The sequence below is a fragment of the Vibrio ostreae genome, assembly GCF_019226825.1.
GTDB lineage: Bacteria > Pseudomonadota > Gammaproteobacteria > Enterobacterales > Vibrionaceae > Vibrio > Vibrio ostreae.
In genome coordinates, this window is sequence record NZ_CP076643.1 from 3283464 (window position 1) to 3341134 (window position 57671).

A 57671-nucleotide genomic window follows, 5' to 3' on the forward strand; every position below is an offset into this window, starting at 1 on the left:
TCGACCTTCAAACTGAAAACTGACGTGCTGCTGGACGAAGTTCGTGCCGGCGGTCGTATTCCGCTGATCATCGGCCGTGGCCTGACTGACAAAGCTCGTCAGTCGCTGGGTCTTGAATCAAGCGATGTATTCTCGAAACCAGTACCGGTTGCCGATTCAGGTAAAGGCTTTACGCTGGCACAGAAAATGGTCGGTAAAGCGTGTGGCGTGGAAGGCATCCGCCCTGGTACTTACTGTGAACCTAAGATGACTACTGTCGGTTCTCAGGATACCACTGGTCCTATGACGCGTGATGAACTGAAAGATCTGGCGTGTCTGGGCTTCTCCGCAGATTTGGTGATGCAGTCTTTCTGCCACACCTCTGCGTATCCGAAACCGGTTGACGTTCAGACGCACCACACTCTGCCAGATTTCATCATGAACCGTGGCGGTGTATCACTGCGCCCTGGCGACGGTATCATCCACTCATGGCTGAACCGCATGCTGCTGCCTGATACTGTGGGTACCGGTGGTGACTCGCACACCCGTTTCCCTCTGGGTATCTCTTTCCCGGCAGGTTCTGGCCTGGTCGCTTTCGCGGCGGCAACCGGTGTGATGCCACTGGATATGCCAGAGTCAGTCCTGGTGCGTTTTAAAGGTAAGATGAAACCAGGTATCACACTGCGTGATCTGGTCCATGCTATTCCTTACTACGGTATCAAACAGGGTCTGCTGACAGTAGAAAAAGCCGGTAAGATCAACGAATTCTCTGGTCGTGTTCTGGAGATCGAAGGTCTTGAGCACCTGACGGTTGAACAGGCATTCGAACTGTCGGATGCATCGGCAGAACGTTCTGCTGCGGGTTGTACTGTGAAACTGTCGCCAGAGTCTATCTCTGAGTACCTGCAATCCAACATCACCATGCTGAAATGGATGATATCGGAAGGCTATGGCAATCGCCGTACCATCGAGCGCCGCATTAAGTCGATGCAAGAGTGGCTGGAGAAGCCTGAACTAATGGAAGCAGATAAAGATGCTGACTACGCACACGTGATCGAAATCGATCTGGCGGAAATCGATCAGCCGATCCTTTGTGCGCCAAACGATCCGGATGATGCACGCCTGCTGTCTGATGTTCAGGGTACGGCAATCGATGAAGTGTTCATCGGTTCTTGTATGACCAACATCGGTCACTTCCGTGCTGCAGGTAAACTGCTGGATAAATACAACGGTCAGCTTGAAACCCGTCTGTGGGTGGCTCCGCCAACCAAGATGGATAAAGATCAACTGATTGAAGAAGGTTACTATGGTATCTTCGGCCGCGCTGGGGTACGCATCGAAACTCCGGGATGTTCACTGTGTATGGGTAACCAGGCTCGCGTGGCAGATAAATCGACCGTCATGTCAACGTCTACCCGTAACTTCCCGAACCGTCTTGGTAACGGCGCGAATGTATTCCTGGCCTCGGCTGAACTGTCAGCGGTCGGTGCAATTCTGGGCCGCATTCCGACGAAGGAAGAGTACCTGCAGTATGCTGAGCAGATTGATGCGACGGCTGCCGATACTTACCGTTACCTGAACTTCCACCTGATGAGTGATTACACCCAGAAGGCGGATACGGTGATTTTCCAGGAACCGGCATAATGCTTCAGGCGTGACCTGATGGCATGACGAAAGCCGCTGCTCTGCAGCGGCTTTTTGTTATTTGCTTAAAAACATAAGCGGCTCCAAACACAAGCTGTTCGCGCTACCGGCTGAGAGGAAAGCTATATGCCACCGATCACTTACCAGGCGATTTTGGTGCGATATTGTGACTCGTCACTGCCGGGAACAGACGTTATACTGCCGCCATTGATTGCCAGGCATGAATCACGATGGAATTCGAATTTACTAAAAACACTATGTTAGGTGAGTATTACGTCACCTGCAGTATGGAGCATCAAATTGTGGCCCGTTGGCTGCAGGAAGAGATTAGTCAGGATCGCACAAAAATCGAGCAAGTGTTGCATTTGGTGAAGCAGGCGCACCAATTTCCAGCACAGGAGTGGCAATGGGCGGGTAAAGAGATCTCACTGAGCCTGCTTGGTGCTGAAGTGACGGTACAGGATAATGCCTTGTCCTATGGGCATGATATTGAGTTAGAAAGTGAATTCGAATTGTATGAAAGCGAGAGTGTCGCTCAGTGTGGTCTGGAAGATTTTGAGTCTCTGCTGATGCAATGGCAGGCATTTTTAGGCGGATATTAAGTTTACCGCCTTAACAGAGTGCACTTTGTTGGTGAATGGCGAACATTTCGCCTTATTTTGGGAAAGGGTTGCACCTAAACAGTGCAACCCTTTGTTGTTTTTGAAGCGAAATCTCACTATGTCATTGTAATTAAAGGTATTAAAAAGTTGGCACGTACCTTGGATTGTAGATATGTAAATGGACAACAGCTTCAGAGAGGACGCGATGAAACTCATTAACGCAATCATCAAACCATTTAAACTTGACGATGTACGTGAAGCCCTGGCTGATGTGGGCATCGAAGGGATGACCGTATCAGAAGTCAAAGGTTTTGGTCGCCAGAAAGGCCATACCGAGCTTTACCGTGGTGCGGAATACCAGGTAGATTTCCTGCCTAAGGTAAAAATCGAAATTGCTACACAAGCGGATAACGTTGATCGTGTTCTGGAAGCGATTATCAAAGCGGCACATACCGGTAAAATCGGTGACGGCAAAATTTTTGTTTATGACTTAAGCCACGCAGTTCGTATTCGTACCGGCGAAGCGGACGCGGAAGCACTTTAAGATTCAAAGGACTGGAGACGACTACTATGGAACTGTCGCTTACTGTAACGGAATTACGTTACGCACTGGATACATTCTTTTTCTTAATCTCGGGCGCACTGGTTATGTGGATGGCAGCGGGCTTTGCCATGCTGGAAGCTGGCCTGGTACGTTCGAAAAATACCACTGAAATTCTGACTAAAAACTTTGTTCTGTACGCAATTGCGTGCACCATGTACCTGATTGTCGGCTACAACATTATGTACGTTGATAATGCTGAAGCCGGTTGGCTGCCATCGTTCGGCGCTCTGATCGGCACTCAGGGTGAAGGTGCAGACCACTCTCTAGAGTCAGACTTCTTCTTTCAGGTAGTATTCGTTGCAACAGCGATGTCTGTCGTGTCGGGTGCGGTGGCTGAGCGTATGAAACTGTGGTCATTCCTGATTTTCTCTGTCATTCTGACGGCGTTCATCTACCCGATGGAAGGTTACTGGACTTGGGGCGGTGGCTTCCTGTCTGCAGCAGGTTTCAGCGACTTCGCAGGCTCTGGTATCGTACACATGGCCGGTGCGTCAGCCGCTTTGGCCGGTGTTCTTCTGCTGGGTGCCCGTAAAGGTAAATACGGTAAAAACGGTGAAATTTACCCGATTCCAGGTTCAAACATGCCGCTGGCAACCCTGGGTACCTTCATCTTGTGGTTAGGCTGGTTTGGTTTCAACGGCGGTTCTCAGCTGATGGTGTCTGACTTTGAAAACGCAACCGCGGTAGGCCAAATCTTCCTGAACACCAACGCAGCCGCCGCTGCAGGTGCAATTGCCGCACTGCTGGTATGTAAAACCACTTGGGGTAAAGCTGACCTGACTATGGTTCTGAACGGTGCGCTGGCTGGTCTGGTGGCTATCACGGCTGACCCGCTGTCACCATCTCCGCTGTACGCAGTGGCTATCGGTGTGGTTGCCGGTGCGCTGGTTGTGTTCAGCATCATTGCGCTGGATAAACTGAAGATCGATGATCCAGTGGGTGCGATTTCGGTACACGGCGTATGTGGTTTCTTTGGTCTGATGGTTGTGCCACTGAGCAACGGTGATGCTACATTCGGTGCACAGCTGATGGGTGCAGCAGTTATCTTTGCCTGGGTATTTGCAGCTAGCCTGATTGTCTGGGGTATCCTGAAAGCGACCGTTGGTATCCGTGTCTCTGAAGAAGAAGAGATGGAAGGTATGGACATGCACGACTGTGGCGTAGAATCTTACCCAGAATTCGTGACGGTTAAGTAATAACTCGTTACAAAAGCCTTTTATAAAACCTGCCACATGTGGCAGGTTTTTTATTTTTCATGATTGTTTTATTAATAGTCGTCAATATAATGATTGCAATTGATAAGTCTTATCATTAGCACTCTTAAAGGATTTAACACATGAAAAAACTGCTAACGCTTTCAGCGCTTGCAAGCAGCATGCTGGCACCAGCGGCCATAGCTGCAGAGGAAGTGAATGTTTACTCTTACCGTCAGCCTTTTCTGATTGACCCGATGTTTAAAGAGTTCACTGATGAGACTGGCATCAAGGTGAACGTCAAATTTGCCAAAGAAGGCATTGCCGAGAAACTGGCGCAGGAAGGCGAATACAGCCCGGCCGATTTGGTGCTCACCTCTGAGTTTAGCCGCCTGTTTGAACTGGCAGATAAAGGTCTGACCCAGCCGGTAGACAGTGCCGTGATTGACAGCAATATTCCGGCTCAGTACCGCGATAGTAAGGATGAATGGTTTGCGCTGACTATCCGTACACGCAGTGTTTACTCTTCGCGTGATCGTGTGGGTAAACTGAGTGATGATTTCGATTACCTTGATCTGGCTAAGCCAGAGTACAAAGGTAAAATCTGTACCCGTAGCGGTAAGCACCCCTACAACATTGCTCTGGTTGCCGCCATGATTGCCAACCACGGCGAAGCTGAAACCAAAACCTGGCTGCAGGGCGTAAAAGCTAACCTGGCACGTAAGCCGCAAGGTAACGACCGTGATCAGGTTCGTGCTATCAAAGAAGGTTTATGTGATCTGTCGCTGGGTAACAGCTACTATCTGGGAAAAATGCTGACGGATAAAGAGCAGAAGAGCTGGGCGGAATCAGTTTACATTAACTTCCCGGGTCAGAAGGTGCAGGGCACCCATGTGAACGTCAGTGGTATGGCGATGGCGAAATACGCGCCAAATCGTGATAATGCTTTGAAGTTGATGGAGTTTCTCACCGGCGACAAAGCACAGCACATGTATGCCGATGTAAACTTCGAATATCCGGTTAAACCTGGGGTTGCACGCTCTGAACTGGTGGCATCCTGGGGTGAGTTTAAGTCAGATTCGCTACCATTGGAAAAAATTGCCGACAATCATGAAGCGGCCATCAAGCTGATTGACGAAGTCAAATTTGACCTTTAATCAAATCCAAGGGTATAACTATACCCTTGATTTATGAAAGGGATATGAGATGTATTTGCCATCGCATCTATGCCTCAGCCTGCCTTATAGCTGTTAGGCAATGAAAGAAAAACACCTCATATGGAAAACCAGCAGCGTGGTTCTGGCCACGCTGCTGGTTTTGCCGATCTTAGCGATTTTTTATACCGCCGTTGGTGATACCGACGATGTGTTCCGTCATCTGCTCACCACAGTGATGCCAACCTATGTGTACAACACGGTTGTGCTGGCTGTGAGCGTGATGGCACTGACTCTGGTGTTTGGTGTGCCCAGCGCCTGGCTGATGGCGATGTGCCGGCTGCCGGGAGAAAAAGTTCTGCAGTGGGCCTTGGTTCTGCCACTGGCGATTCCTGGTTATATCGTCGGTTATATCTTTACCGGCTGGTTTGACTACGCCGGCCCGATTCAGGTCTGGCTGCGAGCGCAGACCGGCTGGCTGCCCGGCGAATACTGGTTTCCGGATATTCGCAGTCTGACCGGGGCCAGTCTGGTACTGGCGCTGGTGCTCTACCCTTATGTTTACCTGCTGTGCCGCACCGCATTTATGGAGCAGAATGTTTCCTTGTTACAGTCGGCACGCTTGCTGAAATGCTCGGCATGGGAGAGTTTTTGCCGTATTTCACTGCCCTTGGTACGCCCCTCGGTGGCGGTCGCCTTATCGCTGGTGGCGATGGAAACCGTCGGCGATTTTGGTACCGTCAGTTACTTTGCCGTTAATACCCTGACTACCGCGGTGTACGATACCTGGCTCAACTATTCCAGCCTGACCGCGGCAGCTAAGATTTCAGCCATTATGCTGATGATCGTAGTGCTGTTACTCAGCGCTGAGCGCTACAGCCGGCGCAAACAAAAGCTGTTCCAGAATCAGTTCAACAGTCATGAAGATTTTCGCTATCCGCTCAGCGGCTGGAAAAAATGGGCGGCGCTGCTGTGGTGCTGGGGGGCTGGTGTGTGTCGCGTTTATTTTCCCGCTGCTGCAACTGCTCAGCTACGCTTACACCTATTTTGCCGTCAGCTGGAGTGAGCAGTTCCGAGAATATGCCCTTAATAGCCTCCAGGTTTCACTCAGTGCTGCCGTGCTCGGTGTCCTGGTAGCGATGACGGTCTGCTTTTATATGCGTCTCAAACAGAATCGTTTCAGCGTGGCGCTAATGCGTCTCTCGTCTCTGGGCTATGCCGTCCCCGGTACGGTGCTGGCAATAGGCATTATGGTACCGGTGCTGACCATGGATCACGTCGTCAATGATGTAGCGAAAGCACTGCAGTGGGGCAGGCCGGGGCTGGTTTTCTCCGGCACCATGTTTGCGATTATTTTTGCTCTGGTGGTACGCTTTTCTGCCGTCGCTATCGGCAGTATCGAAAGTAGCCTGAATAAGATTTCCCCGTCTCTGGATATGGCCGCGCGTACCATGGGGTGTCAGCCCAACTGTATGCTGTGGCGCATCCATGTCCCGCTGGTGCGGCGTGGCGCGCTGATTGCCGCTTTGCTGGTGTTTATCGAATCAATGAAAGAACTCAACGCTGCTTTACTGCTGCGTCCGTTCAACTTCGAAACTCTGGCGACCTATGTGTATAATTATGCGTCTGATGAGCACCTTGAACTAGCCGCATTACCGGCGGTATTGCTGGTTGTGGTCGGTCTTGTTCCCCTTGTTGTTGTTAACCGTTCCCTGGAGCAAAGTCACTGATGAGCTGCGCATTATCGATTCAGAATCTGACCTGTCAGTATGAGACACAGACCGTACTGGAATCACTCTCGCTTGAGGTGGAACACGGTGAAATCGTCTGTCTGCTTGGAGCCAGCGGATGTGGTAAAACGACCTTGCTCAAGGCCATCGCCGGTTTATTGCCACTCGCTTCCGGAGTGATGAGCCTCAATGGCCTGACCATTGATGACGGGCAGCTATGGTTGCCGCCGGAGCAGCGTAATATTGGTATGATCTTTCAGGATTACGCCCTGTTTCCCCATCTGACTGTGGCGGAAAACGTGGCGTTCGGATTACGTGATTTATCGCTCGTGCAGCGCCAGAGCAAGGTAACTGAAATGCTGGATCTGGTTCATCTCAGCGGCTTGAGCGATCGTTATCCGCATCAGTTATCGGGTGGTCAGCAGCAGCGGGTGGCGATTGCCCGCTCGCTCGCTTATAAGCCGGATCTGCTGTTACTTGATGAGCCGTTTTCGAATATCGATACTCAGGTGCGCCACGATCTGATTGCCGAGATCCGTAAGATCTTTAAAAAGCAGGGGGTGACCGCGATTTTTGTCACTCACTCACGGGAAGAGGCTTTTGCCTTTGCCGATAAAATGGCGGTGATGCAACACGGAGTGATCGAGCAGTACGGCACCGCATCGCAACTTTATTTTCATCCATCGAGCAAATTCGTGGCCGATTTTCTCGGCGGCGGCAGTTACCTGCCAGCGACACGTGTCAGTGACAGCCAGTATCAGACCGAATTCGGCGTGCTGGAAGCGACAGCGCAACAGATGATTAACCATGGCGGGCAATGTGAATTGTTGCTGCGCCCGCAGCAAATCCGTATTCACAGCGATGCGGGGAGTCAGGTGACGGTACTGGAGCAGCAGTTTATGGGCGATCACTGCCGCTATGTGATTGAAACCCAGGGCGCTAAATTATTGGCGACGTCATCGCAGGCAATTCAGATCGGCGAGAAAGTCGCGGTCAGTATTGATACCCAGGGGGTACTGGCGTTCTGAGTGACTTATGTCAATTTTTGAATCGTTGCGAATAAAAACGGCAAACCTTGGTTTGCCGTTTTTATTGCTGTGAGAGGGATGGCTGAGCAGCCATATTCACCTCAGGCGCGAGATTTTTTTGCTTGGTAAATTGTGAACTTATTGGTTTTATTCACGGTTTCACACTGACCGAATGCCTGTTCGATGATGGGCGGGTATTTGAGGAAGCTATTGGCCACCACCAACAGTTCACCGCGGTTTTTCAGATGGGCGGGCGCTTTAGCCAGCAGCGTTTCGGTCGCACTGTAACTGGTATCCAGCCCGGAGTGGAAGGGCGGATTGGTGACGATAAAATCGTAGTCGCGCGCGCTGTCTGAATAAACGTCAGAAGCGAATACCCGGCCAGACAGATGATTGGCGGCCAGGGTTGCCTGGCTGGAACGAATCGCCAAAGCGCTGATGTCACACATCTCCAGTTCAATCCCCGGATTGAGGGTTGCCATCACGCTGCCCAGGACCCCGGCGCCGCAACCAAAATCGAGCACTTTGCCACGCAGTGGCGGCAGGCTGTCGAGCAGCAGACGGCTGCCGATATCAAACTCACCGTGACTGAATACGCCAGGCAGGCTGCGAATGGTCAGGCTGTGCTGCTGATATTCAACCTGATAGGATTTAAACCACTGCTCAAGCGTAAATGGTGCCGGTTGCTCAGTGCACTGGCCCCAGTAAAACGAGCAGCGCCGCGCTGAATCATACTTATTGATCGGGCCATAAGCGGCGAACATTTTCTCTATGCTTTTGACCCCGGAACGGTTTTCACCCACCACGACAATTTCGGTCCCGGTGCCAAATTTCGCCATCAGCATCGCCAGCAGATATTCTGCTTCCTGTTTGGCTTTTGGCCAATAGAGCAGGATCATATCCGCCACCAGGTTGTCAGTCAGTTCGGCACCAAAGTAGCTGGTTACGCCCTGATGCTGTTGCAGTTGACGGTGAAACCCATAATGGGTGGTGAATACCGCCACTGACTCACAATGTTTGGCCAGTTGGAGCGGAAACAGATCTTCGGCTTCTCCGGCCACCAGCACCTTTTTACCGGCAAAATAGGCCAGTTGGCGTTCGGCTATCTGACTGGGAGCGGTGTAATTGGACATAACAGACTCGATACAAATTAGGGGGGCAGATTTTCGCATAATCCGCCCCGGGCTTGAAGTGCTTTATCCGCGCCAGGCGGTGTCAGCTGTTGTCCTGCTTGTTGAGAAAACTCTGGAACTCCTCTTCGTACATATTAAAAAACACGATGGTAATGGCAAAGATCAGCGGGCCGTAAATCAGGCCAATCAGACCAAATAGCTGGATGCCGCCTAGCAGGGAGAAGAAAATCAGCAGGGTGTTCATCCCGGCACTGCCTTGCATCAGCAGCGGCCGCAGCAGGTTATCAATTGAGCCGACCAGCGCCACGCTCCAGATACCCAGGAAGACAGCCCAGCCGGTATCGCCGGTGACAAACAGGTAGATGGTGGCGGGTATCCACACCAGTGCGGTACCGACCACCGGGATGAATGAGGCAAAACCCATCATGGTGCCCCAGAACAAACCAGGGAAACCGGCCAGCCACATGCCGATACCGCCGGCAAAGCCTTGCGCTATCGCGGTCAGAAATGAGCCCATCACCGCAGACTTGGACACTTGTTCTATCTGTTGCAACAGACGGTCCTCCTGACTGCGTGACAGCGGAATAATGTGGCGCAGCGAGGCGATGATCTTGTCGTGGTCGCGCAGTAAAAAGAACAGCACAAACAGCATCAATAGAAAATCCATGATGAAAGAGGTGGCATCACCGAGAATTTTGGCGCTGATGCCAACCAGGTTGCTGCCGAACGTGGTGGCAAACTGGCCAACTTTCTGCGCGATTTGCTGCGGACTGATTTCATCAAACGGCAGATACTGATTGGTGATGGCCAATACTTTCACCACCAGTGGATGGTTGAATACGGTCTGAATGCCGCCGTGAGTGACCCATTGGTAAACATTCTGGGAAAACTTTGAGCCTTGCTGCACGATGGCGCCAAACACAAACAGCAGTGGAATGACTATGATGAAAGTGAGAATGACGCAGGACAGCAGTGAAGCCAGATTAGGATAAGATGGTAACTTAGATTCCATTTTCTCATGGATCGGAAACATGAGCAGCGAGATGATAAAGGCCATCATAATCGAGTTAACATAAGGCCTTATCAGCAGATAACAGGCAAATGCGGTGGCCAGCAGGGCAACAATTAATACCCAGTGGCTGGAGGAGATCTTCAGTTTATCAGGCACAGTCGTGGTCCAGTTTGCTTCTTAATTAGGGTTATAATGGCTGTATTTCATACTCTTAGCAATGAGGAGTGCAGTATGGGGTGTTGCGATAATGAAACCGGGTGTAAATCTCAGCGTGCGCGTCGTTCGTTTCCCTGGCTGGGCGTGGTGGCGATAGTCCTTATCGTGCTGGTGGTGATGAACTGGCATTAAGGTTTGGGTATGACGGCCGGCTCGCAAGATGTCATCTCGGCAAGACAATAAAAAAGGCTGCCCAAGCAGCCTTTCAATTTAGGATCGGATGGCGATAGCACCATCACGTGAAGCGAATCAGCCTTGCTGGGCTAGTTCAGCAAAGCTGCGGTCAGCCGCTTCCAGCGTCGCTTCGATTTCTTTCGAACCGTGCGCCAGAGAGGTAAAGCTGGCCTCGAACGCTGAAGGTGCCAGATAAACACCGTGTTGCAGCATCAGGTGGAAGAATTTACGGAAACGTTCCACATCGCACTTGGCCACGTCTTCGTAGCAGGTCACCTGCTCCTGATCGGTAAAGAAGAAACCGAACATCCCGCCGACCTGGTGCACCAGCAGCGGGATACCGTGCTGCTGAGCCAGCTCTTTAAAGCCGTCTGCCAGTTGTTTGGTTTTGGCCGCCAGGCGCTTCTCGTTGCCTTCTTCTTTCAGCAGAGACAGACAGGCATAGCCGGCTGCCATGGCAATTGGGTTACCGGATAAAGTACCTGCCTGGTAAACCGGACCGGTTGGTGCGACGTACTGCATCACCTCTTTACGACCACCAAATGCGCCCACCGGCATACCGCCGCCGATCACTTTACCCAGCGTCGTCAGGTCAGGTTTGATATTGTAGTGTGCCTGAGCTCCGCCCAGAGCAACACGGAAGCCGGTCATCACTTCGTCGAAAATCAGCAGCGCGCCTTCGTTGTCACAGATTTCGCGCAGGCCTTCATGGAAGCCTTCGACTGGCGGAATACAGTTCATGTTGCCCGCGACCGGTTCTACGATGATACAAGCGATTTCGCCCGGGTTGGCGGCAAACAGTTCACGCACTGAGTCCAGATCGTTGAAACGTGCTGTCAGGGTATATTTAGCAAAGTCTGCCGGAACACCCGGTGAGCTGGGCTGACCCAGTGTCAGAGCGCCTGAACCGGCTTTGACCAGCAGGCTGTCTGCGTGGCCGTGGTAGCAGCCTTCAAACTTAATGATCTTATCGCGACCGGTGTAACCACGAGCAAGGCGAATTGCACTCATGGTCGCTTCCGTCCCCGAGTTCACCATACGCAGTTGTTCCATCGACGGGACCAGTTCAGAAACCAGTTCAGCCATGGCAATTTCCATCTCAGTCGGCGCGCCGAAGCTGAGTCCGCGGTGGGCGGCATTGACCACTGCATCACGAATCACAGCGTGGTTGTGACCAAGAATCATCGGGCCCCATGAACCGACATAATCAATGTACGCTTTACCGTCAGCATCAAAGATAAACGCGCCATCTGCACGGTCGATAAACAGTGGTGAACCACCCACACCATTAAATGCGCGTACCGGCGAGTTTACGCCACCAGGAATTTTGCTTTGTGCCTTCTGATAAAGATCTTCTGATTTGGTCATGGATAGTTCCTCTTGATGATTGCTCGGACCAATTTGGTCTGCATTGTACGCCGATGAGACGCGAGACGAAATCTTTTCGCTTAATTTCTCTGGCACCGGCTTAGCTGACCTGGGCCGTTTGTGTACCTGAGTGGGGCGAAATGGCGGCTAATACTTGAACGGATAAGTCAGGTATTAGATAATCATCGCTATAGCTAAATTACACTGACCTGTCGCCAAGGTATTTTTTCCTGAGCGAACGGGCACTGACACGACTGAGAGAGGTCATCGTGAGCGAAGTAAATGTACCATTATCCTTTTCGGATGCGGCAGCAACACGAGTAAAAGCTCTGATTGCGGAAGAAGAAAACCCGGCGCTGAAACTGCGTGTCTACATCACTGGTGGCGGCTGCAGTGGTTTCCAGTACGGTTTTACCTTTGATGAAAACGTCAATGACGGTGATACCGAGATCGTTAACAGCGGTGTGACCCTGGTGGTAGACCCGATGAGCCTGCAATACCTGATTGGCGGCATTGTTGATTACACCGAAGGTCTGGAAGGCTCGCGTTTCTTTGTCAACAACCCAAATGCGACCACGACTTGTGGTTGTGGAGCCTCTTTCAGCGTCTGATCCTGACCGCACGTGTCTTACTGACCACAGCGTTTTCCCGAACGCATGGTGCTGGTGCGAATTGGTGCTTGGTGCGAATTTGGCGACAACCGATAATAAAAATCAGCCCGGCTAAGCCGCGGCTGATTTTTTATTTGCACTGCAAGCTGTTTTGCCCCGCATGAGCGTACCGCGTGGTTAGTTTTTGGCGTACAGCAACTCACTATAGCGGTTTAAATTTTTGAGGCGAATTTTGGCGTTAGCGATAAAGGTCTCTTTGGCTTTACCCTTCAGCGACTTGGATTGTGGCAAATCAACGGTACGCGGATTCTTATGCACGCCATTGACCAGGAACTCATAGTGTAAGTGAGGACCGGTAACCCGGCCGGTGCCACCCAGAGTTCCGATGACCTGACCCTGTTTGACTCGCTGACCGGTTTTGACGGTACGTCGTGTCAGGTGCAGATACTTGGTGATATAGGTGTTGCTGTGACGGATAAACACATAGTTACCGTTGAACTGGTTGTAGCTCGACTTCTCAACAATACCATCACCGGCGGCCCAAATCGGTGTGCCGACCGGAGCGGCGTAGTCGGTGCCGCGGTGTGGACGAACCTGACCGGTCACCGGATGCAGGCGACGCGGGTTGAAGTTGGAAGAGACGCGGCGAAAATCAAGTGGTGAGCGCAGGAAGGCTTTCTTCATCGCCCGTCCGGTCTCATCGTAGTAGTTACCGGTATTGTCATCGAGAATAGCGGTGAAAGTGGTGCCCTGGTTGGTGAACATGGCGGCAATAATGTTGCCCCGTCCAATCACTTCGCCTTCGACCACTTTTTCCTGAAACAGCAGCTTAAAGGTATCGCCGGCACGGATATCGAGGGCAAAGTCGATGTCCCAGCCAAAAATTCCGGCCAGTTCCATGATCTGGTTTGCCGTCAGGCCCGCTCCGACTGCCGCATTCCAGAAGTTGGAGCTGATCTCGGCCTGAGAATAGTTGTACTGATAAACAATCTCTTTTTTATCAAAGCTCGAGGTGTAATCAGTACCGGATTCCGTTTTGGTGACCACGAAAGTTTCTTCAGCACTGATGCGTCGCTTGAGCTGAATCAGTTCATTATTTTCATCAAAGCCAAATTGTAAGCGGTCGCCCGGACGCAGGCGAGACAACTGATTATTGATTTCATCGTTGCTGGAGGTCAGGGCATACAGTTGACGTGAAGACAGCCCCAGGCGCTGGAACAGCACGGCGGCGCTTTCGCCCGGATTGACCACATGGGTTTCCCAACGCAGTAAAGTGGTCGGCAGAATAGTCGCGCCAGGCGACAAGGCTTCGCTGTCGATCGCCAATGGGTAATGGCGGCCGACTTGCAGCCGTTCTGAATCGTCTCTCAGATCTTCCGGATTTGGCAAAAAAAACAGTGCAGTGACGATCAAGGCACTGAACAGGGCGATGAGTGCCCGGTGCATCCATGGAAGTCGAGCAAAAATAGCAAGCATACTCGGGTTCGTTCAATGATTAATTAACAAAAACGCTAGTTCGTTAGTCTAACTGGTTTCAAAATGCATCGCTATTCAAGTAATATGTCAAACTATTAAATTTTTGCCAAATCTGTGGGAGTGAACAAGAATGGCGAGTATTGAAGCCGCTTTAGCTGAGATTAAGCGTGGTGTTGAAGAGCTGATTCCGGAAGAAGAGCTGATTGCCAAATTGAAAGAAGGCCGTCCTCTGCGTATCAAATTGGGCGCGGATCCAACAGCGCCGGACATTCACCTTGGTCACACGGTGATCCTCAACAAACTGCGTGCATTCCAGGATCTGGGCCATCAGGTGACGTTCCTGATCGGTGACTTTACCGGTATGGTCGGTGACCCGACTGGTAAGAATACCACTCGTCCGCCTCTGACCCGTGAAGATGTACTGCGTAACGCAGAGACTTACAAGCAGCAGGTATTTAAGATCCTCGATCCACAAAAGACCACGATTCAGTTTAACTCTGAATGGCTGTCTGAACTGGGCGCAGAAGGCATGATTCGCCTGGCGGCTAACCAGACTGTTGCGCGTATGCTTGAGCGTGATGATTTCAAAAAGCGTTACAACAATGGTCAGCCTATCGCGATTCATGAATTCATGTATCCACTCCTGCAGGGTTATGATTCAGTGGCGATGGAAACTGACGTAGAGCTGGGTGGTACCGACCAGAAATTCAACCTGCTGATGGGACGTGAGCTGCAAAAAGCCAACGGTCAGAAGCCTCAGGTGGTGTTGATGATGCCGCTGCTGGTTGGTCTGGACGGTGAGAAGAAGATGTCTAAGTCAGCCAACAACTATATTGGTGTGGCTGATGCGCCAAGCGAGATGTTTGGTAAGATCATGTCGATCTCTGATGATCTGATGTGGAGCTACTACGAGCTGCTGTCATTCCGTCCACTGGAAGAGCTGGCGCAGTTTAAAGCTGATGTAGCGAATGGTAAAAACCCGCGTGATGTGAAAATCCTGCTGGCGAAAGAGATCATTGCCCGTTTCCATACCGAAGCGGACGCAGATGCGGCAGAACAAGAGTTCATCAACCGCTTCCAAAAAGGTGCGATGCCGGATGAGATGCCAGAGTTTGAATTTGACGCAGGTATCGCGATTGCCAACCTGCTGAAAGAAGCGGGCCTGGTCGGTTCGACGTCGGATGCTCTGCGTATGATCAAGCAGGGTGCTGCGAAACAGGACGGCGAGAAAATCGAAGACGCCAAACTGATTCCGGCTGCTGGCACGGCAGTGTACCAGGTTGGTAAACGTAAGTTTGCCCGAGTCACCGTCAAGTAACCGCGTACACCATCGGTTAGCCGAGAGACCGGCAATCTTTGCTGCTTTCGCCGCAGTTTCGTGACATGTGAAGCAAAAAGCTACCAGTAGCACAAAAGCAACAAGCGCCGCTCAGGCGCTTTTTTTATGCGCAGGTTATATGCACGCCGCATCTTTTTGCGTTGAAAGGGGATAATCACCGGGTTATAGCGGATTATCTGGTTCCGCAGAGGCGGAATCGGGATCCGGCTGGTAAGTTTTAAGACGCAGAATAAACCAGGTTTCAAACACCAGCAGCCCGACGATGGCATATTGCCAGTGAGTGCCCTGAGCCACGAAGTACCATACCGAACCCATTGAAAGCCAGATTAACAGCAGAGACTGCACTTTCTCGGTGCGGGTAAAGCCGCGACCATAATAGAGACGTGTCGCCAGCGGCCCCAGCTGTTTGTGCTGTAATAGCCAGCTCTGGAATTTGGGTGACGACACACCAAAACAGTACAGCGCCAAGAGCAGGAAAGGTACTGTCGGCAACAGCGGCACTGTTGCTCCAATAAGACCGAGAATGACACAGGTCATACCGACGCAATGATAGCCTTTGCGCTTAATGCGACTCATGGGGCGCGGCTGATGCATAATCCCTCCTGCTAACCTGCATGATGCGGGTTGTTTCGTCCTGATTGGGGCTTTCATTCTCATCAGTATCGGAGTCGGTCAGCGTGTTGTCGAGTCTGAAGTGCATATCCGCACAGGTTTTAGTCTGCTCATTTTCTGGTTACTGCATATGTTCGGGTGACGGAATGTTTTCTGATTACGGCGCATTGGAGGTTTTGTGCTCGCTATTGATTAGCGCGCGGTAAAACTCATTTTCAAAGCGGGTGATCGGCGCCTCTTCAGCGCTGTCACTGTCACGTTGGTTGGGAAAGTAATCAGTCACGTACTGGATAAACAGTGTATCAGGCTGACCTTTATCATCCAGAGCGAAGCCCATCATATTATAGGTTCCGTACAGTGAACCGCTTTTGGCACGAATGTGGCCGCGAATGTTATCGCTGCGCATACTGCGGCGGTATTTAAGCGTCCCGCTTTCTCCGGCAACCGGCAGCATGGCCAGCACGCCCAGTTTGGCGTCATTCTGCCACAGATAGTGCAGGATCTGGCGCATGGTGTCGAGCCGGATGCGGTTGTTACGTGATAATCCCGAGCCGTCAACGAGCTGGGCATCCTGCAGAGAAATACCGGTGCGGCTGAAGATAATCTGCTTAATCGCCTCGGTACCGTTACTGAAACTGCCGGGCTGTAGGAAAAAACGTCGTCCGAGCGTTTTGGTCACAGTATCGGCAATCAGGTTATCCGATTTTTTCAGCATCTTGTCCAGCAGCTCCGCCAGTGGTGCCGAGCGATGGATGGCCACCTGCTGACTCGGCGCATCTTGTGGCAGACTACCGATACGAATTTCACCATGCAGAGTGATGCCGAGCTGATTGAGCAGGGCGTAAACACGACGTTTTAGGTAGAGCTCAGTGTTCTGCACGGCAAACTTGAGTGGCATAGGCTGCTTACGCTGCGCCAGACAGCCGGACAGATGGTAGGCATTATCCATCCCGGCATTCAGTTCCAGATCGCAATGCTCACTTTTCTGCTGCACCTTGCTGACGCTGCGAGCATTGGTCGTGACCTGTACCGGATAGTGTTTGGGGACGAACACCCGGGTTGCGCCGTCTGCCTGAGTATAGATAGAAGCCTGAATGCAGTTTCCGTCCAGGTTCATGGCACTGGCCGGCGCGCTGTAGCAGACCCCGGTAATATCCCAGGGCCAGCCGACTGCGCGCTCGTAGCCGTTAAAGGCGCTGTTATCCAGCCATAGATCACCATCGATGTCTTTGCCCTGTTTATCACGTAACTGGGTCAGCAGTTGCGTTAAGTCTTCGCTGCTCAGGGTCGGGTCGCCGGAGAAGATCACCGCTGTGCCCGCGCGACTGCTGCGCAGTTCGGTCTCAAAGCGAAAATCAGCCCCCAGCTCAAGTAGCGCCGCCAGTGCGGTGACCACTTTCAGAGTGCTGGCCGGCGGGAAATAGTCGCCGGTCTGCTGGACTAAACGCGGCTGCGATGCCGATAAAGGTTGGATCAGTAACCCGGTTCGGGCTCCCGAGGGAAGCAGGTCAGTGGCTGCAGGAGTGGCCATTACGGCCGGCATCAGCAGAGAGGCACACAGCAGGCTGACTAACCGTCTGGCGCAATGGGAAAAATACATGGTACTTGATGGCTGAGCAAGTGATGGGATGAGTATAGCGGGATAAAAAAACGCCTGCTAGTCAGCAGGCGTTGGTAGATTGACCGGTTATTGTCAAAATTAGAAGTCGTAACGCAGACCCAGGCCGATTTCGTCTTCTGACGCTGCTTTAGATGCAGTTGTACGACCATTGTCAACAGAAACGATGGTATCGCCTTCATCGATCATGTTGAAGTTGTAAGAAACCCAAGCGCGGAAGTTTGGCTTGAAGAAGTACGCGGTTTCAAACGCCAGGTTGTCAACAGAAGTTTCGTTCTCTGTTTCTGCGTTGTTGTACGCTGCAGTGAACACAGTCTGACCCAGAGTGTACGCGGCTGCCAGCTCGTAGCCAGTGTAGTCAAGCTCTTGACGTTGGTCGTTTTGTTTGTCACCGTCAGTGTATACACCCGCGAAGTAGAAATCAGCGACGGTGTAAGAGGCTGCCAGCATGTACTCGTCAGCGCGGTCTTGCTCAGCGTAACCGGCACCGGCAGTGAAACCTGAATCACCGAATGCGTAGATGGCAGACAGTGAGTAACCATCTTGATCGTTGTCTCCGTACGAACCATCGTTCTCAGTATCACGGTCCGCAAAGCGGTAAGATGCGCGTAGAGCCAGATCATCAAACTGACCTTTGTATGCCAGCATGTTGTCCGAACGGTCAGATACAGTTAGTTTGTCTGCTGCTGTATTACCTGCGATACCAGAAAAGATATCGGTAAAGTCTGTGATTACACCCAGTGAACCTTCGGTTTTACCGTAAGAAACCAGACCGAAGTTACCGCCCAGACCGGCGTACGCCAGACGAGTAGTGAAGTCATCGCTACCTGAATCGATGTTGCCTTGGTCGTTAGTTTTGATTTCCATTTCGTAGAAACCCAGACCGTACAGGCTGTCATTGATCGCCGTTTTACCCGCGATGTGTACACGTACGCGTGACGCATCGTCGGCCTTGCTGTCTTGCATAGACAGACGACCTTCAACGCGGCCACCGATGTCCAGAGAAGTACCATCCTGGTTGTAAAGTTCAGCTGCTTGAGCGCCTGAAGCGATAGCTACAGTTGACACTGCAAGTGCAATCAGAGTCTTTTTCATTTTATTAAGTCCTAATTTACTGTCCATAAATCATTATTAGTGTCGCATCACGATGCTGCCCGTGTGCGTTTAATCCCTAGCATTACTGATTCCGAATCTGAGCGTTGTCCGGGTAATTCAATACGTTAGAAATCGTGAGGTTAGTTTTACCCTCAAAGTTCCTTAATGAGTTAGTAAAATGATATAAATCCCGCTTATGAACAGTGTTTTATTTAAGTTGGTAAAAAGTCAAGATTATGATTTTAAATGATTTTTGTCTATTTTTATACTTAATTGCACATCATGGTAAGATGGGCATCTTTATAAGTTTTTAGCTGTTTTAGGCGATTTTCTAAACCGGAGAAGTGTGCAGGGGATCACGCCATGCAACAGGTTTGGTGCCTAATCGCAATTTCTCTAACCGACACTTGAATTTGGATGATTTCGCCCGCATGTTTGTTTACACTAAATGCAACGAATTCATCGAGTACTACCTAATCCAGTGATACGGGTTGGGTAGTTTTGTATTGTCCAAAGAATGCCCTTCTTATTTGAAGTTACAGGACAGGCCTTTTGATTGAATAATACTATCCTTAATCAGGGCACAGCTATGCACGGATTGAGGCGTAAAGGCTGTCTGGCAGTGACAATGATGTCTTTGGGCATATCTATGGCATAGAGGTATAAAATGGAAAAAGTTCCAATGACTGTACGTGGCGCTCAGCTGCTGCGTGATGAACTGGATAGATTGCTGAAACTGCGTCCGAAGATTTCTGAAGCAATTGCAGAAGCTCGTGAGCTGGGCGATCTGAAAGAAAATGCTGAATATCATGCCGCTCGTGAAGAGCAGGGCATCTGTGAAGCGCAGATCCGTGATATCGAGTTTAAGTTGTCTGTTGCTCAGGTGATTGATGTCACTAAAATGGATAACAGCGGTAAAATCATTTTTGGTTCGACCGTGACTCTGATTGATGTCGATACGGATGCAGAGAAAACCTACCAGATCGTTGGTGAAGACGAAGCGGATATTAAAGCTGGCCGTATCTCGGTGAGCTCTCCGATTGCGCGTGGCCTGATCGGTAAGATGGAAGGTGATGAAGTTACCATCGTGACCCCGGGTGGCGAGAAAGTATTTGAAATCGATCGCGTAGATTACGTGTAAGCGATTCAAATTACTGAGTTTAAAAAGCAAAAAGGTCGCATCATGCGACCTTTTTGTAATCTTAAGTAACGAAATTACTTACGTGGTAGTTCGATTTTACGTTGCTCAGAAGGACGGAAAAGAACCAGTACTTTACCAATAACCTGTACTTTTTCTGCTCCGGTTTCACGAACAATAGCATCCACAATCAGATGTTTTGTCTCGCGATCTTCCGATACCACTTTCACTTTGATCAGTTCGTGGTGATCAAGCGCAATTTCGATTTCCGCCAAAACAGCTTCAGTCAGTCCGTTACCACCCATCAGCACAACCGGCTTAAGGTTGTGTGCTAAGGCTTTGAGATGCTGTTTTTGTTTGTTGCTTAGGTTCATTACGCGCCCAATTTTCTTTAATATTAGGGTTGAAAAACGACATTTTAACGCCATCTATCATGGAAGACTATATTTTCTACCATACTTTCTCAGATAGAGGCTGCTTAGTTAGGAATCGAATGAGTAAACAGAAGCATTCGGCGAGCTCAGGCCGCTGGTTGAAAGAACATTTTGACGATAAATACGTTAATGAAGCCAAGAAGAAAGGTTACCGTTCTCGTGCTATCTTCAAAATTGAAGAGATTCAGAATAAAGACAAACTGTTACAGTCTGGGATGACCGTGGTTGACCTCGGGGCGGCTCCGGGAGGCTGGTCACAGTATGCCGCTGGTATCGTTGGCGAGGAAGGGCAGGTGATCGCCTGTGACATTCTGCCGATGGACTCGATTGCCGGTGTGGCCTTTTTGCAGGGCGACTTCCGGGAAGAGTCGGTACTGGATGCGCTACTGGAGCGGATCCAACCGGACATGGTTGACGTAGTAATGTCTGACATGGCGCCTAACATGGCCGGAAACCAGTCCGTTGACCAGCCACGCGCTATGTATCTGGTCGAATTAGCATTAGATATGTGTCGACAAGTTCTTGCACCTAATGGTAGTTTTGTGGTCAAAGTGTTTCAGGGCGAAGGTTTTGACCAGTATGTTAAAGATGTACGCAGTCTGTTCAAAGCGGTCAAAATCCGTAAACCTGATTCTTCAAGGGCACGTTCCCGCGAAGTGTATATCGTCGCTACCGGTTACAAAGGTTAACGATTTAACCCAGGCTGGCGAAAGTTAACACTATGGCTACAGCCAGAAAACTGTAGTACCCTACCTTTAATTACAACTAGTTATCGCGAGGCTTACACCTTGAGTGATATGGCAAAAAATTTAATTCTGTGGCTTGTGATTGCTGTCGTATTAATGTCTGTTTTCCAGAGCTTTGGCCCGGGCGACAGTAACGGCAGATCAGTCGATTACACCACATTTGTACAGGAAGTTGGCCAAGGTCAGATTCAGGAAGCGCAGTTTAAGGACAGCGAAATTACCTTTACCCGTCGTGGTGGTAGTACACGTTATGTCACTTACATGCCAGTGTATGACCAGAAGCTGCTTGATGACCTGATTAACCAGAACGTAAAAGTTCAGGGTACGCCTCCGGAAGAGCAAAGCCTGCTTGGCACTATCTTCATCTCCTGGTTCCCAATGATTCTGCTAATCGGTGTGTGGATTTTCTTCATGCGTCAGATGCAGGGCGGCGGCGGCAAAGGCGCTATGTCCTTTGGTAAGAGTAAAGCCCGCATGATGAGCGAAGAGCAGATCAAAACCACCTTCGGTGACGTGGCTGGCTGTGATGAAGCGAAAGAAGATGTTAAAGAGCTGGTGGATTATCTGCGTGATCCGAGCCGCTTCCAGAAGTTGGGTGGTAAAATTCCAACCGGCGTACTGATGGTGGGTCCTCCGGGTACCGGTAAAACCTTGCTGGCTAAAGCGATTGCTGGTGAAGCGAAAGTTCCGTTCTTTACGATTTCCGGCTCTGATTTTGTGGAAATGTTCGTTGGTGTGGGGGCATCCCGTGTCCGTGACATGTTCGAGCAAGCCAAAAAAGCGGCGCCATGTATCATCTTTATTGATGAAATCGATGCTGTCGGTCGCCAGCGTGGTGCTGGTGTGGGTGGTGGTCACGATGAACGTGAGCAAACTCTGAACCAGATGCTGGTGGAAATGGATGGTTTTGAAGGTAACGAAGGGATCATCGTTATCGCCGCAACCAACCGTCCGGATGTACTCGACCCTGCGCTGCTGCGTCCTGGTCGTTTTGACCGCCAGGTTGTGGTGGGTCTGCCGGATGTGCGCGGCCGTGAACAAATTCTGAAAGTACACATGCGTAAAGTTCCTCTGGCCGGTGATGTTGAGCCATCCCTGATTGCACGCGGTACGCCGGGTTTCTCAGGTGCAGATCTGGCTAACCTGGTCAACGAGGCTGCTCTGTTTGCTGCCCGTGGTAACAAACGTAATGTGTCTATGGTTGAGTTTGAACTGGCGAAAGACAAAATCATGATGGGTGCCGAGCGACGTTCCATGGTGATGTCGGAAGAGGTCAAGGAATCAACCGCGTATCACGAAGCGGGTCACGCTATTGTTGGGCGCATGGTACCTGAGCACGATCCGGTTTATAAAGTGTCGATTATTCCGCGTGGCCGTGCATTGGGTGTGACCATGTATCTGCCGGAGCAAGATCGCATCAGTATGTCGAAGCAACATCTTGAATCGATGATCTCCAGTCTGTACGGTGGTCGTCTGGCTGAAGAGCTGATTTACGGTGTCGATAAAGTATCGACCGGCGCGTCGAATGATATCGAGCGTGCCACCGACATCGCCCGTAAGATGGTGACTCAGTGGGGCTTCTCGGAAAAACTGGGTCCTATGCTGTATGCAGAAGACGAAGGTGAAGTGTTCCTGGGGCGTAGTGTTACGCAGACCAAGCATATGTCTGATGACACCGCCAAACTTATCGATGATGAAGTGCGCAAGCTGATCGATCGTAACTACGAGCGCGCGCGTAAAATTCTGGTTGAAAATATGGACATCATGCATGCAATGAAAGATGCACTGATGAAATATGAAACCATTGATGCAGGCCAGATTGATGATCTGATGGCACGTAAGAGTGACATTCGTGAACCAGCTGGTTGGGGTGACCGCAGTCAGCCTGCGCAGGAAGAAGCGCCGGCGAAAGCCGAACCTGTTGCGCAAGAGTCTCAGCCAGGCACAGAAGAGCAAGGCTCAGATCAGTCTGCAGATAAAAAAGACGCAGAATAACTCCTCTATTAAAACAAAACCCCGACTTGCTCGGGGTTTTCTGTTTCCTAAATCGACGTTTTTTATGCTACAAAGCGTGACAACCAACGCCTTCCGTGTCGCAGCCCTTCTGGCTGCAGATGCCGTGTGCTTAATCAGGCGGTGTGGACAGCGCATGGTGCAACGTCTGATTTTGTGTTTGATGTAAGATTAGTTGATAGTGATTTATGAAAATACAAACCGCAACCAAACAACTGGAACTTGATCGCCCGCATGTGATGGGCATTCTTAATACCACGCCGGACTCTTTTTCCGACGGGGGCAGCTATACCACGCTGGAGACGGCGATGGAACGCGCTGAGAAAATGATTGCGGCGGGCGTCACTATCATTGACATCGGTGGCGAATCCACCCGTCCGGGAGCACCGGAAGTGACCCTGGAAGATGAACTGCAACGTGTTATTCCTATCGTCGCGGCAATCCGGGCTAAATTCCCGCAAGTGTGGATTTCAGTCGATACCAGTAAGGCCGAGGTAATGCGCCAATCGGTCGCGGCTGGTGCTGATTTGATCAATGATGTCCGTTCCCTGACGGAGCCGGGCGCTTTACAAGTCGCGGCTGAGGCGAATGTGCCGGTATGTATCATGCACATGAAAGGCCAGCCGAAGACCATGCAGCAGGACCCGCAATACGATGATCTGATGCAGGAAGTCGAACAGTTCCTGGCTGAACGTATGGCGGCGTGTGAAGCGGCCGGTATTCAGCGCGACAACATCATCCTCGACCCCGGATTTGGCTTTGGCAAATCGGTTGAACACAATTATCATCTGCTGGCGCATTTGGAACAGTTCCACCGTTTCGGGCTGCCTATCCTGGCGGGGATGTCACGCAAATCTATGATTTTCAAATTGCTTGATAAAAAAGCCTGCCCAGTGTGTGGTTGGCAGTGTCACTTGTGCTTCGATTGCGGCCCTGAAAGGGGCGCACATCATCCGTGTCCATGACGTGGAGGAAACGCTGGAAGCCATGACCATTATCAACGCAATGAATAGCAACCGCTAATTATAAAAACAAAGGAATAAACATGTCTGATACAAGACGTTATTTTGGTACGGATGGCGTACGTGGCAAGGTTGGCCAATACCCGATTACCCCGGATTTTGTGTTAAAACTGGGCTGGGCTGCTGGCCGTGTATTGGCACAACAAGGCACTAAGAAAGTTATTATCGGTAAAGATACCCGTATCTCCGGTTACATGCTGGAGTCGGCGCTCGAAGCCGGCCTGGCAGCGGCAGGCTTAAAGGCAATCTTCACCGGTCCGATGCCGACCCCGGCGGTGGCCTATCTGACTCAGACTTTCCGTGCTGAGGCCGGCATTGTGATTTCTGCCTCGCATAACCCGTATTATGATAACGGCATCAAGTTCTTCTCATCCCAAGGCACTAAGCTGCCGGATGAGGTTGAGCTGGCGATTGAAGCTGAGCTCGACAAGCAGATTGAGTGTGTCGAATCGGCTGAACTGGGTAAGGCGTCACGTTTGGTGGATGCTGCCGGCCGTTATATCGAGTTCTGTAAGAGTACTTTCCCGACCAAACTGAGCCTGGCGGGATTAAAAATTGTCGTCGACTGTGCCCACGGTGCAACCTATCACATCGCACCAAGCGTATTCCGTGAGCTGGGTGCTGACGTCATCGCCATGGGGGTTGAACCGGATGGTCTTAACATCAACGACCAAGTGGGAGCGACTGATGTACGTGCGTTGCAGCAGCGCGTGCTGGACGAAAAAGCTCATCTGGGGCTGGCGTTCGATGGTGACGGTGATCGCCTGATCATGGTGGATGAACTGGGCAACAAGGTCGATGGTGACCAGATTGCTTACATCATTGCCCGTGATGCACTGCGCCGTGGTGAACTAAAAGGTGGTGTGGTCGGTACCCTGATGACGAATCTGGGGATGGAAAACGGCCTCAAACAGCTCGGTATCCCATTTGTGCGTGCGGCGGTCGGTGACCGTTACGTGATGGAGAAACTGCTTGAAAAAGGTTGGTTGATTGGCGCTGAAAACTCGGGTCATATCATTTTGCTGGATAAAGTGACCACAGGTGATGCTATTGTTGCTGCACTGCAGGTGCTGGCTTCGGTGGTCGGCAGTGACATGAGCCTGAATGAGCTGGCTCAGGGCATGACATTGTACCCGCAAGTCCTGGAAAACGTGCGCTTCAGTGGTGACACTAACCCGCTTGAAGCAGAAGCTGTGCGGGCTTCGGTCAAGCAGGTGGAGGCGGAACTGGGTGATAAAGGCCGGGTGTTACTGCGTAAATCAGGTACAGAACCTTTGATTCGGGTCATGGTTGAAGGTGAAGACGCCGCTCTGGTGAAAGCGTCGGCTCTGCGTATTGCCGAGGCGGTGAAAGTGAATTGCTGATCGGCTTGAGCCCGGATGACTAGTGCATTGAAAATGGACGGGAATTCAGGCCAATTTGGTGGAATTTGTGCTTTGGCCCTTTTTTGACCGTTTGATTCATAAAGTGCGCTTTTTTCGCAAATTCCACTTGTCAGCCTAACTTGCATTGGTTAGTATGGCGTCCGCCTCTGATGAGGAGGTCGCTAGCCTTGTTCAAGCGAATGATTGAACGGCGCTGGCTCAACAATTTGGAACATAGGTGGAAGTAATGTTTACAGTTCTACTTGTGATTTACCTGTTGGCAGCGGTTGGTATCATTGGCCTGGTGTTGATTCAACAAGGTAAAGGCGCAGATATGGGAGCCTCTTTCGGTGCTGGTGCATCAAACACTGTGTTTGGCGCGAGCGGCTCAGGTAACTTCCTAACCCGAATGACTGCAATTTTTGCAACCGTATTTTTTATTATCAGCCTAGTGCTGGGCAATATGTCTACGCACAAAGTCGAATCACAATGGGTTGACCCGTCGCAAGGTCAGGTGATTCAGCAGCAGCCAGCTGATAATACAGTGAGTGAAACTCCGGCCGAAGGCGGCGACGAGATTCCTCACTAAGCTTATCAACGAAGATAAGCCTCAGGTTATGCCGAGATGGTGAAATTGGTAGACACACTAGCATGAGGTGCTAGCGCCCTAGGTGTGAGGGTTCGAGTCCCTCTCTCGGCACCATATTTACAAACTTGTAAATCACTATGTAGCGCGTATAATTGCTACAAGTCGGACGCGGGGTGGAGCAGCTTGGTAGCTCGTCGGGCTCATAACCCGAAGGTCGTCGGTTCAAATCCGGCCCCCGCAACCATTTTCCTGCTCAGTTTGTTTGGAACGACAGGTTAATGCAGCAAGTTTGGCAGTGCGAACCTCACTGCAGTTGAGAAGCAATTCTCAATTTATCAGGGTCCAGCAACAAAAAACCCCGACTTTCGGGGTTTTTTGTTATCTGAATTTCTCCAAGATGAAATTCAGATACTTGCTTGGAATTTAAATTGGGCTCTATGCCCTTTTTTTGTTTCTGGAGTGGTTTAAATGACTGGTTTAGAAAGACAACTTACTGAAATGCTTGAAGCTCCAGTTGTTGCATCAGGTTATGAGTTAGTTGGATTAGAATTTGTTCGTGCAGGACAGCACTCAACGTTACGTATCTATATTGATCACGAGAACGGTATTACCGTTGATGACTGCGCAGAAGTGAGTCGTCAAGTGAGTGCCGTGCTGGATGTGGAAGATCCGATTTCAGTGGTTTACAACCTTGAAGTTTCTTCACCAGGTTTAGAAAGACCACTCTTTACCGCAGCACATTACGAGCAATTTAAAGGCCACGAGGTCAGCATCGTATTGAAAATGGCAGTGGGTAACCGTCGTAAGTGGAAAGGAGAAATCCTGGGCGCCGATGGTGAGACCATTAATGTCAAAGTTGACGGGCAAGAAGAACACTTTGCGCTGAGCAACATTGCGAAAGCTAACCTGATCCCTAAATTTTAGTTCTCCTAGAGAAAAAGGCTTAAGAGGCTATAACAATGAGTAAAGAAATTTTAGCGGTTGTTGAAGCGGTTTCTAACGAGAAAGCGGTACCTCGTGAGCGTATTTTTGAAGCGCTTGAAATTGCTCTTGCGACGTCAACAAAGAAAAAATACGAAATCGAGATTGACGTGCGCGTTGCCATCGACCGTAAAACCGGTGAATTCGAAACTTTCCGTCGCTGGTTAGTGGTTGACGAAGTCGAAACTCCAACCAAAGAGATTTCTCTGGAAGCGGCGCAATACGACGACGAATCTGTCGAGCTGGGTGATTTCATTGAAGATCAGATTGAGTCTGTGACCTTTGACCGTATCACCACTCAAACTGCCAAACAGGTTATCGTACAGAAAGTACGTGAAGCTGAACGTGCACAAATTGTAGAACAGTTCATCGACAACGAAGGTGAGCTGATTACAGGCGTGGTTAAGAAAGTCAACCGCGACACTGTTATTATGGATCTGGGTAACAACGCGGAAGCGGTCATTCTACGTGAAGACCAACTGCCACGTGAAAACTTCCGCCCAGGCGACCGCGTGCGTGGTCTGCTTTACAAAGTGGCACCAGAAGCGCGTGGCTTCCAGCTGTTTATTACCCGTTCTAAGCCAGAAATGCTGGCTGAGCTGTTCCGTGTTGAAGTACCAGAAATCGGCGAAGAGCTGATTGAACTGAAAGGTGCAGCACGCGATCCGGGTTCACGTGCCAAGATTGCCGTGAAAACCAATGACAAGCGTATCGACCCTGTGGGTGCGTGTGTGGGTATGCGTGGTGCACGTGTTCAGGCTGTTTCTGGCGAATTGGGCGGCGAGCGTATCGATATCGTGCTTTGGGATGATAACCCGGCGCAATTCGTGATCAACGCTATGGCGCCTGCTGATGTGGCTTCTATCATCGTTGATGAAGATGCGCACTCAATGGATATCGCCGTTGAAGCAGACAACCTGGCACAGGCTATCGGCCGTAACGGTCAGAACGTACGTCTGGCTTCTCAGCTGACTGGCTGGGAACTGAACGTAATGACAGTGGCTGACCTGCAGAAGAAACACCAGGAAGAGTCCATGGCTTCTATCGAGAACTTCATGAAGTATCTGGATATTGAGCAGGACTTTGCCGAAATGCTGGTTGAAGAAGGTTTCTCTACACTAGAAGAAATCGCTTACGTACCGGTTAATGAGCTGCTGGAAATCGACGGCCTGGATGAAGATCTGGTTGAAGAGCTGCGCAGCCGTGCGAAAGAGTCACTGACGACTATCGCACTGACACAAGAAGAGTCGTACGACGGTCTTGAGCCGGCAGAAGATCTGCTGGCACTGGAAGGTCTGGAACGTGAATTAGCGTTCAAACTGGCAGCTAAAGGTGTGGTAACACTGGAAGATCTGGCCGATCAGGGTATTGATGACCTTGAAGGTATTGACGGCCTGACCGAAGAACGTGCGGGCGAATTAATTATGGCGGCTCGCAACATTTGTTGGTTTGGCGAAGACGCATAATTTTCAGCAAGGGGAGGTAGCGGCATGACACAAGTTACAGTTAAAGCACTGAGTGAAGAAATTGGTACTCCAGTTGACCGCTTATTAGAACAACTTGCTGACGCTGGCATGAAAAAATCAGGTTCAGACAGCGTAACTGAGGACGAGAAGCAGAAGCTTCTCTCCCATCTGCGCAAGGAGCATGGCGACAGTTCTGAATCAGAACCAACCCGTTTAACACTCCAGCGCAAGACCCGCAGCACACTAAGCGTAAATGCCGGTGGCGGTAAAAGTAAGAATGTTCAGGTTGAAGTGCGCAAAAAACGTACGTATGTTAAGCGCAGTACAATTGATGATGCGTCACGTGAAGCTGAAGAAGCAGCACAACGTGAAGCAGAAGAACAAGTGAAACGCGAAGCTGAAGAAGCGCTGAAACGTGAGGCGGAACAAAAAGCCAAACTGGAAGCGGAAGAAAAGGCTAAGCGCGAAGCGGAAGAAAAAGCGAAACGCGCCGCTGAGGAAAAAGCACAGCGTGAAGCACAAGCAGCAAAACGCGAACGTTCTGCAGAAGATAAATCCAAGCAAGAAGCAGCGCTAAAAGAGGCCGAAGCACTGAAACGTCGCCAGGAAGAAGAAGCGAAACGTAAGGCTGAAGAGGAAAGTAGCCGTCAGCTTGAAAAAGCACGCGAATTGGCCGAAATCAATAAAGAGCGTTGGTCTGCTGAAGAAGAGAAAAAGGGTGATATGCAAGAAGAAACAGATTACCACGTAACGACTTCAACCTACGCTCGTGAAGCCGAGGATGAAGCAGACCGTCGTGAAGAAGGGTCAACTCGTCGTTCGACTAAAGCGAACAAGCGTAAAATGTCGTCTCGTGATGACAAGCAAGAACGCAACTCGCGTCCACGTGGTGGAAAAGCAGGCCGTAAAGGTCGCATCAGCAAACCGTCATCAATGCAACACGGCTTCGACAAGAGCGCTGTGGTAGCTAAATCTGATGTGGTTATCGGTGAGACTATCGTCCTGTCTGAACTGGCTCAAAAGATGTCAGTGAAGTCGAGTGAAGTGATCAAAGCGATGATGAAGATGGGTGCGATGGCAACCATCAACCAGGTTATCGATCAGGAAACCGCACAGCTGGTTGCTGAAGAGATGGGGCACAAGGTTATCCTGCGTAAAGAGAATGAGCTTGAAGAAGCCATTATGTCTGATCGCGATGATGCGTTTGAAGCAGTGCCACGTGCACCGGTTGTGACCATCATGGGTCACGTTGACCACGGTAAAACGTCAACGCTGGACTACATTCGTCGTACCCACGTGGCATCAGGTGAAGCGGGTGGTATTACCCAGCACATCGGTGCTTACCACGTAGAAACTGAAAACGGTATGATTACCTTCCTGGATACTCCTGGACACGCAGCGTTTACCGCAATGCGTGCTCGTGGTGCTCAGGCAACGGATATCGTGGTACTGGTTGTGGCAGCGGACGATGGTGTAATGCCACAGACTGTAGAAGCGATTCAGCACGCGAAAGCCGCGGGTGTACCGCTGATTATCGCGGTCAACAAGATCGATAAAGAAGCGGCTAACCCGGACAACGTGAAAAACGAACTGGCTGCGTATGATGTTATTCCTGAGGAATGGGGCGGCGAGAATATCTTCGTTCACATTTCAGCAAAACAGGGCACTAACATTGATGCGCTGCTGGAGTCTATCCTGCTGCAAGCGGAAGTTCTTGAACTGACTGCAGTCAAAGAAGGTATGGCATCAGGCGTTGTGGTTGAATCCTTCCTGGATAAAGGCCGCGGTCCGGTCGCGACTGTTCTGGTTCAGTCTGGTACTCTGAACAAAGGCGACATCGTACTTTGTGGTCAGGAATACGGTCGTGTTCGTGCAATGCGCGACGAAGTCGGTAACGAAGTTGAGCATGCGGGTCCGTCTATTCCGGTAGAAATCCTGGGTCTGTCTGGCGTTCCGTCAGCGGGTGACGAAGCGACTGTCGTTCGTGACGAGCGTAAAGCACGTGAAGTAGCGAACTACCGTCAGGGTAAATTCCGTGAAGTGAAACTGGCTCGTCAGCAGAAATCTAAACTGGAAAACATGTTCTCGAACATGACTGCCGGTGATGTGGCTGAGCTGAACATCGTACTGAAAGCAGACGTACAAGGTTCTGTGGAAGCGATCGCTGACTCACTGGTGAAACTGTCAACTGACGAAGTGAAAGTCAACATCGTGGGTTCTGGTGTCGGTGGTATTACCGAAACTGACGCCGTACTGGCAGCGGCTTCTAATGCTATCGTCGTCGGCTTTAACGTACGTGCCGATGCATCAGCACGCCGTGCGATTGATGCTGAAAACATTGACCTGCGTTACTACTCAATCATCTACCAGTTGATTGACGAAGTGAAGCAAGCGATGAGCGGTATGCTGGCGCCGGAATTCAAGCAGGAAATCATTGGTCTTGCTGAAGTTCGTGACGTGTTCAAGTCTCCGAAACTGGGTGCAATCGCAGGTTGTATGGTGACGGAAGGTGTGATCAAACGTCACAACCCAATCCGCGTTCTGCGTGATAACGTGGTTATCTACGAAGGTGAACTGGAATCACTGCGTCGCTTTAAAGATGACGTGGCTGAAGTTAAGAACGGTTACGAGTGTGGTATCGGCGTTAAGAACTACAACGACGTTCGCGTAGGCGACCAGATCGAAGTATTCGAAATCGTTGAAATTCAGCGTACCATCGACTAATCAACTAAAATTGCATTATCGGCAAGTTTAGGTTGTTGAATACACCATGGGGGGCTGGGAAAACCATCCCCCCATTCTTTCATTAGTGAGAAACAATATGCCAAAAGAATTCAGCCGTACTCAACGTGTGGCACAGCAATTACAAAAAGAATTAGCGATGATTCTGCAACGCGAAGTGCGTGACTCCCGCCTGGGCATGGTCACCATTTCTGACGTTGAAGTTTCCCGTGATCTGGCGTATGCCAAAGTGTTTGTGACCTTCTTGTGTGTGGGTGAGCAAACGCCTGAGTCGTGCCTGAATGCTCTGCGTGAGCATGAAGTGCACATTCGCATGATGCTGGGTAAACGCATTCGTCTGCGTCTGACTCCGGAAATCCGCTTTCACTACGACAATACCTTAGTTGAAGGTATGCGCATGTCGAATCTGGTCACTGAAGTGGTCAATAACGACAAAAGCAAACAGAAAGATGCGGGTCGCGAGGACGAAGAGTAATGGCGCGTCGTCGTAAAGGCCGGGCGATAAACGGTGTCCTGTTACTGGATAAAGCAACGGGCATGTCATCGAACGACATTTTACAAAAAGTGAAGCGTTTGTTTTTCGCCGAGAAGGCCGGTCATACCGGAGCTCTGGACCCGTTAGCAACGGGTATGTTGCCGATTTGTCTTGGGGAAGCGACTAAGTTTTCCCAGTTCCTGCTCGACTCCGATAAGCGTTATCGCGTGATTGCCAAACTGGGCCAGCGTACTGATACGTCTGACTCGGATGGTGAAGTGGTGCAAACCCGCGCGGTGAATGTCGACCATGATACGCTGCTGGCTAAGATTGAATCTTTCCGTGGTGAAACCGATCAGGTACCGTCGATGTTTTCGGCGCTCAAATATCAGGGCCGCCCGTTGTACGAGTATGCCCGTAAAGGGATTGATGTACCGCGCGAAGCGCGCAAAATCACCGTTTACGATATCGTTCTGCACCGTTTTGAAGGCGATGAAGTGGAAATGGAAGTGCACTGTTCTAAAGGGACTTACATCCGCACCATCGTCGATGACCTGGGCGAGATGCTCGGCTGTGGCGCCCATGTGACCATGCTGCGTCGTACCGGTGTGGCTCACTATCCTTACCAGAATATGGTGACCCTGGAAGAGCTTAATGCGCTGGTTGAGCAGGCGCATCGCGAAGAGCGCTCTCCGTACGAGGCTCTGGATGCGTTGTTGCTGCCGATGGATACCGCGGTGGAAGACCTGCCGGAAGTGAATCTGATCCCCGAACTGATGCACATGGTGCAGCATGGTCAGGCGGTGCAGATTTTCGGCGCGCCGGAACAGGGTTACGTGCGTTTGACCGGCGGGGACGAGAAGTTGTTTCTCGGCGTCGGTGAGATGAACGATGATGGGAAGATCGCACCAAAACGCTTAGTGGTATACCGCGAGGATTCCGCGCAGTAAGCGTGTTTTGATCTTGTGCAGGCGCGAATTATTCCCTATAATTCGCGCTCCTCGTGTCGGCTGAATCAGAGATTGGCGACACAACTATAAACCTTAACTCTTTAGGAGAGAATTATGTCTCTGAATGCAGAAACTAAAGCAGCAATCGTTGCTGACTACGCACGTGGCGAAGGCGACACTGGTTCACCAGAAGTACAAGTAGCTCTACTGACTGCTTCTATCAACCACCTGCAAGGTCACTTCAAAGCGCACAAAGGCGATCACCACAGCCGTCGTGGTCTGCTACGCATGGTTTCTCGTCGTCGTAAACTACTGGATTACCTGAAAGGTAAAGATCTGGGACGTTACCAAGACCTAATCAAACGTCTAGGCCTACGTCGTTAATCGACGGCTGCATAGTACAGTTTGTTCAAAAAAGGGGCGTTTCGCCCCTTTTTTGTTATCGAAATTTGGCATAACCCTCCGGATCTAGTTTATACTAGCCGCCGTCTGCTCCGTTTAGAGTGGATTGCTTAAAACTCATTGCATTACAGTCACCGTAAGTCGGCCAACAGGTCGCGGCTATTAAAAATGGATTGGCCTTGCGCAGTCTGTTTTCACTAGTCGCGATTGGTGATGCTTTGAGTCTTCATTTATTTATCCAGGCTTAACCTGGAAAAGGAAAACTCATGTTCGAAAAACCAGTAGTAAAAACGTTCCAGTACGGTAACCACACCGTGACGCTGGAAACCGGTGTAATGGCGCGTCAGGCGACTGCTGCAGTAATGGTTACTATGGATGACACAGCGGTATTCGTTAGTGTTGTTGGTAAAAAAGAAGCGGTAGAAGGTCAGGATTTCTTCCCTCTGACTGTGAACTACCAAGAGCGTACATACGCTGCGGGTAAAATCCCTGGTGGTTTCTTCAAGCGTGAAGGTCGTCCTTCTGAAGGCGAAACGCTGACTGCACGTCTGATTGACCGTCCTATCCGTCCGCTGTTCCCGGATTCATTCAAAAACGAAGTTCAGGTTATTGCCACTGTGGTTTCTGTAAACCCGGATGTGCAGCCAGACATCGTGACCATGATTGGTACTTCTGCGGCACTGGCTATCTCAGGTATTCCGTTTAACGGTCCTATCGGTGCAGCGCGTGTTGGTCACATTGATGGTCAACTGGTACTGAACCCAAGCCAGACTGAACTGCAGTCATCTCGCCTTGACCTGGTTGTTGCTGGTACGGAATCAGCAGTACTGATGGTTGAATCTGAAGCAGACAACCTGACTGAAGAAGAAATGCTGTCTGCTGTGGTTTACGGCCACGATCAACAGCAAGCTGTGATTAGCGCGATCAACGAATTCGCTGCTGAAGTAGCGACTCCGGCATGGGATTGGGTAGCACCAGCTGAAAATACTGAGCTGAAAGCGAAAATTGCCGAGCTGGCTGAAAGCCAACTGGTTGAAGCTTACCAAATCACTGAGAAAATGGCGCGTTATGACCGTATCCATGCCATCAGTGCTGACGTAAACGCGAAGCTTCTGGCTGAAGACGAAACTCTGAATCCAAAAGAAATTCACACTATTTTCCACGACCTGGAAAAAACCGTAGTACGTCGCAGCATCATCGCGGGCAACCCACGTATCGATGGCCGTGAAAAAGACATGGTTCGTGCTCTGGATGTACGTACCGGCGTTCTGCCACGTACTCACGGTAGCGCACTGTTCACCCGTGGTGAAACTCAGGCGCTGGTTACTGCGACTCTGGGTACTCAGCGTGATGCACAGATCATCGATGAGCTGACTGGTGAGCGTAAAGATCACTTCCTGCTGCACTACAACTTCCCTCCATACTGTGTGGGCGAAACTGGTTTTGTGGGTTCACCTAAGCGTCGTGAAATCGGCCACGGTAAACTGGCGAAACGTGGTATTGCTGCAGTGATGCCTTCCATCGATGAATTCCCGTACACTGTACGTGTGGTTTCTGAAATCACTGAATCAAATGGTTCATCTTCAATGGCATCGGTATGTGGTACTTCTCTGGCTCTGATGGATGCTGGTGTGCCAATTAAAGCGTCTGTTGCGGGTATCGCAATGGGTCTGGTGAAAGAAGGCGATGACTTCGTGGTTCTGTCTGACATTCTGGGTGATGAAGACCACCTGGGTGACATGGACTTTAAAGTAGCAGGGACTAACTCTGGTGTCACTGCACTGCAGATGGACATCAAGATCGAAGGAATCACGAAAGAAATCATGCAGATCGCTCTGAACCAGGCACAAGGTGCGCGTAAGCACATCCTGTCTGTGATGGATCAGGCTATCTCTGGTGCTCGCGATGATATCTCTGAGTTCGCTCCTCGTATTCACACCATGAAGATCAGCGCGGAGAAGATCAAAGACGTGATCGGTAAAGGTGGTGCGGTAATTCGTCAGCTGACTGAAGAAACCGGTACAACGATTGAAATCGAAGATGACGGTACTATCAAGATCGCAGCCACTGAAGGTGCAGCCGCGAAAGAAGCCATTCGTCGTATCGAAGAGATCACGGCTGAAGTTGAAGTGGGCCGTATCTACACCGGTAAAGTTGCGCGTCTGGCGGACTTCGGTGCATTCGTGACTGTTCTGCCTGGTAAAGATGGTCTGGTTCACATCTCTCAAATCGCTGACAAGCGTGTTGAGAAAGTATCTGACTACCTGTCGGAAGGTCAGGAAGTACAAGTTAAGGTACTGGAAATCGACCGTCAGGGCCGCGTACGTCTGAGCATGAAAGAAGCGGTAGAAGTATCAGCTGAACAAGCGCCAGCAGCACCTGAAGCTGAATAAGCTTCACAGTCTGCGGTAAAGGCGAGTCGTTTTCGCTTTTTAGCGTAAAAGCATGGTATAAAGGGAGCGTCATTCGCTCCCTTTTTTTATCTGTTTCTTTTTGAACCAGAATGCGGGATCAACAGGAGTATCGATTTGTGAAATGGTTTCGAACCGCAACGATCAGTGCCGCACTGCTGCTCTTGGCAGGCTGTGCTTCTCAGTCTTCGTCACAGACCACGCAATGGGTGTATCCGCCGATGGCGATTCCTTTGCAGCCGAGTGTCCAGCAGGAAGTGCAGATTGCCCGTTTAACTCAACTGCTGCAGCGACCGGATCTCAGTGATGAGGTGCGGGCTAAAATGTTGTTTGAGCGTGGGAATTATTATGACAGTGTTGGTCTGAGAGATTTAGCGCGTCTCGACTTTACTCAGTCTCTGTCACTCAACCCTGCTCAGCCGGATATCTTTAACCTGCTGGGCGTGTATTACACCGAAGCGGGCGAGTTTGATGCGGCGTACGAGTCGTTTGATTCTACTCTGGAGCTGGATCCCGGCAATTATTACGCCGAGCGTAATCGTGCGATTGCGCTCTACTACGGTGATCGTCCTGAGTTAGCACTGGAAGAAATTGCCAAGCACTATCAGCAGGATCCCAATGATCCGTTTCGTGCCTTATGGATGTACATCATCGAGAGTGATCTCGATCCTGAGCATGCTTATGATGAGCTGATGACCCGTTATCAGCAGCACGATGAACAGTGGGGTTGGGTACTGGCCGGTCTGATGCTGGGTGATGTGTCAGAAGAGCGGGCGTTTAAAGCTGTGCTGAGTGCTACTCGTGACAACACCCTGCTGGCACAGCATCTGACTGAAGCTTATTTTTACCTCGGCAAGCGTTACCAGATGCAAGGGGAACTGGCTCAGGCGATTTCACTGTATAAGCTGGCGATTTCATTCAATGTCTATGAGTACGTTGAACATCGCTATGCTTTCATCGAGCTGGGGCGCATCTATCAGCAATTACGTGAAGCTCGTCAGGAGCAGGCACAGCCGCAATCCTAGTGCACAACGTTAGAGTGTCACCTTGTTAAAGCTGCTTAGATAAGCAGCTTTTTTATTGCCACTTTACAGCAATATTGGCACAATAATAGTTAGTTAAGCTAACTAAATGGGCTATGTATGAGTTTAGATGTCAATCTGGAGAAGCTGGAACGTTTTTCCGCCAAGGTATGGCGGCAGTACAGCAAAGAAGATCCGATAGCTCAGCTGAGCTTTAATGAGTACGACTATTTAAAAGTATTGCAGGGCGGAAGCGAGCCGATGCGACTGACCGACCTGGCAACCCAGATGGAAGTGACTAAGCCTTCGGCTTCGGCCATGATAAAGCGCCTGGAGCGCAAAGGTCTGGTTTGTCGCCAGCGCTGCAGTGAAGATGCCCGCGCGCACCGTTTTAGCCTGACTGATGCTGCGTTGCTGTCCTTGCAATCGGAAGCCAAGGTGTATCAGCGTCTGGCAACTCAGATCTCCCGTCACCTCAGTGATGAAGAAGCGGTGTTTTTGGACGTTTTACTGAGCAAGGCGCTACGGTAAGCTTTATTTATTGGTTAGCTTGACTAACTAAAATGGCAGCAGGAGAGGTGCGATGTCTGTATTGCGTCAGTTTTTACGTTTTACCGTGCCGACAGTCGCGGCAATGCTGGTCAACGGCCTTTATCAGGTGGTGGATGGGATTTTTATCGGTCACTACATCGGTGCTGCTGGCCTGGCAGCAATTAATGTCGCCTGGCCGGTGATTGGTACCACACTCGGCATTGGTATGATGGTGGGCGTCGGATGCGGCGCTCTGGCTTCGATCCGGCAGGGGGAAGGGGATATCGAGCAGGCCAGGCGCATTCTGGCCACCGGCCTGATGAGCTTGATTGTTCTGGCACCTTGTGTCGCGGCGGTTTTGTGGTGGCTGGCTGAAGACTTCTTGCGCTGGCAGGGTGTCGAGGGGCAGGTACTGCAGCTTGGCTTACAGTACTTGCAGGTGCTGATGTTAAGTTGCGTGTTCAGCCTGGGCTCAATTGCGATGCCGTTTTTACTGCGCAATGACGACAGCCCGAATCTGGCCACCTTACTGATGATGCTAGGGGCGCTGATCAATATCGTACTCGATTATGTGCTGATTGCCGTGGCTGGCTGGGAGCTGACCGGCGCGGCGATAGCCACAGCTGTCGCTCAGATGGTGGTCAGTGTACTCGGCATGAGCTACTTTTTCAGCCGCAGAGCCAATATGCGTCTGACCCGTGCCTGCCTGCGATTTGACTGGCAATATGTACCCAAGATGCTGCACATTGGCGCGTCGAGCCTGTTTATGTATGCTTATGGCGCTATCATGGTGGCGATTCATAACAGTGTGATTATGCACTACGGAGATGCGGTACTGGTCGGGGCTTATGCCATGCTCGGCTATATCATAGTGGTGTATTACTTCACGGCCGAAGGCATTGCCAGCGGCATGCAGCCTCTGGCCAGTTTTTATTATGGGGCCGGACAAAATGACAACCTGCGCCGGCTGTTAAAACTGGCGATGAGTGTCGCGGTGCTAGGTGGCATGGTGTTTGTTTTACTGCTCAATCTGTTTAGCGAACAGGTCATCAGTATCTTTAACTCTAATGACGCCCGCTTGCTGCAGGGGGCCTCTTTCGCGCTGACGCTGCATCTGTCCGCTCTGTACCTGGATGGCTTTCTGGTGGTGTGCGCGGCGTTTTACCAGGCCACGAATCAGGGTAACCGAGCCATGTTTGTCACCATAGGCAATATCGTGCTGCAACTGCCGTTTCTGTTTGTGTTGCCTAAATTATGGGGCATGACCGGTGTCTGGCTGGCCTTTCCGCTCTCCAATCTGGCGCTTAGCCTGGTGGTTGCCGTGATGCTGTGGCGTAGCCTGCGGCGCATGAATCTGCTGTCGGTGTAAGAGAGTCAGGCTGAACCAATGTCAGATGGAATAAGTATTACGCTATTTCGACCGCCAATCCGGGCAGTTGGTGCCAGTAGCCGTTACACTGATAATGCTCGAGTGGTTGCGGATTCTGGCCCTGCTCATTGGCACAAAAGCGGCTTAAGTGACGAAAGGTTTCCTCCCCGAGCGGACTGAGGCGGACGACATCGACCAGGCCCTGCATGTGTGGCAGATCATTAATCAGGTTGTAACAGTAGCCGGACTGGGTCTGAATGCCATTAAGGTTGAACACGGCCTGGCCTTCTTGACTGGCGACCTGAATGCCGGTCGGATAGCGGATGCAACAGGTCTGGCACTCATCTTTGGCGCGGTTTTCGGCCCGGGCGGTAAAGCAGCGCGCAGAATAAGCCAGCGGCAGGTAACCATGGCTGAACACTTCCACTTCGAACTGACCGCGGATACCCAGCGTTTCACACTGCTGCAAAGTATTGCTCAGCCATTGGCGCGATAACTCAACCGGCATGCACCAGCGCATCATGCCTTGTTTGAGAAACAGTTTGAGCGCGTGGGCGTTATAGGTATTGATCGCCGGTCCGACCACAAAAGGCATTCTTTTCTCACTGGCGAGCGAAATACCCGCCATGTCATTGGCTTCAATAATAAAGTCACCATTATCGACATAGCTTTGCATGACTTTAATTTCACTCGGTGCTTCCAGCAGTGCCATGGTCGACAGTACGACTTGCTTGCCGGCCCGATTCAGTTGGGTGGCTATCTCCAACCAGTGCTGCGGCTTGAGTTCACGCCGTTTGGAACAGACGGTTTCCCCCAGGTAGATAATATCCGCTTCACTGCTACTGGCCTGCAGGTAAAACTGCTCGACGTCTTGTTTGGGCCAGAAGTAAAGCAGCGGGCCTAATGCGTATTTCATGCTTTCTCCTTGTAATTACTGCCATTGACGGTGGTAAGCACCGAGTGTGGTTTGAGAGCCTTCCGAGACATTGGCTAATGTTTTCTCCCACTGGCTGTCGACCTGATAGCGCTCAGGGGCAGCCAGATAGCGATCAATGGCGGCGCGCCAGGTGCGGGTGACCTGCTCGACATAAGCCGGGCTGCGCTGACGACCTTCAATTTTGACCGAAGCGACATTAGCGGCAAACAGCTGGGGCAGCATGGATAGAGTATTGAGGCTGGTGGGCTCTTCCAGCGCGTGATAGCGTTTGGTCTGACCGTCAATGTCGGCATGAAAACGGCCTTTGCACAAGGTCGGATATCCTGCATTTTCCCCATCGGCATAACGGTCAATCAGGATCTCGTTGAGGCGCGATTCAAGACCGCTATCGGTCTGTTGCCAGCGCACATATTTGGCCGGCGAGCAGGCCCCGACCGTATTGGGTGACTCACCGGTCAGGTAAGATGAAAGATAACAACGCCCTTCTGACATGATGCACAGACTGCCAAAGGCGAATACTTCCAGTTCGACCCCTTGAGGTACGGTGCGCGACAGTTGCTTCACCTGATGAATCGACAAGACCCGTGGCAGCACCACGCGTTTGACGTTGAAATGATGATGGTAATATTCAATCGCTTTGACGTTAGTGGCTGAAGCCTGTACTGACAGGTGCAGTTCAATCCCCGGATAGTGCTCTGCGGCGTAATCGAGCAGCGCAACATCGGCGATAATCAGCGCATCGACGCCGAGAGAGGCCGCCTGATCCACCGCCCGGGTCCAGCGTTCGAACCCTTGCGGATGGGCAAATGTGTTCAGAGCGATGTGCATTTTTTTACCGTGGTCATGCACATACTGGCTGGCTTTTTCCAGTTTTTTATCACTGAAGTTGAGGCCGGCAAAATGGCGGGCATTGGTATCGTCTTTGAAGCCGAGATATACCGCGTCGGCACCGCAGTCAATGGCCGTTTTTAAGGCTGGCAGGTTGCCTGCCGGACAGAGAAGTTCCATTGCTCAGGTCTGTTGGCTAAGGAAAAGAACCGGCATTTTAGGCACAAACAGCGCCGACGGATTTGATGTAGGGCAGGTTTGCGGCGATTCGGGGTAAATATCTGTACCGCTATCAGTCACTTGTCCGCTGAGGTATGCTTCTGCTGCGGTACGGTCGCTGCGGTGTAGCGTGCGCAGGTATAGAGTGCAGCCTGCTGCAGACCTCAACCGCCGGCCTGGGCGCGAGGGCTTATTTGGTCAGCGGCCGGTGGCGACGATTTTGCGAGAACAGCTCTTCCACTTCATGGCGAGGCTGCGGGCGGTAGAAATGAAAGCCCTGAATGGAATGGCAATTGAGATTCGACAGCAGGGTGGCCTGTGGTTGGGTTTCCACCCCCTCCGCCACTACGGTCAGATTCAGTGATTTACCCAGATTGATGATGTTTTCAATCACTGTGACCTGCTTTGGCAGAGTGTCAATATCGGCGATGAAGGCACGGTCAATTTTGAGCTCATCGATTGGAAAACGAGCCAGGTAGGCTAAAGAAGAATAGCCGGTACCAAAGTCATCAATCGACAGGGCAAAGCCGAGTTTTTTTATCGCATTGAGCATTTGCAGGGTATGTTCGCTGTCACTCATTACCGCACTTTCTGTCAGCTCGAACGTGATACAGTTTGGGTCTAGTTGGGTAGTGCGCAGTAATTTTTCCAGGTAATCAATCAGCTGCGGGTTACCAAACTGCTCAGGGGAGATATTAATTGCCACCCGGCCAGGGAGGATGCCCTGTTGTTTCCAGCGTTTCACTGTGGCGAATACCTCACGCATCACCACCCGGCCTAAATGCTCAATCAGGCCGGCTTTTTCAGCCACGGGAATAAAGGCGCCCGGGCTGATGTAGCCTTCAACCGGGTGTTTCCAGCGTACCAGTGCTTCTGCGCCATTAATGCTGAAATCACGCGCGTTAACCTTAGGTTGATACCACACTTCCAGACCATTTTGCTGCAACGCTTTTTGCAGTTCGATTTCCAGCCATAAACGCATCCGCGCTTCTTTGTTCATCTGATCGTTAAACTTGATCAAACGGTTACGGCCGCGGTCTTTGGCTTCATACATCGCCGTATCGGCGTTTTGCAGCAGGATACGCGCATCGTTGCCATCGCCGGGATAGTGCACGCTGCCGATAGAGCAGGCCAGGCGCTTACTGAAATGGTGCAGGTCAAACGGTTGGTTGATAAGCGCAATGATACGTTCTGCCAGCAGGTCGGCGGAGCGATTATTCTCTGGCTGCGGCAGGATCAGACCGAATTCGTCTCCGCCCAGATGGCCGAGGACCGCATGGGGCGGAACCAGACGTTTCAGGCGGGAGGAGACTTCTTTGATCACCTTGTCACCAATGTGGTGGCCGAGCGAATCATTGATGTTTTTAAAGTTATCAATGTCGAGATAGAGCATCACCAGCGGGGTATCATTGTGAATAAGCTGCTCAAGGCGCTTGGTGAAGCCAAGACGGTTAGACAGCCCGGTCAGAGTGTCGATATGCAGGTCTGTCTGCGTGGTAGCAGACAACTGTTTACTGACCTGATCGCCATCCTGAATCAGGATCAGCTGCGAATGGCTGCCCAGTAATCGGGTCGGACTGGCATTGAGCTGCACCTTACGTTCAAAGCCGCAGCGCGGCCCGGTCAGACAACTGAGCGGCGCTTCTGACAGCAACAGTCCGAGTGGTGTATTAAAGACGGCTTTGGTTTTCTCATCGACAAACAGGCGCGACAGTTCTTCGCCGAGTAATTCGGTGGCGGTGTCAAAACCGAGTAAACGAGCTGAAGCCGGATTGGCGGAAATGATGCAATCCTCTTCCACCAACAGTAAGCCATCCGGCAGCAGGGCGGTGAGGGTAGAGAATTTATTTTCCGACTCTTCCAGAGAGCGGATCAGGATCTGCTTTTCTGAGGTATCGATGGCGTGGAAAACAATGTATTCAATCTGATTGTCATTGCTGATCGGCGACAGGGAAAAGTGCAGACTGGTTTCCAGATCCAGCTCATGCAGCGTCACTTCCGCTTCGAGGTTTTCGCCATTAAACGCACGTTGATAGTAGGGTTTGAGATGTTGATAGAACTGCTCGCCTAATACTTGAACGTCATCCATCCCTACCAGTTCTGCAGACGGTAGTCCGGCGATGTCACAATAGCGCTCGTTGACCAGCACATACTTATGTTGATGGTCGAGCAAAGCAAAAAAGAACGGACTATTCGACGTCATTTTTGCAAACCAGTGCTGTATATTTTGCGAAGGCATGTGCGAAAGCATCAAGATACTACCAACTGTCCATAGCGCGTACTATTCATTGAATGTGTTACTTTGACAAGAAACCTTAACTATAACTTTGATTCCTGTTACTGGAAAGCTCCCCGGGCGGTGGGTTTTTTTGATGTATAACAGGAATTGCTGCAATTATATCCATTATGATTGCGCCATTCTTGCATAAAAAGTAACGGATATTTCGCGTGATTAACAAGATTCGCACCCAACTGGTTCAAAATGCTGCTTCAATTTTGCGATCTCCGATCGATTTATTACCTCACTCAGTACAAAAAAACGCCTTATTACAGGTGTTGCAACGGGTTTTCCATGAAGCTCTGCAGGACGGCGAGTTTGAGTTTCTGCAAGGAAAGTGGCTCAAAATTGAGATTTGTGACCTGGGTCTACGTTGGTTTATCAGTTTTGAGAATGAACGTCTGATTGTTGCAGATAACGTCAAACATGAAGATGTCAGCTTCAGTGGCGACCTGAATGAGTTGATTTTAATCGCGGGACGCAAAGAAGATCCGGACACTTTATTCTTTCAGCGCCGTCTGCTGATTGAAGGCGATACTGAACTCGGACTGGAAGTCAAAAATTTGATGGATAGTGTGGATTTGCAACAATTACCTAAAGCGGGACAAATTTTACTTCAACATTTGGCCGATTTTGTGCATAAAGGCATGCAAACGCCCAATACACAAAATGAGGTAGTGAATGCTTATTCGAACTGAGGCTCCAGCAGATATTTTGGCGGTCGACCGCCTGTTAAAGTCTGTGTTTGACACAGAAGCTGAAGCCAATTTGGTGATGGCGTTACGGGAAAATGGTCATCGCACTCTGTCACTGGTCGCGTGTGATGATAACGGTGAAGTGATAGGCCATGCGATGTTCAGCCCGGTCACGCTCAACGGAGAAGATCTCAATTGGCAGGGGCTGGCGCCTCTTGCCGTCAAAGCGTCCTGTCGCCGTCAGGGAATTGGTGCCGAGATGGTGCGTGAAGGCCTGGCATCGTTGGGCGAACTGGGCTATCCGGCGTGTGTGGTGCTGGGGGATCCGGCCTACTACGGGCGATTGGGCTTTGATTCTGCGGCCCCATTGGGTTTTCACTGTCAATGGCCGGCGCATGAGCAATATTTCCAGATAGTCTCTCTGTGGGAAAACGAACTCCAGGGCCGCGAAGGACTGATTGAATACTGTGCAGAGTTCGCGGAATTGGATTAAAGCGAAAGTCCGCACTTGCACGACAACAGATAACGGGAGCCGCTGGCTCCCGTTTTTTAACTTCATTTCATGCATTCCTGCTTGAGCGGCCTGAGCCAAGTTTGTTAGCATGGCGAGCATTCATTTGACGGGCACACATTCATGTTTGAGCAACAGCATTATCTTCAGGCGATGGGCATTCAGACCTGGGAACTGGTTCATCCCGAGCGACTGGCCGGCTTTCAGCCATCGCTACAGCCGCTGGACGCCGGTTGCCGTTTATTGCTGGTGTGTGAAACCTTTCCGGATGCGCAAGACTGCGCGCTGTTTGCGCGGGTACTGAAAAGCTTTCATGTCAGTCTGGAGCAGGCCAGACATGTTTATCCCCATCAGCTGGCCCAGTTGGATTTATCCGCATTGGAATGGATCTGGTTTGCCGGTTGTGATGCCACACCTGAGATTGCCGCCAAACGTCTGGTCTCGCCGTTACTGCGTGCTATCGCCGGTAACAACCAGCATCGCCGCGATCTGTGGCAGCAGATTTGTGCTTACGGAGCACCGACATCGTGACTATTGAGTTTGTCCCTTTAACTGCCGAACATGTGCAGTATGTGTATCGTATTGAACAGGCCGCGCATAGCCATCCATGGTCGCAAACCATGATCGGTGATGTGGCAAGCCGCGGTGCTTGTCATCAGGTGATGCTGGTTGAGCAACAAGTGGTGGGTTATTTTTATGCCCAGAATATTGTCGGAGAAGTGACGTTGCTTAATGTTGCGGTTGCGCCTGAGCAGCAAGGCAAAGGTTATGGTCGTCAGCTGATGGAGCATTTTCTCGAGATGTGCGAGCAAGCGGGAGCGGAAAGTGCCTGGCTGGAGGTTCGCGACAGCAACCAGCGCGCCTATCAGCTTTATTGTCAGCTCGGCTTTAATGATATCGATCGGCGGGTAAATTACTATCCGACCGCGAAAGGGCGTGAAGACGCGATCATCATGAGTTACCCGTTTGTTTGAACACGTCGCTCTGAGCGGATTCCAGAGCATGCTCTAACAATGACTGATAATGGTTGTCGGCAAAACGCTGGGTGATCACACTGGCCGGTAACGGCTGATCGAACAGAAACCCCTGGAACTGCTGGCAACCAAGCTGCTTAAGAGCATTGAGCTCAAACACATCCTCCACCCCTTCCGCGATCACCTCCAGACCGAGACGATGAGCGATCATGATGATGGTATCCACGATCGCCTGATCGTTATCATCCAGGTGAAGCTGGGTCACAAATGAGCGGTCAATTTTCAGCACATCGACCGCCAGATGTTTCAGATAACGCAGTGACGAATACCCGGTGCCAAAGTCATCAATCGAGATCTTGATTTGGCTCTCTTTGAGGCGGTGCATTTTTTCCACCGCACCAGCAACATTTTCCAGCAGCAGGTTTTCGGTGATTTCCAGCTCAATATGCTCTCCGCTGATCCCGGCTTGCTGCAGTGCCTCACTAATGTGCTCGACAAAAGATTCCTGAGCAAACTGCAGTGGGCTGATATTGATCGCCAGACGACGAAATTCGGCGGGCAGAACGCCGGCTTTTTTCCACTGTGCATACTGATAAAAGGCCTGCTCGATGATCCAGTTCCCTATCGGCAGGATTTGCCCTGTCTCTTCGGCGACCGGCATAAACAGGCCTGGCGCCTGGAGGCCTTTTTGCGGATGATGCCAGCGTATCAGCGCTTCGACCCCGATGATCTGATGCTGCGTATTGAGCTGGGGCTGATAGTAGAGCTCGAACTGATGGTGATTCAGTGCCTCGTGCAGCCCTTTTTCGGTTTGCAGGAAGGATTCGACCTGGGCCCGCATTTCTGGTTCATAGAATACGTACTTGCCGCGACCACTGACTTTAGCCCGATACAGAGCTGTATCGGCCTGGCGCAGTACATCGATATTGTTATGGCCGGAAGAGGCAAAGGTTGCAATCCCGATACTTACCGAGCAATACAGCTGATGATTATCGACATTATAGGGATTAGAAATCAACGCCAGCAACTGGCGCGCAACCGCTTCAACCTGCTGTGATTCCAGCGCTGGTATCAGTACGACGAATTCATCTCCGCCGACGCGGGCACAGATGTAATCCTGTTTGGCCCAGGCGCGCAGCCGGGTGGCAATGGCTGTGATCATACGATCGCCTATGGTATGGCCGAGCGAGTCATTGATGGTTTTGAAGCGATCCAGATCGAGGTAAAACAGCACACCATTGTGTTGGTGCTGTTCAGCCTGTTCGATCGCTTTAGTCAACATCTGCAGCAGCAGACTGCGGTTGGCAAGACCAGTCAGATTGTCATAGTAGGCCAACTGATTCAGTTTCGTTTCAGCCTGCTCGCGTTCACGCCATAACGAATGAAACGAAGAGGCCAGTTCGCTGATCTCGTTTTCCTGCTCGAAGGCGGGCAGCGACAGGTTGGTATGAGAACGGTTGGGCAGGTTACGAACCCACTCGATCAACTGGGTCAGCGGCCGGGAGAGCTTGCGGTAGAAAAACACCAGTAGAATGGATGTCAGCAGTATATTGCGCAGCAGATCAAACAGCAGTACACGGCGGATTTTGGCAATAAAGTCCCGAGCTATGGAGGTGCCGTCGACCTCAAAGGTCAGTGTGCCGACCAGAACCTCGGTACCCGGCTGGTATAACTGGCGGCTGAACAGAGGCGGATCCGGGGTGAAGTAGGGGGCCAGCCATCTCACCAGGGGCTCAGCCACGACGCTGCGTTGTTCCATGCGGGTCAGGTCGTCACCAAAGTCATCCACCAGTTGCACCCGGACGACAGCATTATCAGCCATCAGGCTGGTGGCGACCTGTTCTGCCAACAGATGATTAAGATGATAGGCGGCCTGACTGGCATTATCATAGTGTTGTTGCAGCTTAACCTGGTAGTGTTGCTTAATGCGCTGCTGCTCCTGATGAAACTCGATCCCCGCTTGGTAAAGACTGAAACACAAGCCAAGCAAAACCGAAACCATAAATACGGTCTTGGCCTGACGGAAGGCAAGCGAGTGAATTTGTCTGAATCGGGTCATAGAGTTTGGGTTTTCCTGTTTGTTTTATCAGTTATAGCCCATTCTGGCGCAGATATTAATGTTAAAGTGAAAACTCAGCTTTTATTCGAGACCCGGCGACAAAAATGCCTTGTGTTCATCAGTCCTGATCACTCCGGCATCGTTGTTGATGTCTTAAAGTTGCTCCGTGCGCTAAGATCAGGGACAATACCGCCAAAATGTTAACCGCAAGGCTAAGGGCCGGCATCGTTCTGCGCTTTAGCATCAACAGAAGATCCTTTTCATGTCTACATCACCTTTTATGGGCGAAGTATCGAAACGCCGTACTTTCGCTATTATCTCGCACCCGGATGCGGGTAAAACAACCATCACTGAAAAAGTGCTGTTATTCGGACACGCTATTCAAACCGCAGGTTCGGTTAAAGGACGTGGTTCTTCCCAACATGCCAAATCCGACTGGATGGAGATGGAAAAAGAGCGTGGTATCTCAGTTACCACCTCCGTGATGCAGTTCCCGTATCGTGATGCGCTGGTTAACCTGCTCGATACTCCGGGGCACGAAGACTTCTCGGAAGATACCTACCGTACCCTGACCGCGGTGGACTCTTGTCTGATGGTGATCGACGCAGCGAAAGGTGTTGAGGATCGGACCCGTAAACTGATGGAAGTGACCCGTCTGCGTGATACGCCGATCGTCACTTTCATGAACAAGCTTGACCGTGACATCCGTGATCCGATGGAACTGCTGGATGAAGTGGAAAACGAGCTGAAAATCCTGTGTGCGCCGATTACCTGGCCGATTGGTTGTGGTAAAGAGTTCAAAGGTGTGTACCACATTCACCGTGATGAGACGATTCTGTACTCGACCGGTCAGGGGCACACGATTCAGGAAGAGCGCATTGTTAAAGGCCTGGATAACCCTGAGCTGGATGAGCAGGTAGGTGCCGATCTGGCCGCGCAGCTGCGTGACGAGCTGGAGCTGGTGCTGGGGGCATCGAATGAGTTTGACCAGGAGATGTTCCTCAGCGGCGAACTGACCCCGGTTTACTTTGGGACTGCTCTGGGTAACTTTGGTGTTGACCACATGCTGGATGGTCTGACTGAGTGGGCACCATCGCCATTACCACGTCAGGCTAATGAGCGAGAAGTGGAAGCGACAGAAGAGAAGTTCAGCGGCTTTGTGTTTAAGATCCAGGCCAATATGGATCCAAAGCACCGTGACCGTATTGCCTTTATGCGTATCGTATCAGGTACTTATAAACAGGGCATGAAAATGAACCATGTCCGTATCGGTAAGCAGGTCAGCATTTCGGATGCGGTGACGTTCATGGCTGGTGACCGTGCGCGTGCTGAAGAGGCGTTTGCCGGTGATATTATCGGTCTGCACAACCACGGTACCATCCAGATTGGTGATACCTTTACTCAGGGTGAAGCGCTGAAGTTCTCCGGTATTCCCAATTTTGCACCGGAACTGTTTCGTCGTATCCGCCTTAAAGATCCACTTAAGCAGAAGCAACTGCTGAAAGGTCTGGTTCAACTGTCGGAAGAAGGTGCGGTACAGGTATTCCGTCCACTGCAGAACAACGATTTGATCGTGGGTGCGGTGGGTGTGCTGCAGTTTGATGTCGTGGTTGCACGTCTGAAATCTGAGTACAACGTGGAAGCGATTTACGAAGGTGTTAACGTTGCAACAGCGCGCTGGGTAGAGTGCGATGATGTGAAGAAGTTTGAAGAATTCAAACGTAAAAACCAGAGTAACCTGGCCCTCGACGGCGGTGACAACCTGGCTTACATCGCGCCGACCATGGTGAACCTTAACCTGGCCCATGAACGTTTCCCTGAAGTTACGTTCCGCGCGACACGCGAGCACTAATCGCTTGAGCCCTGCCCGGGTGATGGCCCGGGCATCTGGCTGATGAGGAACGAGCAATAAAAAGCCGATGCATGCATCGGCTTTTTTATTGTTTAACAAGATCGTTTAACAAGACCATTTGGCGGCGTTGTTATTTTTTCTTCTTCGCTTTAGGGCTTTTCTTTTTATCGCCGCTTTTTTTCACTGCTGCTTTTTTCTTGTCGTCTTTTTTCTTTTTCTTAAACACCGGCTTTTTATGTGTCGGGCGCAGGCCGTCAACGTAGCGCTCTTTGATGTCTTCTTTGATGTAGCGAGCGACGCGATCCATCATTGGTTGGTCATGAGCTTCCACCAGTGAAATGGCGATGCCTTTTTTACCGGCACGAGCGGTACGGCCGATACGGTGCAGGTATACGTCAGCACTGCGTGGCAGATCGAAGTTGATCACGTGGCTGACATCCGGCACATCGATACCACGGGCTGCGACGTCGGTGGCCAGCAGAATGTTGACGCTGCCGTCACGGAAGCGGCTGATAGCATTATTACGGCGATCCTGCGGCATTTCACCCTGAATCCACGAGCAGTCAATTTGCGCACTTTCCAGCAAGGCACGAATTTCTGCCAGACGCTCACGTGTTTTGAAAAACACAATCGCGCGTTCAGACTGCTCCGTCAGGATCACTTTCAGCATCGCCACTTTATGCGCCATGTCGTCAGCGCGATGATACCACTGTGCGATCTTCTTGCGTTCACGGCGTGGCGGCTCGGCCTTCACTTCTGCCGGGTTCTTGAGCAGATCGGCAGTAAAGCCTTCCACTCCGCGTCCTTCCAGCGTGGCTGAGAACAGCAGCGTCTGTTTACGCCAGCGGCATTCGGCTGACAGACGATCAACGGCAGGGCCAAAGCCCATATCCAGCATCCGGTCGGCTTCATCGAGTACCAGCCATTCAATCGCGCGGCAGTCAAAGCGTTCAGCTTCAATGTATTCCAGCAGACGGCCAGGAGTTGCGACGACGATATCCTGAGTGGTGGCCAGAATGTCGGCGTGCTCCTGATACTGCACACCACCGGTAATGGTGAAAATATTCAGCTTGGTGTACTTGGCCAGTTCACGCGCCTGATCGGCGACCTGCATGGCCAGTTCACGGGTTGGGGTCAGAATCAGAACCCGGGCCGGGCCGGCTTTCTTACGCGGGAAGTCCTGCAGATATTGCAGCGCCGGGATCACGAAAGAGGCAGTTTTACCGGTACCGGTTGGCGCAGAGGCCAGTACGTCTTTGCCGTCCAGGGCCAGTGGAATGGCTTCAGCCTGGACCTGTGTTGGGCGTTCAAAGCCCATTTCTTCAATGGCTTCAAGAAGATTTGGATCCAGTTCTAGGTCAGCAAAGGTTTTAATCACTGTGGTTTCTCCGCAAGCGCTGGGTTTATCAGTCTATTTTAAAGGGCGCACATTATAGATGGATCGTCAGTCAGATCACATCTTTAATTTTCACATCTTCAGATAAAACGCCCGGGTAAGGGCAATAAAGTCGGCACTGTAACCATCAGATTCCTGGATGGTTAATGTACTGAACTGGCCGTCACACTGTGTCTTTTGTAGCTCAAACAGTAAGCGGTGTACAGGTTTGCGTGGTGATGGGCGAACCTCACAGCGTCGGGCCACAAACCAGCCGCGTTGCTGGGCCAACTGAATAAATTGTTCGCCTTCAACCAGCGGTAGTATCAAAGCCGCGCGGCCATTGGCGCTGAGCAGGCGCGACAATGCCTCAATCAGCGCGCTGTGGCTCAGGCTGTCGGTGTGTCTGGCGGTGGCACGCTGGCTGTGCTGTGCGGTTTGACCATTGTTGAAGTAGGGGGGATTGCAGATGATGCCGTCAAAGAGATCCTCAAGATCCGTCTGCAGGATATCCTGCTGAACAACACGGATACGTGCAGCCCAGGGGGAATTGGCAACATTATGACTGGCGGCTGCAAACGCGTGTGTGTCGATATCCACGGCTGTTATTTGTGCCTGCTCAAAGCGTTGCGCACACATCAGCGCAAGCAGACCGGTACCGGTACCGATATCCAGAATGCGCTGCGGCGTATCGCGGAATGCCCAGGCGCCGAGTAACACGCCATCGGTGCTGACCGGCATGCCACTTTGCCCGCCCTGAATGGCAAATTGCTTAAATCTGAAGCCTTTAGTTTGTAATGTGCTGCTTTTCATTAATGTATCGAATGCGTCATTGGTTGAAGTAATTATAACTAGTGTTACTTAAATGTTTGGTGTTTTATTCTGCCTGGTGAGTCGGGCTTTCTGTCTGTTGTTAAAATATTGTTCTGCTTAATTTTTGTATAAAGGTGTTAATGGCTGCTTTTGGGTTTTAGGTTTGAATTAATCTCTCGTTTTGGTCGTTATACTTGCCAAAAACGACCTGTTTCGTCATTATTCGCCCCCTGCTGGTGGTTAGAATGGTGATATTCTAACCAGTGCATACACAACGTTCATTACATTAATAATTAAGGGTTATCTGTGAAGCAGACGTTAAAACTAACAGATATTGCCGCTTTAGGCTTTATGCTTTTCGCGTTCTTTTTGGGCGCTGGTAACATCATTTTTCCGCCGTTGGCGGGCCAGTTAGCGGGTGAGCATTTGCTGCCTGCCATGGGTGGATTCCTGTTAACGGCAGTGGGCCTGCCACTGCTGGCGATCATTGCTGTCGCCATTGCCGGCGGTAGTTGGCAGCATCTGGCCAAAGATCTGCCGAGCAAGGTTGCAGCTCTGATTGCGGTGCTGATTTTTATCATCATTGGTCCTGCTTTTGCGGCGCCGCGTACCGGTCTGGTGGCTTATGAAATGGCGGTCAGTCCGCTGTTTGCTGAAGCAACCCAACTGCACCTGACTATTTTCTCGATTGTCTTCTTCCTGATCGCGATGTTCTTCTCCTGGTCCCAGGGCCGCCTGATTGATCTGATTGGTAAGTTGCTGACTCCGGCACTTTTCATTGGTCTGATTGTGCTGGCTGTTGCGGTGTTTATTGATCCGCAGGGTGAGTGGATGCCGGCTTCAGGTCCTTATGCGACCCAGCCGTTTACCAAAGGCTTTTTGGAAGGCTACAACACCATGGACACCCTGGCGGCACTGATGTTCGGCATGCTGATTGTCGATGCGCTGCGTAATAAAGGCATTACAGAGGCGCGTGCAACCACCAAGTATCTGATTAGCTCTGCCTTTATTGCCGCGTTTGGTCTGGCCGCTGTCTATACTTCGCTGTTCTACCTTGGATCGACCAGTGCTACCGTGGCCGCTGGTGCTGATAACGGCGGTTATATTCTCAGCCAGTACGTGCAGGCCCTGTTTGGCCCGTATGGCCAGATTGTGTTGTCCGCGATTGTGCTGCTGGCCTGTCTGACCACCGCAATTGGTCTAATCTCGGCCTGTTCGGAATACTTCAGTTCACTGACGTCACTCTCTTACCGCAGTTGGGTGATCATTGTCGGTGTCGCGTGTGCGATTGTGGCCAATGTTGGTCTGTCGCAACTGATTTCGCTGTCGATTCCGGTGCTGGTGGCACTGTATCCGGTCGCGATTGCGCTGGTTCTGCTGACCTTTGTGCGTAGTAAACTGGCTAATCCGATGATGGGGTTTCGTGTGGTGACTCTGGTTGCTTTCCTGTTCGCGCTGATTGATGCGGCGAAAGTGGTGGGTCTGGATGTCTCTTTCTTCGAAGGTTTGCCACTGTTTGGAGTCGGCCTAGGCTGGATCCTGCCAACCTTTATCGCGCTAGTCGTGATGTGTTTTGTTAGTGGTTCATCGGCACAAAAGCTGGCGCGTGATAATGCGTAAGCTCAAATAGAAACGAAAAAGCGGATGAGCAATCATCCGCTTTTTTTGTGCCCGGATTTTGCTGCGCCCACAGCGTTCCCGCGCGAGAATGTGACGAATTTTTCCTGTATCTTCGTCACATTTTTCAGTAGAATTCTGCGGTTAAATTCTATTCATTAAGCAAAAGCAATCATGTTTGAAATCAATCCAATTAAAAACCGTATTCAGGATGTGTCACAGCGCACAAATGTCCTGAGGGGGTATCTTTGACTATGACGCCAAGAAAGAGCGTCTAGAAGAAGTCAATGCAGAATTAGAACAACCGGACGTATGGAACGAACCTGAGCGTGCTCAAGCGCTGGGTAAGGAACGTGCCTCTCTGGAAGCTGTGGTCGATACTATCGATCAGCTTGACCAGGGCCTCGAAGATGTCGAAGGCCTGCTGGAACTGGCGATTGAAGCAGAAGATCAGGAAACGTTCGATGAGATCGGCCCTGAACTGGACGAGTTGGAAACCAAGCTGGAACAGCTGGAATTCCGTCGCATGTTCGCCGGCGACCACGACAGCTCTGATTGTTACCTCGATTTGCAGGCGGGCTCCGGTGGTACAGAAGCACAAGACTGGACATCAATGATGCTGCGCATGTATTTGCGCTGGGCAGATGCCAAAGGCTTCAAGACTGAAGTTATCGAAGTGTCAGAAGGTGAAGTTGCCGGTCTGAAATCGGTTACGGTACGGATTTCCGGCGATTACGCTTACGGCTGGCTGCGCACCGAAACCGGTGTTCACCGTCTGGTGCGTAAGTCTCCGTTTGACTCCGGCGGCCGTCGTCACACCTCGTTTGCTTCTGCATTCATTTACCCAGAGATTGATGACAACATCGCAATTGATATTAACCCTGCTGACCTGCGTATCGACGTATACCGCGCGTCTGGTGCGGGTGGTCAGCACGTGAACACCACGGAATCTGCGGTACGTATTACCCACGTTCCGACCAACACTGTGGTGCAGTGTCAGAATGACCGTTCTCAGCACAAAAACAAAGATCAGGCGATGAAACAGCTGCGCGCAAAACTGTTTGAGCTTGAACTGCAAAAGCAAAATGCTGAGAAGCAAGCCAACGAAGACGCGAAGTCGGACATTGGCTGGGGCAGCCAGATCCGTTCTTACGTACTGGATGACTCGCGAATCAAAGATTTACGCACCGGCGTTGAAAACCGTAACACGCAAGCGGTTCTTGACGGTGACCTAGACAAATTTATCGAAGCTAGCCTGAAATCAGGTCTTTAAGCTTTTTACCGACAAAACAGGGTACATGCAAAATGACTGATGCTGTTCAAAATGAAACGAATCAAGCACAAATCACGCAGGAAGAAAACAAACTGATTGCAGAGCGTCGCAGTAAGTTAGAGCATATCCGTCAAGGTTGTAAGGCGAACGGTCATCCGAATGATTTCCGTCGTGACAGCCTGGCGGGCGATCTGCAAGCCGAGTTCGGTGAAAAGAGCAAAGAAGAGCTGGAAGCGCTGAATCACGTCGTGGCGATTGCAGGTCGTGTGATGGCAAAACGTGGTCCTTTCCTGGTGATCCAGGAAACGTCTGGCCGCATTCAGGCTTACGCATCGAAAGACGTACAAAAAGCACTGAAAGAGCAGTACCACGGTCTGGATATCGGCGATATCGTTGGTGTTAAAGGCGCGCTGCACAAGTCCGGCAAAGGTGATCTGTACGTCAACATGGAACAGTACGAACTGCTGACCAAAGCACTGCGTCCTCTGCCGGAAAAATTCCACGGCCTGACTGACCAGGAAATGCGTTACCGTCAGCGTTACGTCGATCTGATCGTCAATGAAGATTCACGTCACGCGTTTATTATCCGTTCTAAGCTGGTCGCGGCTATCCGTAACTTTATGAGCTCAAAAGGTTACCTGGAAGTAGAAACGCCGATGATGCACGTGATCCCGGGTGGTGCCACTGCCCGTCCGTTCGTGACTCACCACAACGCGCTGGACATCGATATGTACCTGCGTGTCGCACCTGAACTGTACCTCAAGCGTCTGGTTGTGGGTGGTTTTGATCGTGTATTCGAAATCAACCGTAACTTCCGTAACGAAGGTCTGTCACCACGCCACAACCCTGAATTCACCATGATGGAATTCTACCAGGCGTACGCAGATTACAAAGATCTGATGGATCTGACGGAAGAGATGCTGAGCACAGTTGCTCTGAATGTACTGGGTTCAACGTCAATGCCTTACGGTGATGAGACGGTTGAGTTTGGTGGTACTTACGCCCGCATGAGTATGCTGGAAGCGATTAAGCACTACAACCCGGATCACGCTGAGATTCAGGCGCTGGATTACGATAAAGTTCAGGATCGTGCGCACATGGTCGCCATCGCGAAATCTGTGCATGTTGAGGTAGAACCGTTCTGGACCTGTGGTCAGCTGCTGGAAGAGATCTTTGGTGAAACTGCTGAGCCAAAACTGATTCAGCCAACCTTCATCACCGGTTACCCGGCAGACATTTCACCGCTGGCACGTCGTAACGACGAGTTCCCGTTCATCACTGACCGCTTCGAGTTCTTCATCGGCGGCCGTGAAGTCGCCAATGGCTTCTCGGAGTTGAATGATGCTGAAGATCAGGATGCGCGTTTTAAAGCTCAGGTTGAAGCAAAAGATGCGGGTGATGATGAAGCGATGTTCTACGATGCGGACTACATTACTGCTCTGGAACATGGCCTGCCACCAACAGCAGGGCAGGGTATCGGTATCGACCGTCTGGCGATGCTGTTCACCAACACGCACACTATTCGTGATGTGATCTTGTTCCCAGCAATGCGTCCTCAGGCGTAACTGCTCACAATATCAATAAAGGCCGCCAGTTATGGCGGCTTTTTTATTTGTGGTGATTTTCGGTTTTTGCCGGATGAATTTCATCGCTATTTCTTGAAGCAAGATGGCGCTTTTGCGTTATTGAGCGCTAGAAAGTTTTCAATTTTCTTTATAGTCTTATGTTTGAGACAGACTCCACTCACAAGTGCCGTTAATGTAGCGTCAGTGGTGAAAGTGCCAAAAGTCGCACTGGATAAAAATGGTATAACAATAAGGAATCAGTTGATGGGTACTCAATTCCGCATGGATTCCGTGCCGGGTTCATTGATCGTAGTCGGTGGAACCTACGAGCCCTGGTTATCGGTTTTAGAACAAGTAGGATGGCGTTGCACGCAGTGCGCGGATCTGCGTAAAGCCGATCTGCTGTTTTCTGAAACAGGGCCATGTATTGGTATTGTGGATCTCAGCCACGATGAATTCAGCCTTAATGGTATTGCCAATCTGGTCAGCAGCCATAAACAAGTGCGCTGGCTGGCGTTTATTCGCGAGTCTCAGCTCAGTTCAGATACGATTTGCCAGTTTATCGTCAACTTTTGTATCGACTTCTTTACTGCCCCGATCCCGGATGCCCAGTTGCTGAGTACTATCGGTCACCAGCTCGGTATGCTCAAGCTGGAGAGAAAGGTCTGGCCGCATTTTGGTGCGAACGGTGACATGGGTCTGATGGGCGATTCGATCCCGGTTAAGCGTCTGCGCGATCAAATCAAGCGTATCGGCCCGACCGATGTCAGCATCCTTATCTATGGTGAGAACGGCTCCGGCAAGGGGAGTGTGGCGAAAGCGATTCACAAAACCTCAGCCCGGGCGCAGAAACCGTTTGTCTCGGTTAACTGTCGTGCGATGTCAGAAAGCCGCCTCGAATGCGAATTGTTTGGCATCGGCTGTGATGATAAAGGGTCGACGCCGTTGCTTTATCAGGCCGATGGCGGCACCTTGCTGCTCAACGATATTCTTACCATGCCAAAAAGCCAGCAGCTTAACCTGTTGCGTTTTCTGCAGGAAGGGACGGTGGAAACGGCGCAGGGAATGAAAGCGGTGGATGTGCGTATTCTGGCCGCGAATGCCTCGGATATTGAGAAAGCCCTGATCGACGGTGATTTTAACGAAGAGCTGTACCATTACATCAATGTGCTGCGCATTAACGTCCCTAGTCTCAAAGAGCGCGCCAGTGACATTGCTATACTGGCGAAGCATTTTCTGGTGGAGTATTCCAAAGAGTACAACGCCCAGGCGCGTAGTTTTTCTGAGGATGCGATGCGTGTGCTGACCCGCTATCACTGGCCGGGTAATGTGCGTGAGTTGATGAATCAGATTAAGCGCGTCGTGCTGATGTCGGATTCAGTGATGCTGGAAGAGTCGGATCTCGATCTGCCTAAGCGCGGTGACGGCAAGCGCAGCCTGAAAAGCATTCGCGAGCGTAGCGAGCGTGATGCCCTGTTGCTGGTGCTGGAATCCCATTCCGGCCAGGTTTCGACTGCGGCGAAGGAGCTCGGTGTGTCGCGTGCCACCATGTACCGATTGCTCAATAAACACAATCTGATTTCGGACGGGTCATTTTAATTGACCGTAAAAAGCCACTTCGGTGGCTTTTTTTATCGCTGATAAAACACTCAGGCAGTGAAAAGCATTGCATATCCAGAATCAATGGATTGATTTTCATTATATACAACTGGTGATGGCCTTGATTCTGGCTGGATGCATTGTTTTAGCCACTAAACAAGATTAAGGGTTGAACAATATTCTCAGTTGATTATTATTTAACCGTAAGCCTAGCTTACTGAAAATACACTTCTTTTTGGATTAATGACTTTGCTGGGAGGCGCAACATGACAACGTTCAATTCTGTTCATCTGCATCGCGCTTGCCATCATGCTATCAAATCTGTGACCGCTGTTGTGGTGGTTCGAGGTCATGATTGCCTGATTTCAGCATCGTCGTAAATTAATCCGTACCCTGTCAGGCTGCGGAAAACAGCCGCGCACAGGGATTACCACTTTTTTATACCCACCGTCAGGTCTGTTTTCCCAGTCAGAATTAATAACTGGAGAAACCTCATGCGTCATTCAATTTATCTGCAGCTGGCTACCCTGTTACTGCGAGCCGACCTCCACCGTGAAGAGCGTGCCTGGAAACGTAAAGTGCGTCGCAGTGCTTATGACTTGCCCTGGCATAATACCCATTTGCTCAAAGATATCGGTTTGCAACCGGACGGTCGTCCGATTGGTCATAGCGAGCCGGATGAAGTCAAAGTAGAACGCCGTGTGCGTCATCTGCGCCGGATACTCAGTGCGCGAATACCGACGTAACGGTCCGGGGCTGGTGATAAGCCAGTCCCGGATTACTGCCATGATTGCAATTATGGGCAGGGATTGGAGTACTGGATGCCAATCTCT

The 57671-nt window shown here is 50.9% G+C and carries 48 protein-coding genes, 2 tRNA genes and 2 pseudogenes (2 of these 52 cut by a window edge); 37 read left to right on the forward strand and 15 right to left on the reverse strand.

Translation table 11 applies throughout. From position 1 onward, the window contains the following. The 7 genes and pseudogenes from acnB to KNV97_RS21325 all read left to right on the forward strand — a co-directional run. On the forward strand, window positions 1-1623 hold the 3' portion of the coding sequence (gene acnB, locus KNV97_RS21295; protein WP_136486146.1) for a bifunctional aconitate hydratase 2/2-methylisocitrate dehydratase. 975 nt of this gene lie to the left of the window's left edge; 1623 of the gene's 2598 nt are visible here — the last part of the coding sequence; its start codon lies beyond the left edge, outside the window; its stop codon occupies window positions 1621-1623. A gap of 230 nt (window positions 1624-1853) precedes the next feature. Further along, complete coding sequence (locus tag KNV97_RS21300; protein ID WP_136486148.1) at window positions 1854-2225, forward strand: YacL family protein; 372 nt, start codon at window positions 1854-1856, stop codon at window positions 2223-2225. A 205-nt stretch (window positions 2226-2430) separates the two neighbouring features. Further along, entirely contained in the window at window positions 2431-2769 is a 339-nt protein-coding gene (glnK, locus tag KNV97_RS21305; RefSeq protein ID WP_136486150.1) for a P-II family nitrogen regulator, read from the forward strand. A 26-nt stretch (window positions 2770-2795) separates the two neighbouring features. Beyond that, window positions 2796-4025 (forward strand): ammonium transporter, encoded by a 1230-nt coding sequence (locus KNV97_RS21310; RefSeq protein ID WP_218562714.1) that lies wholly within the window; start codon window positions 2796-2798, stop codon window positions 4023-4025. 140 nt (window positions 4026-4165) lie between these two features. Beyond that, window positions 4166-5179: a Fe(3+) ABC transporter substrate-binding protein gene (locus KNV97_RS21315; RefSeq protein WP_218562715.1), complete on the forward strand. Its 1014-nt coding sequence runs from the start codon at window positions 4166-4168 to the stop codon at window positions 5177-5179. 100 nt (window positions 5180-5279) lie between these two features. Continuing rightward, window positions 5280-6906: pseudogene (locus KNV97_RS21320) on the forward strand (ABC transporter permease). After that, complete coding sequence (locus KNV97_RS21325) at window positions 6906-7934, forward strand: ABC transporter ATP-binding protein (protein ID WP_218562716.1); 1029 nt, start codon at window positions 6906-6908, stop codon at window positions 7932-7934. The pseudogene KNV97_RS21320 and the gene KNV97_RS21325 overlap by 1 nt, the downstream one beginning before the upstream one ends. A gap of 101 nt (window positions 7935-8035) precedes the next feature. Here the strand turns inward: KNV97_RS21325 and rsmC are convergent, their stop codons facing one another. The 3 genes from rsmC to hemL all read right to left on the reverse strand — a co-directional run bounded on the left by rsmC (window position 8036) and on the right by hemL (window position 11837). Beyond that, window positions 8036-9067: a 16S rRNA (guanine(1207)-N(2))-methyltransferase RsmC gene (rsmC, locus tag KNV97_RS21330; protein WP_136486160.1), complete on the reverse strand. Its 1032-nt coding sequence runs from the start codon at window positions 9065-9067 to the stop codon at window positions 8036-8038. An 82-nt stretch (window positions 9068-9149) separates the two neighbouring features. Then, entirely contained in the window at window positions 9150-10235 is a 1086-nt protein-coding gene (locus tag KNV97_RS21335; RefSeq protein ID WP_136486162.1) for an AI-2E family transporter, read from the reverse strand. A 309-nt stretch (window positions 10236-10544) separates the two neighbouring features. Continuing rightward, a complete protein-coding gene (gene hemL, locus KNV97_RS21340; RefSeq protein ID WP_136486164.1) occupies window positions 10545-11837 on the reverse strand; it encodes a glutamate-1-semialdehyde 2,1-aminomutase in 1293 nt (430 codons plus the stop codon). A 269-nt stretch (window positions 11838-12106) separates the two neighbouring features. Between hemL and erpA the strand changes: the two genes are divergently transcribed. Further along, entirely contained in the window at window positions 12107-12448 is a 342-nt protein-coding gene (gene erpA, locus KNV97_RS21345) for an iron-sulfur cluster insertion protein ErpA (RefSeq protein ID WP_136486166.1), read from the forward strand. 177 nt (window positions 12449-12625) lie between these two features. Here erpA and KNV97_RS21350 read toward each other — a convergent pair whose 3' ends face one another. After that, the gene (locus KNV97_RS21350) at window positions 12626-13924 is read right to left on the reverse strand and encodes a peptidoglycan DD-metalloendopeptidase family protein (protein ID WP_218562717.1); all 1299 of its coding nucleotides are present in this window, start codon (window positions 13922-13924) and stop codon (window positions 12626-12628) included. Window positions 13925-14054: 130 nt separating this feature from the next. Between KNV97_RS21350 and tyrS the strand changes: the two genes are divergently transcribed. Beyond that, entirely contained in the window at window positions 14055-15242 is a 1188-nt protein-coding gene (tyrS, locus tag KNV97_RS21355; RefSeq protein WP_136486170.1) for a tyrosine--tRNA ligase, read from the forward strand. 183 nt (window positions 15243-15425) lie between these two features. Here tyrS and KNV97_RS21360 read toward each other — a convergent pair whose 3' ends face one another. The 3 genes from KNV97_RS21360 to KNV97_RS21370 all read right to left on the reverse strand — a co-directional run bounded on the left by KNV97_RS21360 (window position 15426) and on the right by KNV97_RS21370 (window position 18588). Next, window positions 15426-15857, reverse strand: coding sequence for a YbaN family protein (locus KNV97_RS21360; RefSeq protein WP_218562718.1), 432 nt, complete (start codon window positions 15855-15857; stop codon window positions 15426-15428). Between the two features lie 175 nt (window positions 15858-16032). Then, on the reverse strand, window positions 16033-17475 hold the full coding sequence (gene dacB, locus KNV97_RS21365) for a serine-type D-Ala-D-Ala carboxypeptidase (protein ID WP_218562719.1): 1443 nt from the start codon (window positions 17473-17475) through the stop codon (window positions 16033-16035). Between the two features lie 99 nt (window positions 17476-17574). After that, complete coding sequence (locus tag KNV97_RS21370; RefSeq protein ID WP_218562720.1) at window positions 17575-18588, reverse strand: porin; 1014 nt, start codon at window positions 18586-18588, stop codon at window positions 17575-17577. Window positions 18589-19255: 667 nt separating this feature from the next. On the opposite strand from KNV97_RS21370, the gene greA reads away from it, so the two are divergent. Next, entirely contained in the window at window positions 19256-19729 is a 474-nt protein-coding gene (gene greA / locus KNV97_RS21375; protein WP_136486178.1) for a transcription elongation factor GreA, read from the forward strand. A gap of 74 nt (window positions 19730-19803) precedes the next feature. On the opposite strand, the gene yhbY is transcribed toward greA, so the two are convergent. Next, window positions 19804-20100 (reverse strand): ribosome assembly RNA-binding protein YhbY, encoded by a 297-nt coding sequence (gene yhbY, locus KNV97_RS21380; RefSeq protein ID WP_004728967.1) that lies wholly within the window; start codon window positions 20098-20100, stop codon window positions 19804-19806. A gap of 119 nt (window positions 20101-20219) precedes the next feature. Between yhbY and rlmE the strand changes: the two genes are divergently transcribed. From rlmE to KNV97_RS21465, 17 genes and pseudogenes are all read left to right on the forward strand, one after another. Then, window positions 20220-20849 carry a 23S rRNA (uridine(2552)-2'-O)-methyltransferase RlmE gene (rlmE, locus tag KNV97_RS21385; protein WP_136486180.1) on the forward strand — a complete coding sequence of 210 codons (630 nt, stop codon included), beginning with the start codon at window positions 20220-20222 and terminating at the stop codon, window positions 20847-20849. 99 nt (window positions 20850-20948) lie between these two features. Next, complete coding sequence (gene ftsH, locus KNV97_RS21390; protein WP_218562721.1) at window positions 20949-22901, forward strand: ATP-dependent zinc metalloprotease FtsH; 1953 nt, start codon at window positions 20949-20951, stop codon at window positions 22899-22901. Between the two features lie 206 nt (window positions 22902-23107). Next, a pseudogene (folP, locus tag KNV97_RS21395) lies at window positions 23108-23942 on the forward strand (dihydropteroate synthase). Between the two features lie 22 nt (window positions 23943-23964). Continuing rightward, window positions 23965-25305, forward strand: coding sequence for a phosphoglucosamine mutase (gene glmM, locus KNV97_RS21400; protein ID WP_218562722.1), 1341 nt, complete (start codon window positions 23965-23967; stop codon window positions 25303-25305). Window positions 25306-25552: 247 nt separating this feature from the next. Further along, window positions 25553-25894, forward strand: a complete 342-nt coding sequence (gene secG / locus KNV97_RS21405; protein WP_136486189.1) for a preprotein translocase subunit SecG — start codon at window positions 25553-25555, stop codon at window positions 25892-25894. A gap of 30 nt (window positions 25895-25924) precedes the next feature. Then, window positions 25925-26008 (forward strand) — tRNA-Leu (locus tag KNV97_RS21410). 53 nt (window positions 26009-26061) lie between these two features. After that, window positions 26062-26138: transfer RNA gene (locus KNV97_RS21415), tRNA-Met, on the forward strand. Between the two features lie 224 nt (window positions 26139-26362). Then, window positions 26363-26818, forward strand: coding sequence for a ribosome maturation factor RimP (gene rimP, locus KNV97_RS21420; RefSeq protein WP_136486191.1), 456 nt, complete (start codon window positions 26363-26365; stop codon window positions 26816-26818). A 35-nt stretch (window positions 26819-26853) separates the two neighbouring features. Next, the gene (nusA, locus tag KNV97_RS21425) at window positions 26854-28341 is read left to right on the forward strand and encodes a transcription termination factor NusA (RefSeq protein WP_136486193.1); all 1488 of its coding nucleotides are present in this window, start codon (window positions 26854-26856) and stop codon (window positions 28339-28341) included. 24 nt (window positions 28342-28365) lie between these two features. After that, a complete protein-coding gene (gene infB / locus KNV97_RS21430; protein WP_136486195.1) occupies window positions 28366-31065 on the forward strand; it encodes a translation initiation factor IF-2 in 2700 nt (899 codons plus the stop codon). 97 nt (window positions 31066-31162) lie between these two features. Beyond that, the gene (gene rbfA, locus KNV97_RS21435; protein ID WP_136486198.1) at window positions 31163-31558 is read left to right on the forward strand and encodes a 30S ribosome-binding factor RbfA; all 396 of its coding nucleotides are present in this window, start codon (window positions 31163-31165) and stop codon (window positions 31556-31558) included. After that, entirely contained in the window at window positions 31558-32508 is a 951-nt protein-coding gene (gene truB, locus KNV97_RS21440; RefSeq protein ID WP_218562723.1) for a tRNA pseudouridine(55) synthase TruB, read from the forward strand. Before rbfA ends, truB begins: the two co-directional genes overlap by 1 nt. Window positions 32509-32622: 114 nt before the next feature. Then, entirely contained in the window at window positions 32623-32892 is a 270-nt protein-coding gene (gene rpsO / locus KNV97_RS21445; protein ID WP_068714911.1) for a 30S ribosomal protein S15, read from the forward strand. A gap of 284 nt (window positions 32893-33176) precedes the next feature. Then, a complete protein-coding gene (gene pnp / locus KNV97_RS21450) occupies window positions 33177-35303 on the forward strand; it encodes a polyribonucleotide nucleotidyltransferase (protein WP_136486202.1) in 2127 nt (708 codons plus the stop codon). A gap of 137 nt (window positions 35304-35440) precedes the next feature. Further along, the gene (gene nlpI / locus KNV97_RS21455) at window positions 35441-36346 is read left to right on the forward strand and encodes a lipoprotein NlpI (protein ID WP_256612483.1); all 906 of its coding nucleotides are present in this window, start codon (window positions 35441-35443) and stop codon (window positions 36344-36346) included. A 117-nt stretch (window positions 36347-36463) separates the two neighbouring features. After that, on the forward strand, window positions 36464-36874 hold the full coding sequence (locus tag KNV97_RS21460; RefSeq protein WP_136486207.1) for a MarR family winged helix-turn-helix transcriptional regulator: 411 nt from the start codon (window positions 36464-36466) through the stop codon (window positions 36872-36874). 52 nt (window positions 36875-36926) lie between these two features. Then, complete coding sequence (locus KNV97_RS21465) at window positions 36927-38243, forward strand: MATE family efflux transporter (RefSeq protein WP_136486209.1); 1317 nt, start codon at window positions 36927-36929, stop codon at window positions 38241-38243. Between the two features lie 37 nt (window positions 38244-38280). Here KNV97_RS21465 and KNV97_RS21470 read toward each other — a convergent pair whose 3' ends face one another. The 3 genes from KNV97_RS21470 to KNV97_RS21480 all read right to left on the reverse strand — a co-directional run bounded on the left by KNV97_RS21470 (window position 38281) and on the right by KNV97_RS21480 (window position 42466). Next, window positions 38281-39159, reverse strand: coding sequence for a U32 family peptidase (locus KNV97_RS21470; protein WP_136486212.1), 879 nt, complete (start codon window positions 39157-39159; stop codon window positions 38281-38283). A gap of 15 nt (window positions 39160-39174) precedes the next feature. Then, window positions 39175-40188 carry a ubiquinone anaerobic biosynthesis protein UbiU gene (gene ubiU / locus KNV97_RS21475; RefSeq protein ID WP_218562725.1) on the reverse strand — a complete coding sequence of 338 codons (1014 nt, stop codon included), beginning with the start codon at window positions 40186-40188 and terminating at the stop codon, window positions 39175-39177. A gap of 229 nt (window positions 40189-40417) precedes the next feature. Next, window positions 40418-42466 (reverse strand): bifunctional diguanylate cyclase/phosphodiesterase, encoded by a 2049-nt coding sequence (locus KNV97_RS21480; RefSeq protein WP_218562726.1) that lies wholly within the window; start codon window positions 42464-42466, stop codon window positions 40418-40420. 209 nt (window positions 42467-42675) lie between these two features. Here KNV97_RS21480 and ubiT point away from each other — a divergent pair, with 209 nt between their 5' ends. From ubiT to rimI, 4 genes are all read left to right on the forward strand, one after another. Further along, window positions 42676-43203: a ubiquinone anaerobic biosynthesis accessory factor UbiT gene (ubiT, locus tag KNV97_RS21485; RefSeq protein WP_136486218.1), complete on the forward strand. Its 528-nt coding sequence runs from the start codon at window positions 42676-42678 to the stop codon at window positions 43201-43203. Beyond that, a complete protein-coding gene (locus KNV97_RS21490) occupies window positions 43187-43693 on the forward strand; it encodes a GNAT family N-acetyltransferase (RefSeq protein ID WP_218562727.1) in 507 nt (168 codons plus the stop codon). The genes ubiT and KNV97_RS21490 overlap by 17 nt, the downstream gene beginning before the upstream one ends. A gap of 141 nt (window positions 43694-43834) precedes the next feature. Then, window positions 43835-44242: a DNA polymerase III subunit psi gene (locus KNV97_RS21495; RefSeq protein ID WP_136486222.1), complete on the forward strand. Its 408-nt coding sequence runs from the start codon at window positions 43835-43837 to the stop codon at window positions 44240-44242. Continuing rightward, window positions 44239-44685, forward strand: coding sequence for a ribosomal protein S18-alanine N-acetyltransferase (gene rimI, locus KNV97_RS21500; protein WP_136486224.1), 447 nt, complete (start codon window positions 44239-44241; stop codon window positions 44683-44685). The genes KNV97_RS21495 and rimI overlap by 4 nt, the downstream gene beginning before the upstream one ends. On the opposite strand, the gene KNV97_RS21505 is transcribed toward rimI, so the two are convergent. Further along, on the reverse strand, window positions 44663-46744 hold the full coding sequence (locus KNV97_RS21505; RefSeq protein ID WP_218562728.1) for a putative bifunctional diguanylate cyclase/phosphodiesterase: 2082 nt from the start codon (window positions 46742-46744) through the stop codon (window positions 44663-44665). The two genes, rimI and KNV97_RS21505, sit on opposite strands and share 23 nt — an antisense overlap. 262 nt (window positions 46745-47006) lie before the next feature. On the opposite strand from KNV97_RS21505, the gene prfC reads away from it, so the two are divergent. Beyond that, window positions 47007-48596 (forward strand): peptide chain release factor 3, encoded by a 1590-nt coding sequence (gene prfC, locus KNV97_RS21510; protein ID WP_136486228.1) that lies wholly within the window; start codon window positions 47007-47009, stop codon window positions 48594-48596. Window positions 48597-48726: 130 nt separating this feature from the next. On the opposite strand, the gene srmB is transcribed toward prfC, so the two are convergent. Together srmB and KNV97_RS21520 are read right to left on the reverse strand one after the other, a co-directional pair. Continuing rightward, window positions 48727-49974 carry an ATP-dependent RNA helicase SrmB gene (gene srmB, locus KNV97_RS21515; RefSeq protein ID WP_136486230.1) on the reverse strand — a complete coding sequence of 416 codons (1248 nt, stop codon included), beginning with the start codon at window positions 49972-49974 and terminating at the stop codon, window positions 48727-48729. A 90-nt stretch (window positions 49975-50064) separates the two neighbouring features. Further along, window positions 50065-50784 (reverse strand): tRNA1(Val) (adenine(37)-N6)-methyltransferase, encoded by a 720-nt coding sequence (locus KNV97_RS21520; RefSeq protein ID WP_218562729.1) that lies wholly within the window; start codon window positions 50782-50784, stop codon window positions 50065-50067. Window positions 50785-51090: 306 nt separating this feature from the next. Between KNV97_RS21520 and brnQ the strand changes: the two genes are divergently transcribed. The 5 genes from brnQ to KNV97_RS21545 all read left to right on the forward strand — a co-directional run bounded on the left by brnQ (window position 51091) and on the right by KNV97_RS21545 (window position 57584). Continuing rightward, window positions 51091-52404 carry a branched-chain amino acid transport system II carrier protein gene (brnQ, locus tag KNV97_RS21525; protein ID WP_136486234.1) on the forward strand — a complete coding sequence of 438 codons (1314 nt, stop codon included), beginning with the start codon at window positions 51091-51093 and terminating at the stop codon, window positions 52402-52404. Between the two features lie 171 nt (window positions 52405-52575). Next, window positions 52576-53674, forward strand: a protein-coding gene (gene prfB, locus KNV97_RS21530; RefSeq protein ID WP_136486236.1) for a peptide chain release factor 2 whose coding sequence is annotated in 2 segments (ribosomal slippage) — window positions 52576-52650 and window positions 52652-53674 — 1098 coding nt in all. Because the reading frame shifts where the segments join, the coding sequence is not laid out codon by codon here. Between the two features lie 32 nt (window positions 53675-53706). Then, window positions 53707-55239: a lysine--tRNA ligase gene (gene lysS, locus KNV97_RS21535; protein WP_136486238.1), complete on the forward strand. Its 1533-nt coding sequence runs from the start codon at window positions 53707-53709 to the stop codon at window positions 55237-55239. Between the two features lie 264 nt (window positions 55240-55503). Beyond that, window positions 55504-56838 carry a cyclic-di-GMP-binding transcriptional regulator VpsR gene (gene vpsR / locus KNV97_RS21540; RefSeq protein ID WP_136486240.1) on the forward strand — a complete coding sequence of 445 codons (1335 nt, stop codon included), beginning with the start codon at window positions 55504-55506 and terminating at the stop codon, window positions 56836-56838. Between the two features lie 494 nt (window positions 56839-57332). Then, on the forward strand, window positions 57333-57584 hold the full coding sequence (locus KNV97_RS21545) for a DUF1127 domain-containing protein (RefSeq protein WP_136486242.1): 252 nt from the start codon (window positions 57333-57335) through the stop codon (window positions 57582-57584). Window positions 57585-57634: 50 nt separating this feature from the next. On the opposite strand, the gene KNV97_RS21550 is transcribed toward KNV97_RS21545, so the two are convergent. After that, a protein-coding gene (locus KNV97_RS21550) for an NADP(H)-dependent aldo-keto reductase (protein ID WP_218562730.1) crosses the window boundary here: on the reverse strand, window positions 57635-57671 show its final stretch. 998 nt of this gene lie beyond the right edge of the window; 37 of the gene's 1035 nt are visible here — the last part of the coding sequence; the start codon falls outside the window, past its right edge — the gene reads right to left on this strand; its stop codon occupies window positions 57635-57637.

What these genes read in the sequence shown, in the direction of transcription:
- KNV97_RS21300 (WP_136486148.1), top strand. Translation starts at nt 1,854, where the DNA reads ATGGAATTCGAATTTACTAAAAACACTATGTTAGGTGAGTATTACGTC.
- glnK (WP_136486150.1), top strand. Translation starts at nt 2,431, where the DNA reads ATGAAACTCATTAACGCAATCATCAAACCATTTAAACTTGACGATGTA.
- KNV97_RS21310 (WP_218562714.1), top strand. Translation starts at nt 2,796, where the DNA reads ATGGAACTGTCGCTTACTGTAACGGAATTACGTTACGCACTGGATACA.
- KNV97_RS21315 (WP_218562715.1), top strand. Translation starts at nt 4,166, where the DNA reads ATGAAAAAACTGCTAACGCTTTCAGCGCTTGCAAGCAGCATGCTGGCA.
- KNV97_RS21325 (WP_218562716.1), top strand. Translation starts at nt 6,906, where the DNA reads ATGAGCTGCGCATTATCGATTCAGAATCTGACCTGTCAGTATGAGACA.
- rsmC (WP_136486160.1), bottom strand. Translation starts at nt 9,067, where the DNA reads ATGTCCAATTACACCGCTCCCAGTCAGATAGCCGAACGCCAACTGGCC.
- hemL (WP_136486164.1), bottom strand. Translation starts at nt 11,837, where the DNA reads ATGACCAAATCAGAAGATCTTTATCAGAAGGCACAAAGCAAAATTCCT.
- KNV97_RS21350 (WP_218562717.1), bottom strand. Translation starts at nt 13,924, where the DNA reads ATGCTTGCTATTTTTGCTCGACTTCCATGGATGCACCGGGCACTCATC.
- tyrS (WP_136486170.1), top strand. Translation starts at nt 14,055, where the DNA reads ATGGCGAGTATTGAAGCCGCTTTAGCTGAGATTAAGCGTGGTGTTGAA.
- KNV97_RS21360 (WP_218562718.1), bottom strand. Translation starts at nt 15,857, where the DNA reads ATGCATCAGCCGCGCCCCATGAGTCGCATTAAGCGCAAAGGCTATCAT.
- dacB (WP_218562719.1), bottom strand. Translation starts at nt 17,475, where the DNA reads ATGTATTTTTCCCATTGCGCCAGACGGTTAGTCAGCCTGCTGTGTGCC.
- KNV97_RS21370 (WP_218562720.1), bottom strand. Translation starts at nt 18,588, where the DNA reads ATGAAAAAGACTCTGATTGCACTTGCAGTGTCAACTGTAGCTATCGCT.
- greA (WP_136486178.1), top strand. Translation starts at nt 19,256, where the DNA reads ATGGAAAAAGTTCCAATGACTGTACGTGGCGCTCAGCTGCTGCGTGAT.
- yhbY (WP_004728967.1), bottom strand. Translation starts at nt 20,100, where the DNA reads ATGAACCTAAGCAACAAACAAAAACAGCATCTCAAAGCCTTAGCACAC.
- rlmE (WP_136486180.1), top strand. Translation starts at nt 20,220, where the DNA reads ATGAGTAAACAGAAGCATTCGGCGAGCTCAGGCCGCTGGTTGAAAGAA.
- glmM (WP_218562722.1), top strand. Translation starts at nt 23,965, where the DNA reads ATGTCTGATACAAGACGTTATTTTGGTACGGATGGCGTACGTGGCAAG.
- secG (WP_136486189.1), top strand. Translation starts at nt 25,553, where the DNA reads ATGTTTACAGTTCTACTTGTGATTTACCTGTTGGCAGCGGTTGGTATC.
- rimP (WP_136486191.1), top strand. Translation starts at nt 26,363, where the DNA reads ATGACTGGTTTAGAAAGACAACTTACTGAAATGCTTGAAGCTCCAGTT.
- nusA (WP_136486193.1), top strand. Translation starts at nt 26,854, where the DNA reads ATGAGTAAAGAAATTTTAGCGGTTGTTGAAGCGGTTTCTAACGAGAAA.
- infB (WP_136486195.1), top strand. Translation starts at nt 28,366, where the DNA reads ATGACACAAGTTACAGTTAAAGCACTGAGTGAAGAAATTGGTACTCCA.
- rbfA (WP_136486198.1), top strand. Translation starts at nt 31,163, where the DNA reads ATGCCAAAAGAATTCAGCCGTACTCAACGTGTGGCACAGCAATTACAA.
- truB (WP_218562723.1), top strand. Translation starts at nt 31,558, where the DNA reads ATGGCGCGTCGTCGTAAAGGCCGGGCGATAAACGGTGTCCTGTTACTG.
- rpsO (WP_068714911.1), top strand. Translation starts at nt 32,623, where the DNA reads ATGTCTCTGAATGCAGAAACTAAAGCAGCAATCGTTGCTGACTACGCA.
- pnp (WP_136486202.1), top strand. Translation starts at nt 33,177, where the DNA reads ATGTTCGAAAAACCAGTAGTAAAAACGTTCCAGTACGGTAACCACACC.
- KNV97_RS21460 (WP_136486207.1), top strand. Translation starts at nt 36,464, where the DNA reads ATGAGTTTAGATGTCAATCTGGAGAAGCTGGAACGTTTTTCCGCCAAG.
- KNV97_RS21465 (WP_136486209.1), top strand. Translation starts at nt 36,927, where the DNA reads ATGTCTGTATTGCGTCAGTTTTTACGTTTTACCGTGCCGACAGTCGCG.
- KNV97_RS21470 (WP_136486212.1), bottom strand. Translation starts at nt 39,159, where the DNA reads ATGAAATACGCATTAGGCCCGCTGCTTTACTTCTGGCCCAAACAAGAC.
- ubiU (WP_218562725.1), bottom strand. Translation starts at nt 40,188, where the DNA reads ATGGAACTTCTCTGTCCGGCAGGCAACCTGCCAGCCTTAAAAACGGCC.
- KNV97_RS21480 (WP_218562726.1), bottom strand. Translation starts at nt 42,466, where the DNA reads ATGCCTTCGCAAAATATACAGCACTGGTTTGCAAAAATGACGTCGAAT.
- KNV97_RS21490 (WP_218562727.1), top strand. Translation starts at nt 43,187, where the DNA reads ATGCTTATTCGAACTGAGGCTCCAGCAGATATTTTGGCGGTCGACCGC.
- KNV97_RS21495 (WP_136486222.1), top strand. Translation starts at nt 43,835, where the DNA reads ATGTTTGAGCAACAGCATTATCTTCAGGCGATGGGCATTCAGACCTGG.
- KNV97_RS21505 (WP_218562728.1), bottom strand. Translation starts at nt 46,744, where the DNA reads ATGACCCGATTCAGACAAATTCACTCGCTTGCCTTCCGTCAGGCCAAG.
- prfC (WP_136486228.1), top strand. Translation starts at nt 47,007, where the DNA reads ATGTCTACATCACCTTTTATGGGCGAAGTATCGAAACGCCGTACTTTC.
- KNV97_RS21520 (WP_218562729.1), bottom strand. Translation starts at nt 50,784, where the DNA reads ATGAAAAGCAGCACATTACAAACTAAAGGCTTCAGATTTAAGCAATTT.
- lysS (WP_136486238.1), top strand. Translation starts at nt 53,707, where the DNA reads ATGACTGATGCTGTTCAAAATGAAACGAATCAAGCACAAATCACGCAG.
- vpsR (WP_136486240.1), top strand. Translation starts at nt 55,504, where the DNA reads ATGGGTACTCAATTCCGCATGGATTCCGTGCCGGGTTCATTGATCGTA.
- KNV97_RS21545 (WP_136486242.1), top strand. Translation starts at nt 57,333, where the DNA reads ATGCGTCATTCAATTTATCTGCAGCTGGCTACCCTGTTACTGCGAGCC.